At 65.2% G+C, this 40598-nt stretch carries 32 protein-coding genes; 18 read left to right on the top strand and 14 right to left on the bottom strand.

Annotation, left to right across the window (positions count from 1 at the left end; genetic code table 11):
- From ACWGRX_RS25255 to ACWGRX_RS25225, 7 genes are all read left to right on the top strand, one after another.
- On the top strand, nt 1-1040 hold a 1040-nt coding region (locus tag ACWGRX_RS25255; RefSeq protein WP_452119800.1), incomplete at its 5' end, for an NAD-dependent epimerase/dehydratase family protein.
- Between the two features lie 10 nt (nt 1041-1050).
- Nucleotides 1051-1896: an ABC transporter permease gene (locus ACWGRX_RS25250; RefSeq protein WP_452119799.1), complete on the top strand. Its 846-nt coding sequence runs from the start codon at nt 1051-1053 to the stop codon at nt 1894-1896.
- A gap of 53 nt (nt 1897-1949) precedes the next feature.
- Entirely contained in the window at nt 1950-4352 is a 2403-nt protein-coding gene (locus tag ACWGRX_RS25245; RefSeq protein ID WP_452119798.1) for an ABC transporter ATP-binding protein, read from the top strand.
- Nucleotides 4349-6289, top strand: a complete 1941-nt coding sequence (locus tag ACWGRX_RS25240) for a class I SAM-dependent methyltransferase (RefSeq protein ID WP_452119797.1) — start codon at nt 4349-4351, stop codon at nt 6287-6289. Before ACWGRX_RS25245 ends, ACWGRX_RS25240 begins: the two co-directional genes overlap by 4 nt.
- Before the next feature lie 162 nt (nt 6290-6451).
- The gene (locus ACWGRX_RS25235) at nt 6452-8119 is read left to right on the top strand and encodes a glycosyltransferase (protein WP_452119796.1); all 1668 of its coding nucleotides are present in this window, start codon (nt 6452-6454) and stop codon (nt 8117-8119) included.
- Nucleotides 8120-8198: 79 nt separating this feature from the next.
- Entirely contained in the window at nt 8199-8642 is a 444-nt protein-coding gene (locus tag ACWGRX_RS25230; RefSeq protein WP_452119795.1) for a hypothetical protein, read from the top strand.
- Nucleotides 8643-8658: 16 nt separating this feature from the next.
- Nucleotides 8659-9651: a methyltransferase domain-containing protein gene (locus ACWGRX_RS25225; protein ID WP_452119794.1), complete on the top strand. Its 993-nt coding sequence runs from the start codon at nt 8659-8661 to the stop codon at nt 9649-9651.
- A gap of 44 nt (nt 9652-9695) precedes the next feature.
- Here the strand turns inward: ACWGRX_RS25225 and asnB are convergent, their stop codons facing one another.
- Nucleotides 9696-11549 carry an asparagine synthase (glutamine-hydrolyzing) gene (asnB, locus tag ACWGRX_RS25220; RefSeq protein ID WP_452119793.1) on the bottom strand — a complete coding sequence of 618 codons (1854 nt, stop codon included), beginning with the start codon at nt 11547-11549 and terminating at the stop codon, nt 9696-9698.
- Between the two features lie 184 nt (nt 11550-11733).
- Here asnB and ACWGRX_RS25215 point away from each other — a divergent pair, with 184 nt between their 5' ends.
- The 3 genes from ACWGRX_RS25215 to ACWGRX_RS25205 all read left to right on the top strand — a co-directional run bounded on the left by ACWGRX_RS25215 (nt 11734) and on the right by ACWGRX_RS25205 (nt 15946).
- Nucleotides 11734-13623 carry a glycosyltransferase family protein gene (locus ACWGRX_RS25215; RefSeq protein WP_452119792.1) on the top strand — a complete coding sequence of 630 codons (1890 nt, stop codon included), beginning with the start codon at nt 11734-11736 and terminating at the stop codon, nt 13621-13623.
- On the top strand, nt 13620-14537 hold the full coding sequence (locus ACWGRX_RS25210) for an NAD-dependent epimerase/dehydratase family protein (protein ID WP_452119791.1): 918 nt from the start codon (nt 13620-13622) through the stop codon (nt 14535-14537). The genes ACWGRX_RS25215 and ACWGRX_RS25210 overlap by 4 nt, the downstream gene beginning before the upstream one ends.
- A 272-nt stretch (nt 14538-14809) precedes the next feature.
- A complete protein-coding gene (locus tag ACWGRX_RS25205; RefSeq protein WP_452119790.1) occupies nt 14810-15946 on the top strand; it encodes a glycosyltransferase family protein in 1137 nt (378 codons plus the stop codon).
- A gap of 191 nt (nt 15947-16137) precedes the next feature.
- Here the strand turns inward: ACWGRX_RS25205 and ACWGRX_RS25200 are convergent, their stop codons facing one another.
- The 10 genes from ACWGRX_RS25200 to ACWGRX_RS25155 all read right to left on the bottom strand — a co-directional run bounded on the left by ACWGRX_RS25200 (nt 16138) and on the right by ACWGRX_RS25155 (nt 26465).
- A complete protein-coding gene (locus ACWGRX_RS25200) occupies nt 16138-17355 on the bottom strand; it encodes a glycosyltransferase (protein ID WP_452119789.1) in 1218 nt (405 codons plus the stop codon).
- A gap of 134 nt (nt 17356-17489) precedes the next feature.
- On the bottom strand, nt 17490-18074 hold the full coding sequence (locus tag ACWGRX_RS25195) for a hypothetical protein (RefSeq protein ID WP_452119788.1): 585 nt from the start codon (nt 18072-18074) through the stop codon (nt 17490-17492).
- 45 nt (nt 18075-18119) lie between these two features.
- Nucleotides 18120-18767: a C39 family peptidase gene (locus tag ACWGRX_RS25190; RefSeq protein WP_452119787.1), complete on the bottom strand. Its 648-nt coding sequence runs from the start codon at nt 18765-18767 to the stop codon at nt 18120-18122.
- A 49-nt stretch (nt 18768-18816) separates the two neighbouring features.
- Nucleotides 18817-19809: a hypothetical protein gene (locus ACWGRX_RS25185; protein WP_452119786.1), complete on the bottom strand. Its 993-nt coding sequence runs from the start codon at nt 19807-19809 to the stop codon at nt 18817-18819.
- Nucleotides 19810-20041: 232 nt separating this feature from the next.
- The gene (locus ACWGRX_RS25180) at nt 20042-20377 is read right to left on the bottom strand and encodes a hypothetical protein (RefSeq protein ID WP_452119785.1); all 336 of its coding nucleotides are present in this window, start codon (nt 20375-20377) and stop codon (nt 20042-20044) included.
- Between the two features lie 872 nt (nt 20378-21249).
- Entirely contained in the window at nt 21250-22368 is a 1119-nt protein-coding gene (locus ACWGRX_RS25175; protein WP_452119784.1) for a glycosyltransferase, read from the bottom strand.
- Nucleotides 22365-23522 (bottom strand): DegT/DnrJ/EryC1/StrS family aminotransferase, encoded by a 1158-nt coding sequence (locus ACWGRX_RS25170; RefSeq protein ID WP_452119783.1) that lies wholly within the window; start codon nt 23520-23522, stop codon nt 22365-22367. Before ACWGRX_RS25170 ends, ACWGRX_RS25175 begins: the two co-directional genes overlap by 4 nt.
- Nucleotides 23522-24121 carry an acyltransferase gene (locus ACWGRX_RS25165; RefSeq protein ID WP_291640201.1) on the bottom strand — a complete coding sequence of 200 codons (600 nt, stop codon included), beginning with the start codon at nt 24119-24121 and terminating at the stop codon, nt 23522-23524. Before ACWGRX_RS25165 ends, ACWGRX_RS25170 begins: the two co-directional genes overlap by 1 nt.
- Nucleotides 24122-24127: 6 nt before the next feature.
- Complete coding sequence (locus ACWGRX_RS25160; protein WP_452119782.1) at nt 24128-25066, bottom strand: Gfo/Idh/MocA family oxidoreductase; 939 nt, start codon at nt 25064-25066, stop codon at nt 24128-24130.
- A 58-nt stretch (nt 25067-25124) separates the two neighbouring features.
- The gene (locus ACWGRX_RS25155; RefSeq protein ID WP_452119781.1) at nt 25125-26465 is read right to left on the bottom strand and encodes a nucleotide sugar dehydrogenase; all 1341 of its coding nucleotides are present in this window, start codon (nt 26463-26465) and stop codon (nt 25125-25127) included.
- A 611-nt stretch (nt 26466-27076) separates the two neighbouring features.
- Between ACWGRX_RS25155 and ACWGRX_RS25150 the strand changes: the two genes are divergently transcribed.
- Nucleotides 27077-28324, top strand: a complete 1248-nt coding sequence (locus ACWGRX_RS25150; protein ID WP_452119780.1) for a class-II aminoacyl-tRNA synthetase family protein — start codon at nt 27077-27079, stop codon at nt 28322-28324.
- A 35-nt stretch (nt 28325-28359) separates the two neighbouring features.
- The gene (locus ACWGRX_RS25145) at nt 28360-28605 is read left to right on the top strand and encodes an acyl carrier protein (protein WP_452119779.1); all 246 of its coding nucleotides are present in this window, start codon (nt 28360-28362) and stop codon (nt 28603-28605) included.
- Between the two features lie 191 nt (nt 28606-28796).
- Here the strand turns inward: ACWGRX_RS25145 and ACWGRX_RS25140 are convergent, their stop codons facing one another.
- Nucleotides 28797-28973 carry a hypothetical protein gene (locus ACWGRX_RS25140; RefSeq protein ID WP_452119778.1) on the bottom strand — a complete coding sequence of 59 codons (177 nt, stop codon included), beginning with the start codon at nt 28971-28973 and terminating at the stop codon, nt 28797-28799.
- Nucleotides 28974-29319: 346 nt separating this feature from the next.
- Between ACWGRX_RS25140 and ACWGRX_RS25135 the strand changes: the two genes are divergently transcribed.
- The 6 genes from ACWGRX_RS25135 to ACWGRX_RS25110 all read left to right on the top strand — a co-directional run bounded on the left by ACWGRX_RS25135 (nt 29320) and on the right by ACWGRX_RS25110 (nt 37486).
- Nucleotides 29320-31335 (top strand): carboxypeptidase-like regulatory domain-containing protein, encoded by a 2016-nt coding sequence (locus ACWGRX_RS25135; RefSeq protein ID WP_452119777.1) that lies wholly within the window; start codon nt 29320-29322, stop codon nt 31333-31335.
- Nucleotides 31332-33659, top strand: coding sequence for a hypothetical protein (locus ACWGRX_RS25130; protein ID WP_452119776.1), 2328 nt, complete (start codon nt 31332-31334; stop codon nt 33657-33659). Before ACWGRX_RS25135 ends, ACWGRX_RS25130 begins: the two co-directional genes overlap by 4 nt.
- Nucleotides 33660-33670: 11 nt before the next feature.
- Complete coding sequence (locus ACWGRX_RS25125; protein ID WP_452119775.1) at nt 33671-34255, top strand: GNAT family N-acetyltransferase; 585 nt, start codon at nt 33671-33673, stop codon at nt 34253-34255.
- A 165-nt stretch (nt 34256-34420) separates the two neighbouring features.
- Entirely contained in the window at nt 34421-35512 is a 1092-nt protein-coding gene (locus ACWGRX_RS25120) for a hypothetical protein (RefSeq protein ID WP_452119774.1), read from the top strand.
- Nucleotides 35513-35537: 25 nt separating this feature from the next.
- Nucleotides 35538-36761, top strand: a complete 1224-nt coding sequence (locus tag ACWGRX_RS25115) for an MBOAT family O-acyltransferase (protein WP_452119773.1) — start codon at nt 35538-35540, stop codon at nt 36759-36761.
- A 284-nt stretch (nt 36762-37045) separates the two neighbouring features.
- Nucleotides 37046-37486, top strand: a complete 441-nt coding sequence (locus ACWGRX_RS25110) for a hypothetical protein (RefSeq protein ID WP_291640181.1) — start codon at nt 37046-37048, stop codon at nt 37484-37486.
- Between the two features lie 36 nt (nt 37487-37522).
- Here the strand turns inward: ACWGRX_RS25110 and ACWGRX_RS25105 are convergent, their stop codons facing one another.
- Both ACWGRX_RS25105 and ACWGRX_RS25100 read right to left on the bottom strand, forming a co-directional pair.
- Nucleotides 37523-39070 (bottom strand): glycosyltransferase, encoded by a 1548-nt coding sequence (locus ACWGRX_RS25105; RefSeq protein ID WP_452119772.1) that lies wholly within the window; start codon nt 39068-39070, stop codon nt 37523-37525.
- A gap of 67 nt (nt 39071-39137) precedes the next feature.
- Nucleotides 39138-40598 (bottom strand): glycosyltransferase family protein (locus ACWGRX_RS25100; protein ID WP_452119771.1); only part of this gene is annotated, 1461 nt, incomplete at its 5' end.

The raw sequence follows: 40598 nt of genomic DNA, 5'->3' as shown, positions 1-40598 counted from the left end.
GCTTCCGCCCGCTGCGTGACGGTTCGGCAAGGAAACGGGCAGCGGTCATGGAATTTCAGGGTAAACGCGTCGTGGTCATCGGCGGAGCCGGCTTGATCGGTTCTCACACGGTCGACCGCCTCATTCGCGAGGATGTCGGCGAGATCGTCATCTATGACAATTTCGTACGCGGCCGGGAGGAGAACCTAGCCACGGCCCTGCGCGATCCGCGCGTCACGATCTACGATGTCGGCGGCGACATCACCCAGGTCGACATCCTGGAATCGGCACTGAAAGGCGCCGACGGCGTCTTCCATTTCGCCGCCCTCTGGCTGCTGCAATGCCATGACTACCCGCGCTCGGCCTTCAAGACCAATGTCGAGGGCACCTTCAACGTGCTCGAAGCCTGCGTGAAGCAGAATGTCCGGCGGCTGGTCTATTCCTCCTCGGCCTCGGTCTATGGCGATGCCATCGAAGAGCCGATGACCGAGGAACATCCGTTCAACAACCGCAATTTCTACGGCGCCACCAAGATCGCCGGCGAGGCGATGCTGACCGCCTATTGCCACCGCTACGGCCTCGAGGCGGTCGGCCTGCGCTATATGAACGTCTATGGCCCGCGCCAGGACTATAAGGGCGCCTATATCGCGGTGATCATGAAGATGCTCGACGCGATCGACCGCGGCGAGGGGCCGACGATCATGGGCGACGGCTCGGAGGCCTTCGACTTCGTCGCGGTCGAGGATTGCGCCAAGGCCAATCTCTGCGCGATGCGCGCCGATACCAGCGCCAGCTTCTACAATGTCGGCACCGGCACCCGTACCTCGCTGCGCGAGATCGCCGAGAAGCTGGTGAACCTCACCGGCTGCAACCAGCCGATCAACTATGCCCCGCGCAGCCAGGCCACGCTGGTACGCAACCGCATCGGCTCGCCCAAGAAGGCGGCCGCCGAGATCGGCTTCACCGCCGAGATCGACCTCGACGACGGACTGCGCCGGCTGATCGAGTGGCGCGCCGCCCATAAGAGCGAGGTCGAAGCCCGCCGCGCCGCGGCGGCGTGAGCCCGGCGTCATGAGCGACCAGGCAAGCCGGCGCGACCTTGGCGGCGAGAACGCCGGGCTTCCGACACTCTTCGCGCGGCTCTGGCGACACCGCGAGCTGTTGCGCGAGTTGGTTTCGCGCGAGCTCGGCGACGCCTATGCCGGCTCCGTGCTGGCGAAGACCTGGGCGCTGCTCCACCCGATGCTGCTGATCGGCCTCTATCTCTTCGTCTTCGGCTATGTCTTCACCGCCCGCGTCGGCGCGAACCTACCCACGGTTCCCGATTTCGCGGTCTTCATGCTGTCCGGCCTGACCTGCTGGCTCACGGTGCAGTCGGCGCTCGGCAAGGCGACCAGCTCGCTCGTCGCCTCGACCAACCTGGTCAAGCAGGTGGTCTTCCCCTTCGAATTGCTGCCGATCCGGGCGGTGATCGCCGCGCATATCCCGCTGCTGATCGGTCTTTGCATCATCCTGGTCTATTCGCTGGTGCGTTTCGGCATCGTCAGCCCGCTCCTGCCGTTGATCGTGCCGGTCGTGCTCGCCCAGCTGATGCTGCTCTGCGGCGTCGCCCTCTTCCTTTCGGCGCTGGCGGTCTACATCAAGGACACCCGCGATCTCGTCCAGTTCTTCACCGCATTCGGAATCTTCCTGATGCCGGTGATCTATCTGCCGGGCTCGCTGCCCGGCTGGTTCGACATCGTGCTCTACCTCAACCCGTTCTCCTATGCGGTCTGGTGCCTGCAGGACATCTTCTTCTTCCGCTCCATCGCCCATCCCGCCGCCTGGATCATCCTCGCCCTGATGTCGCCGGCCATCCTTTTCCTCGGCTTCCGGTTCTTCGAGCGCACCCGCAGCGGCTTCGGAGACGCGCTGTGAGCGGGGGCGCATCCACGGGGCGGCCCGCGCCGGCGATCCGCGTCAGGAACCTGATGAAGGAGTACAAGATCTACCGGAGCCCGGCGGATCTGCTGCGCGAATCGCTGACCGGGCGTAACCGCCACAGCGTCTCGCGCGTCCTCCAGAACATCGATTTCGAGGTCGGCCGCGGCGAGGTTCTCGGCATCATCGGCCGCAACGGCGCCGGCAAGAGCACGCTGCTCAAGATCATCGCGGGCACGCTGAGCCAGACCTCCGGCTCGGTCGAGGTCAATGGCCGCCTCTCCGCCATCCTGGAGCTCGGGACGGGCTTCAATCCCGAATATACCGGCCGCGAGAACATCATCACCGGCGGGCTCTGCATGGGCATGACCCGGTCGGAGATCGAGGCCAAGCAGGACTGGATCATCGATTTCTCCGAGCTCGGTCACGTCATCGACCAGCCGTTCAAGCACTATTCCAGCGGCATGCAGGCGCGGCTGACTTTCTCGACCGCGATCAGCGTCGATCCCGACATCATGATCGTCGACGAGGCGCTCGCGGCCGGCGACGCCGCCTTCGTCGAGAAATGCCTGTACCGGCTCGACGAGATCGTGAAGCGTGGCGCGACGGTGCTGCTCGTCACCCACAACACCAACCTGATCCCGCGCTTCGGCAAGCGCTCGATCTGGCTCGAAAACGGCCAGGTCCGCATGGACGGCGATGCGAAGGAGGTCTCCAAGGCCTATGAGATCGCGGCCTATTCCAGCGTGGCGCGCCATATCTCGGAAGAGCCGCCGCCAGAGCGGATCGGCGACCAGCGGATCCGCATCGATGCCGCGCATGTCGACGGCCACGCCATGGCCGACAATGTCTTCCTCCAGGGCAAGCCGCTGACGGTCTCCCTCGACATCGAGGCCGACATCACCTCGCAGAGCGCCTGCCTCTGCCTCTTCATCCTCCGCGCCGACGGCCAGCTCGCCTGGTCCGCCACGACCGAGAATCATCTCGACGACAGTTGCGCCCCGGCCAGCACCGCGCTGCCGATCACGCCCGGACGGCACCGGGTCAGCATCGAACTGCCGCATCTCCTGCTCAACAGCGGGAGCTATTACGTCAACGCCGGCATCGAACCCTACCCGGACGTGGCGCGGGTCAGCGATTATCACGATTATCGCACCCGCCTCACCGAATTCGCGGTGGTACGCAGCGATTCGCGCATACTGAGCAAGATGTTCGATTCCCCCTCGCATTGGCAGATCGCCCCGGCCGACCCGGCGGCGGTTCCAGCGAAGCCGGAAACGTCCGCGCCGCTCCCGGCGCGCCTGCCCGGTGACGTGACCTTGCTGCCCTATCCGGATCCATTCCGGGCGGCCGTGGCGCTCAGCAATGATTGCGAGTTCATGGATGCCGAGGCGACCCGCGCCATCTTCCGCCTGCTAAACGATCGCAATGGCCTGGCGCTGGAGAGCGCCAATTCACTGTTCTTCTTCACCACCCACGCGCTCTGTCATTCGTCGATCAGTTATTTCGAGGGCACGAGCGGCAAGGAAAGCGCCGACGCTCCGTGGCTGCGCGAAATGGTGAAGGCCGGTTACATCGACACCATCCATGCCTATGGCGATTTCGACGCCGGCGGCTTCGAGCGCCGCCATGCCGAGCAGGTCGCCGAGGCCTGCGCCAGGCATGGCCTGAGCTTCGCCAACTTCACCAATCACGGCTCCGACCGGAACATCCAGAACCTCGGCCACACCGGCCTCGTCGGCTATCAGCACGGCGACGATCCGGCCTCCCCGGCCTATCATCTCGACCTGACGCGACAGCTCGGCTTCCGCTATGGCTGGGTCGACAACGGGCTCGTCGCCGACCCCGCGCAGACGGACGGGTTGCTCTATGACGCAACCGCACGCGACGGCTCGAGCTTGCGACTGATGCGGCGCTATCGCGGGCTCGTCGGCCAGGCGGCGCCGAACGCCGGCTCGCTGGCCGAGCAGATGACCGTGGCCGACCTCGACCGGATCGTCACGAACGGCGCGGCGGCGATCTACTACCAGCATCTCGGCGTGGCGCGGAAACGCGCCGATGGCGGCTTCGACAAGGCAGCCGAGCCCTATTTGCCGGGCGATGCCCGCGCGATCCTGCAGCATCTCTCCGAGCGGCAGCGTTCCGGTCACTGCCTCGTCACCACGACGTCGCAGCTGCTGCGTTTCCTCGAAATGCGCGACAGCCTGCGGGTATCCTGCGAGGGAGAGCTCTTGACGGTCACCTCCGACCTGTCTGGCCTCGGCACCGCCGATCTCATGGGCCTGACGCTCACGGTGCCGCGGCGCGACGGCTGGCGGATGAACTTCCTGCCTGCCGGCGCCGCGCCGAATGAGGCGCTCGCCCTCGATCCGGTGATCGCAGCCGATCCCGGCGATCCGCAGCGGCTGCGCCTGAGCCTGCCCTGGCGTCGCCTGCCGGAGTATGTCTGGTGAGCGCACCGGCAAAGCCCTATCCGGAATGGGCCGCGATCACCGAGGCGGCGAGCCGCAACAATGATCTCGGCTATGGCGATTTCGTCGTCGCCTGGCCGCTGGACTATTATCGTCGCCGGCTGCGCCAGATCGGCATGACCGGCTATGACCGCGTGCTCGATGTCGGATGCGGCTTCGGCCAATGGAGCGCCGCGCTCGCTTGCGAGAACGGTTCGGTGGTGGCGCTCGAAATCCACCAGAAGCGGCTGGAGACGACCCGCGCATTATCGCGCAGCCTGGGTCTGGACACGGTTGCGCCGGTGAGCGCCAGCGGCTCGTCGCTGCCTTTCGCCGATGCGAGCTTCGACGCGCTGTTCTGCTACGGCGTCTACATGTTTCTCGACCGGACTGCGGCGATCAGCGAGTTTCAGCGCGTTCTGAAGCCCGGCGGGCGCCTCTATATCTGCTCGAACGGGCCCGGCTGGTGGCTGAAACTGGCGGTCGAGCATTTCCGCAAGAACCGCGACATGTCGCGCATCGGCTGGCACGCCTTCCTGGCGCGCAAGCGCGACCACTTCCCGAACTCCACGACGGTCGCGGAGGTGCCGCGCTGGTTCCCCGCACCGGACTGGCGCAATATCCGCGCCGCCGCCGAGGGAGCCCTGGTCGCGGAAGAGCCGGCGCTGCGTGGCGATCGCCCTGAACCCGTCTACGCCCCGCGCTATCTCGGCTTCGACAATGTCATCGAGTGGACCGCTGATCGTGCCGGAGAGCCGATCGCGCGCCGCCGGGCTGCCGAGGCGCGGGTCGATGCCATGGTCGAAGCGACCCTGGCGGAAGATCGCATGTCGCATCAGGAGTTGCTGGAGCGGTTTCCGATGCCGCGGCCGGCCACCGACAGCGTCAACAACCGCAATGCGCTGGCCGTCGGCCTGACGCTAGAGAGCGCGCGCGCGCTCGACCGCACCGCGACGCTCCGCAAGCTCTTTTCCCATCTCACCGCTGGCTGCGCGTCGGAAGCCGACAAGCGCAAGGCCTGCATCGCCTTCGCACAGCGGCACTTCTATCATCATTTCGCCGGCCAGGCGATGAAAGGTCCCGGCGAGGTCGTCAGCGATCCGATCGCATCCCTGTTGCTGCGTGCCTGCCGCTGTGGAAACGCCGCGCGCTTCCTGATCGATCTCTTCGCAGCCAATGGCATCTCCGCGCGCCTGATCGGCGGGGCCTGCCACAGCACTGCCGAGGTCGAGCTGGACGGCCGCTTTGTCCTGGCGGAAGCCAACCTGTACCCGCCGGGCGTCATCCCGCTCAATGCTGCCGGCGAATGGGCGAGCCTGGAGGACGCGGCGCAGGATCCCGCACTGCTGGATCGGCCGCCTTCCTACGCCAACTACAACGCTGCCCATATCGATGCCTTCAGGCAGGCCTATCCCGAGGCCTATGAGCCGATCGCCCGGTGGCTCGAGGCGCCGATCCTGCCCTCGGTCGCGTTCTTCGGGGCGGAGTTCTTCGCCGGACGGACCGTCAGCCTCGCCCAGCGCTGGATCAAGCGCGGCGACGCGCGGGAATGGGAAGCCGATGTGGATTATGGCTGGAACGCCTTCGATGCGGTGCCTGGCGTGCAGGGGCCGGAGCTGGCGACTGCGCAACGCCCCGGACAGGTCAGATCGCTCTGGCGTGACGGCCAAACGCTGCGCTGGACGCCGCCTGCCTCGGCGGAATGGGCACCGCGACCGCGCTATCGCATTCACGTCGCCCGGCACTCGCGCGGCTGGCATTACGGCGCGCTGGCGGCCGACACGGACTTCGCCATGCCCGGCGAGATCTTCCACCGCGACGAGCCGGAACTCGAGCTCCCGGCCGAACTGCGGACAGGGGAGATCTTCGTCAGCGTCGTCGCCGAGGCACGCGACATGACGGGCGTGTTCAACCTTCCTTCGGAAGAGTTCGTGGTCTAGAGCTTTTCCGCGTTTCCCTGAATCGTGGAAAAGCTCTAATTCGTTGTTTTATCGTATTTTCCTCACGCGAGCCGGTGCCGATCTCGCTCGAAAATGCTCCAGCGGCCTGCCGTGATCCGCAAGATCGCGGGAAATCTCAGCGGGCTGGAAGAAGGTGCCTTGATGCGACCGTTGCGTATCCTTCATATCGGCAACATCGCCAACAACGCTTATTCAAATGCCAAGCTGCTGCGCGAGCAGGGGCATGAATGCCATGTCGCATTCTATGATTATTACCATTTTGCCTGTTGCTGCGAATGGCAGGAACTCGACGCGGGCGTCGACCGCTCCCTGATCGGCGATCCGCTGTTTCCGAATTTCTGGCGGCTCGGCGCGCAGTGCCCGACCGTGCCCCGCTGGTTCGCGCATGGCCCGCAAAGCCGCGTCATCACCTATCTGCGCCATGTCGCGGCCGGCGAGCGCCGACTCGCGGAGATCGCCTGGGCCTGCCTGCGCTATGCCCGCTTCAAGGTCGTGGTTGGCGGCGACACGCTGGGCGCCCAGCAGCCCTGGAGCGAGGCCCGCTTCCAGGAGGCTGTCGCGGGGACGCCGCTGACGCCGACTGATCGCCGCGAGCTGATGCAGGGGCGCATGTTCGAGCAGTTCGACAGCCTGGTGCGCCAGGGACTGCGCAGGGTCGCCGACGATCAGGCCATTGCCAGCCTCTCGCTGCCGCTCGACCGGGCCTGGCTCGAGGCGATCGGTCAGCTGGATCCGGCCGTGGCCGGCATGCTCGCCGGCTTGCCCGCCGGCCAGGTACTCTGCGCCGCCGGAATCGAACTCGACGAGGGACGCAGCGCCGATGGCTCATGGCCGGCGAATGCCGCGCCGGAAGACGCCGAAAAATTCTCCGCCCATCTCAAGGGCTGGCGCTGGCTGATGCGGCAATATGATCTCGTCATGGCCTATGGTCCTGACGCCGTCCTGCCTTTCCTCGCCAATGAGGCGCCCTATGTCGCCTATGAGCATGGCACCCTGCGCGACATCCCCTATGAGGACAGCAGCCTCGGCCGCCTGATCGCCAGAGCCTATCCGGCCGCACGAGCCGTCTTCGTCACCAATAACGACTATCTCACGCAGGAGCGGCAACTGCCGATCGAGCCGCAGCGCCTGAACCCGCTGCCCCACGCCTTCGACGAGCGGCCGCTGCGCGCCTTCGCCGAGCGGCACCGGCGCCAGCGCTCGCAGATCGTCACCTTCTTCGCGCCGGCCCGACAGGACTGGCTCCCGAAGGTGCCGATCATGATGAAGAACAACCACTTCGTCGTGCATGCCGCGCACGAGCTGAAGCAGCGCGGCATCACCAATTTCCGGACCATCTTCGTCGAATGGGGCGTCGATGTCGCCGCGACCAAGGCCCTGATCGACGAGCTTGATGTCGGCGAGCATTTCGTCTGGGTGCAGCCGCTGCCGAAGCACCAGCTCTGGGAGCATTATCTCGACTGTCACGCCGTCATCGACCAGTTCCTCCTGCCTTCGCTTTCGGGGGTGAGTTTCGAGGCTCTGGCGCTCGGCTGCCGCGTGCTGACGCGCGATGACGGCGTCGCAAACCGCCTCGCTTTCGGCGAGCAGCCGCCCTTCCTGGATGGTCACGACGTCGCCAGCGTGACCGAGGCGATGCTGCGCATCATCGAGGATCCCGACGACGAGGCCGGGATCGGCAAGCGCTCATGGGACTGGGTCGACCGCTGCCATTCGGGGCGCCGCATCGTCGAGATCCAGGAGCGGGTCTTCACGACGGTCATGGACGAACTCGCCAGCCCGGCCCCGGCACGGAGTGCCGCGAATTGACATCCCACCGGCCGCACAGCACAAGGCACGCCTCGTGGCCGCGCCCGGCGCCCGGAGCAGAAATCGGAAGGCATTTGCGTTGAAGCCGTCGATCTTGACCTCGCTGCGCCGCTACATCGCCAACATGGTGCTCCAGGATTTCGCCGCCGCCACGACGGAGCGGCTGTCGACGCTCGATCAGCGCCTGGCGACGACGGAACAGCGTCTGAACGAGATCCTCGGCGAGGATACGCAGCAATCCGAGCAAACCGGTGCGCAGATGGGCCTGGTCAAGATGCAGCGCCTGCTCGAAGAGCGCCTGCGCCTGCTCGAGGAGCGTGTGCGCCTGCTCGAGCCGGACAGTGCGAGCGCCGAAGCGATGTCGGCCCCCGACGCGGCCCGCACCAATCTGCTGAACATTCGTCTTGGCGAGCTCGAGAGCCGCATCATCACGGTGCTCGAAGGACCCTATTTCGATCGCATTGCCGAGCATATCCGGTCGGAACGCGCCGAGCGGCGCGACCCTGCCGGCTTGAGCTCGTGACCAGGCGGACACATCCATGACCGACGTCAGATACGAGCTCGGCGCCATCCGCGAGGAGATCGCCCGCCTGTCGGGCCAGGTCGAGCGGCTGCTGCAAGGCGGCACGGACACCGCCAATACGCTCAACATGCTGACCGTGCAGGCCAATGCGCTCAACAGTGGCCAGATCGGCGCGGCCAATGCCCTGAACGGGCTCGAAGTCGCCCTGCACGGCGTCACGCACACGCTGGCCTATCTGCGTGAGACGGCGGAAGCCAGCTCCCGCCTGGCCTGGCTGGAACGACGCGGTGCGGCTGCGATGCGGGCCCGCCTGCTGACCGGTGCGCGCGATGAAGGTCCTTCCGTCGTCGCACCGGCAGCGGCGGACTGGGATGCGCAGATGGCCGAGCTGCGTCGCCGTGCGCCACGCAATTTCGACGCCTGGCTGCACTGCTTCGAGGCCGGCCGGCGCGAATATGAGAAGCGTCTTCCCGACAGTCTTTCGACCGCAGCCCATGCCTACGCCGCGGATTTCGGCACGTTCATCCAGATTCACGGTCGGGGCAGGATGCTCGATCTCGGTGTCGGCCCGCTCGCGAAGCCGACCTATCTGGATGGCGTCACCGACGACAAGCTGGGCGCGATCGATCCGCTACCGCCCTATGAGCCCCATCCTTTCGCCTTCTCGCTCAGCGCCGCCGAGTTCCTGCCCTGGCCCGACCGTAGCTTCGACACGGTGATCTCGGCGACCTCGATCGACCATGTCTATCTGCTCGATGTCACCTTCGACGAGATCAAGCGCGTGCTGACGCCGGGCGGGCGCTTCCTGGTCTGGACCGGGGTATTCGAGAACACCCGTCCCTACGAGCCCTACAGCGCGGCGATGGACCCGCTCGACGCCTACCACCTGTTCCATCCCGGCGAGAACTGGTTCCCCCAGCTCCTCGAACAGCATTTCCGCCTGATCGAGCGCTTCGATATCGCCTCGGTCGGCTACTCCAACAGCTTCCTCGCCTACGAAGTCGGCTGAACTCGGGAGCGAGGCATGCGCCGCAATAGACCGGCGCCGAGGCCTCAGGCCAGGTTCCAGGTCTCCAGCGCCTGCTCGAGATAGATCAGCGACCAGATCAGCAGCCGGTTGTTGCGGCTGCCACAGAAATGCTCCTGCAGCAGCAGGTTGGTCGTATCGTAATCGACGAAGTTGTAGATGCGGGCGCGTTTCGTGCCGATGCGCGACTTCACATAGTCGATGCTCTGGCCCTTGAACCAGCCGGCGTCCGGAGCCGAGAAGCCCTGCTTCTCGCGGGCCATCACCTCCGGAGGCACCAGATCGGCGACGGCCTGGCGCAGCAGGCGCTTGCCGTCGCTGCTGCGCCGGATATCGCCGCCATTGCCCGATCCATTCGTGGCCGGCAGGCCGAATTTGTAGCGCAGCGGCAGGCTCGTCGCAAAATCGGCGAGGTCGTTGTCGAGGAAGGGCACGCGGCTTTCCAGCCCGTGCGCCATCGAGACCTTGTCTTCCATGGTCAGCAGGCCGAGCAGGAAAGTGTTGGCCTCATAGGTCAGCACGGCGTTCATCCGGTCTTCGGCGCTGGCATCGGCGGCTGGCCGCTCCATCACGCTCTCGAAGATCTCACGGGCGTCCGGACCGGTCAGTTCCGACAGCATCGGCGCAAAATAGGTCGCGCGCCCGGCATGCGGGAAGAGACGCTGCCAGTTGGCGAAGGTGTTCTCCATCACGGCGTCGCTGTCGGCACCGAAGGCCGCGAGATAGCGCCAAGGATAGCCGCCGAAGAGTTCATCGCCTCCGGTGCCGCCGAGGACGACCTTGTTGAACTTTGAAGCGAGCCCGGCAATGTAGAAGTTCGGGTAGCATTGGCCGACCCGGGGCTCCTCGAGATGCCAGACCAGCTTCGGGATGATGCGCTCCATGTCGCCGGCCTTGAGCACCATCTCGTAATGCTCGGTGTGCAAGCGCGCCGACATCATCTCGGCATCGCGCCGTTCGTCGAAATAGACTTCGAGGCCGGAGGCCGACGACAGGTCGAAGCCGCAGGTGAAGGTGCGCAGATGGCCGAGTTCGCTGGCGGCGATCGCCGTGATCGCACCTGAGTCGATGCCTCCCGAGAGATAGGCGCCGAGCTCGACATCCGCGACGAGTTGGCGGCTGACGGCCTGCTTGAAGAGATACTCGATCTGCGCGACCGCCTCGGCCTCCGAAGGAGCCACGGCCGGCTCCTGGAAGCGCATCCGATAATAACGTTGCGGCTGCCCGACGCGTCCGTCCCCGGCACGAATCGTCATGAACGAGCCCGGCGGCAGCATCCGCACGCCGGCGAAGAGCGTCCGATCGGTGTGAAAGTTCTGGAAGACCAGATACTCGCTCAGCGCATCCACATCGAGCGCCGTTCGCGCCGTCGGATGAGCGAGGATCGCCTTGACTTCGGACCCGAAGAGCAAGGTCTTGCCGGTCGTCTTCCAATAGAGCGATTTCACGCCGAAACGGTCACGTGCAAGCGTCAGCTCGCGGGTCTGCGAATCCCAGAGCGCGAAGGCGAACATGCCGTTGAGGCGCGGCAGGGCTCCGGCGAGGCCCCATTGCGCGATCGCATGCAGCAGCACTTCGGTGTCGCTCGTCGAACGGAAGCTGTGGCCGAGCGCCCGCAGCTGCGCCTTCAGCTCGGCGTAATTATAGATCTCGCCATTATAGGTGATGGTGAAGCGCCCGTCCGGGGTCTGCATCGGTTGGCGACCACCATCGGAGAGGTCGATGATCGCCAGGCGCCGATGGCCGAAGGCGACCGGTCCCTCGACCCAGAAGCCGTCGCCATCCGGGCCGCGATGGGCGATCGCATCCGTCATGCGACGCACCAAGGCGACGGCCGCAGGCTCGCGGTCCAACGTCAGATAGCCTGCAATGCCGCACATCCCGACGTTCCTTCAACGGCATGCGGCGCGCCCTCGCGCCGCTGAGGCACCGGGCAGAGCCGGGCTCTTGCGCCGGGTAAGTGCTCAACGAGGCGCCGTCAAGGCAGGGACGCGATCGCGCTGGCGCTTGAGAGTGGAGTCCTCTAGAAGTCGCGACGAACCCCAGCAACATGCGGAACGACCCGTGCCGAAACTCAAGGTTCTCCATATCGGCAACGTGGCGAACTACGCATACAATGTGGGCAAGGTTCTGCAGACCGCGGCGGTCGAAAGCCATGCGGTCAACTGGGACTACTACCACATCAACGCCCAGCCCGTCTGGGAAGAGGGCGACTTCGACGCGAGTTCTGTCGGCGACCACTTCTTCCCGGTCCTGCCCGACTCGGAGAAAGCGGGTTTTTCCACTCCCGGCTGGTATATCAGCGGCCCCCGCACGCTCGCCTGCCTCGCGCTGATCGCCACCAATGAAGGCATGCCCCGGCGCGCCAAGCTGTTCCGCTGGCTCAACCAGCGCCATCTGCGGAAGATCGGCGCCCCGGCCTATCGCGAGCGCGACGCGAAGTTCGGCCTGACGCGGCTGACCGAAGCCGTCTGCCTGGATCTCGTCGGCGGCTTCGGCCGCAGCAATGCGCTGGGCATGATCGGCCGGGCGGCATCGCGCTTTCTGGCCAGCCCATCCGCCGTATCGTCGACCGCCTCCGGCGGACTGGTTGCGCGCGTCGTATGGCGCCTGCGCAGCGCCGCACACCGCCTGAGCTGGCTCGTGCTGGGGACCTGTCGCCGCATATGGTATCGGCTGAAATGGCCCGTGCTGAACATGGTGGAGCGCGTGCAGCGCTATGGCCGCCGCATCCTGCGGCGCCTCGGCCTGCTGCCGGCGCCCGCGCTTGTCGCCGAGACCGCGGCCCCGGCTGCCGCGGCCGTCGAAATCCCCGCGCCTGCCCCCCTGTCCTGCGCCACAGCGCAGCCGGCCATGGCGGATGCCTCGCCCGCAATGGAGATGCCGGCACTGCAGGCGGCGTTGCCCAGCGATTTCGACGCGCGCGTCGATGCTCTCATCGCCCGCTATCAAGCGCTCTATCCCGATCGCAGCTTCGATCCGCTGCTGCTGCGCCAGTTCAAGAGCGCGCTGCCGCTGATGCAGCGGCTGTTCGCACCCTATGACGTGGTCATCGGCTATGCGCTGGAAGGCATCTGGCCGCTCGTAGCCAACCGGCCCTATGTCGCCTATGAGTTCGGCACGATCCGCAACCTGCCTTTCGAAGACAGCGCCACCGGCAGGCTCGCCTCGCTCGTCTACCATCATTGCGAGCAGACCATCGTCACCAACAGCGACAACCAGGCCCCGGCCGAGCGCCTCGGACAGCCCTATTTCTTCCTGCCGCATATCGTGAACGAAAGCGGGCTGCTCGACGAAGGCGCCGCCGCCGCTTTCCGCGCCGAGCTTCAGGCCCGGCATGGCGGCGATTTCTTCATCTTCCACCCGCCCCGGCAGCATTGGGACGAGAGCCGCGACACCAATTGGGACAAAGGCAATGACCACCTGTTCCGGGGCTTCGCCGATCTCGTGCGTTCCGGGGCCGACGGCGCGCGCTGCATCGCGGTAGCCTGGGGGCAGACCCTGGAAAAGAGCCGCCAGCTCGTGCAGGAGCTCGGCATCGCCGACAATGTCGTCTGGATCGAGCCCCAGCCGCACATCGCCATGATGCGCTATATCTGCGCCTGCGACGTCGTCTGCGACCAGTTCACCATTCCGACCTTCGGCGGCATCCCGCCAAAGGCCTTCCACTCCGGCAAGCCGGTGGTGACCGCCTTCGATCCTGCTTTGCACGCCTGGTGCTTCGATGAAATGCCCCCGCTGCTGCCGGCGCGCTCCGCCGAGGCCGTGGCCGAGGCGCTGCGCCGGCTCCATGGCGACGCCGACTTCCGCGCGGAAGTCGGGGTGCGTGGCGCCGACTGGTATCGTCGCTCGAATTCCAATGCACGCGTCCTCGCCGTGCTGGAGCAGAATCTCGTCGGCCTCGTGGCCCCGGCGGCCGCGACGTCTCAACCCATCAGGACCCCTGCAGCATGACATCCCAGCGCATTCTCGTGACCGGCGGCAGCGGCTTCATCGGCCAGGCCCTGACCGGCGACCTTCTCGCCGCCGGCCATGAGGTGACCCAGCTCGGCCGCCAGGCGTCGATCGCCGGCTCGCGCCATGCCAACGCCGATCTTTCCGACCCTGCCTCGCTGCGTTCGGCTCTCGCCGAATTGCGCAAGCAGCCGCGCTTCGACGCGATCATCCACCTCGCCGTGTCGCGGCACCATCGCGAATTCCCGCAGCGCGCCCTCGACATGTTCTATGTCAACACCGCCGCCGCTGCAGAGCTGCTCGACTTCGCCCGCGAGACGGGGGTCGGCCGAGCCGTTTTCGGCTCGACCGGGACCGTCTACAGCTCCACGGTGAGCGCCGAGGATACCGAGCAGCCAGGCAGCCATGAGAGCGAGTTCCGTCGGCCCAGCTCGTATTTCGCGGCCTCGAAACTGTTCGCCGACAGCTTCTGCGATCTCTATCGCGGCTTCCTGCCGATCGCGACCTTGCGCTTCTATGCGCCCTATGGGCCGCATCTCGAGGACCGGATGCTGAGCGATCTCGTCGCGCGCGTGCGCTCGGGCCGGCCGCTGTCATTGCCGGCTTCCGGTTCGGGCCTCGCCTTCTCCGCGACCTATGTCGACGATGCGCTCGCGGTCATCAAGGCGGCGATCGCCGAGGGCTGGAACGAAACGGTCAATGTCGCGGCCCCCGGCTATGAGACGATCGAGAGTGCGGGGCATCTGATCGGCGATCTCGTGGGCAAGGCCCCCTGTTTCGAGCGCGGCAAGGCCGGCCTGGCGCCCAAGATCGTTCCGGACACGGAGCGGCTCGGTGAGTTGATGCCGCAGCATCGGTTTACCGACCTGCGCACCGGTCTGGCCGGGATGATCGCCGCCCAGCAGCACGCCTGACGAGGTCGCTGAGCCGCGCGGGCGATCTCCCGAAACCGGAGGCCGCCCGCCGGCAGGCCGATCATGGTGTGCCGGGTTTCACCGGGCGCTGCCGCAGATCACCTCGTCAGGACAAAAGCCGCCTCTGCCGCCGCATCGCTGGCGATGGAATTCCGCCGGGTTGGAATGTATAGCTCGAACGCTCTGGAAATCTCATCTCTGCTCTGGTTGGGCGTATCTCGTCGTTGTCCCGCTCACCTGCCTTGACCGGTCGCCCGCTCCGGATCGTGCATTTGCCGATCGATCTGGGAGGCCATGCGTCCGGTCTCGCCGAGGCTCAGCGTCAGCTCGGCCACGAGGCGGAGGCGATCTCGCTGCACTGGTCGCCGCTGGGCTTCAATGGCGACACATGCCTCGAGCCGCCCCCGGGCAGCCGGCATCGCCTGCTGCGCCGCGAGCTCGGGCGCTTCTCGCTGCTTTGGCGAACCCTGCGCGCCGCCGACGTCGTTCACTGTCATTTCGGCCAGACGGCGCTTTCAGTTCGGGCCTTTCCGCTGCGTGAGGCAAAGCCGTCGTCGGAGCTGGGAGAGAGCTTGCGACTCGCCTATGCGCGCCTGCTCTGGCTCAAGGACCTCCCGCTGTGGCGCGCCACGGGCAAGACCCTGGCGATGACCTTCTACGGGGACGACATCCGCTCGATCGAAGCCAGCGTCCGGAGCAATCCCTATTCGCATCTGGCATTGCCCGAGATCGCCGGGCCGCTGCGTCGGCGCAACGAGTTCCGCAGCCGCTATCTCGACGTCGTCGATCGCAATGTTCAGCTGATCTATGCCGTCAATCCTGACCTCCTGCCCGGCCTGCCCCCCCGTGCGCGCTGGCTGGCCTATAGCCACTGCAATCCATCCCGCCAGCTGCCCCGCCCCTGGCCCGGTGAGGCGCAGCCATTGCGCCTGCTGCACATGCCGACCAATCGGGCCGTGAAGGGAACGGCCGCCCTGATCGCCGCGGTCGAGCGCTTGCGCGCCGAGGGGCACGCGCTGCATCTCACCCTGGTCGAGGATCGCCAGAATGCCCAGGCGCTGGCGGAACTCGACAGCCATCACGTGCTGATCGACCAGTTGCGTGTCGGCTGGTATGGCGGCGTCGCGGTCGAAGCGATGATGGCGGGGCGCCCCGTCGTCTGCTACATTCACGAGGCTGATCTGGTACGCACCCCGTCGGCGTTCGCGGCCGAGTTGCCGATCATGCGCGCCAATCCGGATACGATCGAGGGCGTTCTGCGCGGTCTCCTGGGCCTGTCCGAGGGCCGCTTGCGGGAGATGGGGGAACAGGCGCGTCGCTTCGTCGAAACCTGGCACAACCCGGAGCAGATCGCTGCATCGGTGCTCGACGATTATGCTGGGCTTGCGCGATCACCCGGGAAACCGTGAGGCTATAGCATCGGACCGAAAGGTGGAATCTACTTTCCGGAAAATTCCGATGCGATAGCAATGGGATAGATCACCGCGACCGCGTCCGTATGGACGCGCGGCGATCTAGCCCGGCTCGCCTGAGCCTGAGCGCGCCGATCGCTTGGCCGCTGCTGTGGCGGGCCCCGGTCGGCGCAGCCTTCACGAGGGGCTCACCGAGACCCGGGCAGGTCGCCGGTCTGCCCGTCCATCTCCTCCTCCAGCCCGGCATAGACGGCGACCAGCCTGCTCTGTTCCTGTTCCCAGCAGAACTCCCGGCCCAGGGCCAGAGCCCTGGCGCGCATCGCCGCCAGCGTTTCCGGGGCCAGCGCGCCGAGAGCGCCCGCTATCGCCTCCGGCGTGGCAGCCTCGGCCACCAGGCCACAGCCATGTTCGGTCACCAGATCGGCGAGGTCCGTCCCGGCCGCGACCAGCGGCGCCAGGCCCGCCATCAGGTATTCGTAGACCTTGTTCGGCATTGCGAACCGGTTCTGGCCCGTGGCCGGCGAAGCGCAGAAGATTCCGATATGTGATGCAGCCGCGGCGGCCACGACCTGCACATGCGGAACGGCGGGTTCGAACCGGATGCGCTCGCCGAGGCCGAGCCGCGCCACCAGCGCCTGCAGCTTGGCAAGATAATGGGTGGAACCATTGCCGCGCAGGGTCAGGCGGTGGCGCGGCAGCAGCGGCATGGCGCAAATCAGAGCCTCGATGCCCCGGCCAGCCTTCAAAATACCGTGGAAAAGCAGCCGAACCGGCTCGCTGGCCGGCGCGGGAACGATTGCCTGAAAAGCCGGTGCGTTGCGGATCACCGAAGGGCGCGTCGGCAGCCCGTAGAGCTGTTGCAGGGTCGTCGCGATGCCTTCGCTGACGGTGATGACCCTGTCGGCATCGCCGATATAGCGCGCTTCGATGGCGCGCGTATGCCGCTGGGCCACGAGGCGCCAGAGCCAGTTGTCCGCGTGCTCCTCGCTCGCCAGTTCGTGGCTGTCATAGACGATCCGCGAGCCGGCCTCGCGCTTCGCGGCTTCGGCCGCGACCAGGGCCTGCCAGTCATTGGCATGGACGATGTCGGGCCGCAGAGCGAGCAACGCTCGCCGGGCCGCTGCATGATGCGGCAACAGCAAGTGCAGAAATGCCGCCGAGGCAGGAACGAGGTTCGCAGGAAACTGTGTCGCCGCGATCGCGAGGCGCTGGCCGGCCGGCCCGGGCGGGTCGGGAAGCCGGATCATCCGGATCGGCAGCGCCGGCGGCTCGCCGAAGCCGATCGCCGTAACCTCGTGCCCGCGCGCTGCCAGCGTTTCCAGCGTTCGCAGGACGCGATGGTCCCGCGCGATCGCAGTGTAGGACAGCACTGCTATTCGCAGCGCCGGTTGGGGGCGAGTACGCACGGGTCGGAAGGATCCAGGAGAGTCGACGGTAGAGTATAGCCAAAGCGCCCTAGGCAAGGAACGCTTTTGTCGCGCGCGAAGGCGGCAGGGCTCCGCCGCCGGCAGTCAGGCGCCAACCGTCCTGGATCGGATTCTCAGCGCTTGAAACTGATTCCGGACGGCGCGGTGAACATCGAGCGATCGACGCTGCCGCCGCGGATCTGCTGGATCATCTCCGACGGCACCATCTTGCCATTGAGCGGCACCGTCGAGCGCCGGCCGAGGAGAGCGCCATCGCTGCGGCAGGTCACTTCATTGACCACCGTCCAGCTGCCGTCGTCGGTGCGCGTCTCGAGGATGATCCGGCTGTTCGAGCCGCTGCGCTCCTCGCGTGCGCGGATCGAGCCTTCCGGCGTCTTCGGCCTGCCGCCGGCCGCCACCGAACGGCGCATGCCGACCTTCGCCTCCGGGAAGAAGCTCAGCACCTCGCCGCGCGCGACGATGATCACCTCGGTGCGGCCACCCCCATGATCGATCTCCTCCCGCTCCATGTCGCCCATCACATAGACGCGGGACCGGAAGGTATCGCCGCCAATCTTGACCAGCCTGTCGGCCTGATAGGTCGGCTTGCCGTATTTGGCGCATTCGCCGCTCGCCCGGGCTTCGCCGACATACAATCCCGTGGCCATCATTGCGGCGACGGCAACAAGCGCGGGGCGGCTCCTGAAAGTGTCGGACATTGGCTGTTTCCTTCTTCCTAGCCCGGAGGCTACAATTTATCCGGGCTAGATCAAATGCTTGACCGTATTGGGAAGGCGCATTTCGCCGACCCCGCGGAACATGTCTTCGCCGTCGATCCAGGGTCCCGGGCGGTCGAGCGCGGTATTGCGCGGTGGCGGCTTGGACTTGACCCAGATCGCCAGCGCCGAGCCGGTATAGATCCCGTCGAATTCCTCATTCGACAGCGTGATCGCCCCCTCGATCGGATCGGACAGAAAGGTCCGCCCGAATTTGCGCGCGCGCAGCACCGTGAAATGCTCGAAGGTTCCCTTGTTGACGTGCACGATGACCGGTCCGTTCAGATCGGACAGGTCATTGGCCGAAACCCGCGCGGCCTGCGCCTCGAAGCCGAGCTGATTGGAAACCCAGATCAGATCCTCGAGCGAGAAACCGCTCTTCTGCAGCGCGTCCCAGCTCTTGCCGGGGTAGCGGGAGCGCAACTTGTCGAGAACCTCGACCTCTGTCGTCGGGCGGCCGAGGTGATGGGTCAGCAAGGTCGCGATCGCCGCGCCGCCACAGGAGAAATCGAAGGCCTGCCGGACAGTTACGGCATATTTCAGCGAAGCATAGGACTGGACTTCGCGATAGGGACGCTTGCCTTCTGTGCTCAGGCAGCCGCCGGCGAAGCCGGCAAGCACGACGGCCGCGAGCACCGCCCATTTCGGTGATCTCGCCTGACGGGGCTTGGCCGGGCGCAAGGACCTAGAACCTCTTGCGGACCGCGAGCGAAGCGCTGACCTGCGGCGTGTCCTTGCTCAGGCCGATGCCGACCGACGGTTCGATGTAGAAATTGGGCGCCAGTCTCTGGGTCAGGGTCAGGCGACCGACGATCGGTTCGGACTGGGTGTTCTTGGCGCGGGCCCCGTTGACGCGGACGTCGCCCTGATAGGAGCCGATCAAGGCGAAGCCCAGGGTCGAGGTATTGGACATGATGAAGGAGAAGCCGGCATTGTAGTTGAACCGTATCGGCCACTCGACTTCATAGCCCTGATGCGCCGTCGCGAACGAATACTCCGCGCCGAAACCGGCGAACAGGACGACAGGGTCATATGTCTTGACGAATTGCACATTGCCGAAAGCGCCCCATTCGCCGCGTGACTGGCGGCCGAACAGCGGGTCGATCGGGCTGTTTCCGGGGCGATAGGCCGCGCCGAAATAATAGGGTCTCGCGCCAGTGGGGATGACCGCGCCTATGGTCGCGTTGACGGCCGGCAGGTTCGGCGTCTCCTTGCTGACCAGCGCGGTCACCTGGACGAGCGTGTCGCCCATGCTGGCCGCGCGGTTCGCCTCCAGCTCGGTCGGCGAGACCTGGGTATAGCGATAGCTATAGTAATACGGCAGATTGACGCCGAGCTCGACGCCGTCAAAAATGCCGTAGCGGCCGGAAATGAAGGATGTGAACGCTCGGTCGCTCTGCAGCAGCGACGCGTTCTTGGTATAGCCGATGCCGGCTGCGATCTCGAAGGAGCGCGACGACAATGTCGCGACGTTCTCGCGAACGACGCTGAATTCGGGATTGTCGTTGGCGACCTCGGGCTTGGCGACCAGGACATCGCCGGCTTGAGCTGCCGCCGCGCCACCGTCCGGCGCCGGGGCCGCCGCCTGGCGTGCTTCCGGAGTAGTTCTTTTGTTCGATGTTGCGGCACGCTGAGCGCTGTTGGCCTTGGCTTCGGCCGCCGCAAGACGGCGTTCCATCTGAAGGAGGCGCTGTTCCAGCTGTTTGATCCGCTCTTCAGCCGTCTGCCCATGAGCGGAGGCCGGTAGGGCTATAGCGACCAGTACTGCCAGGTTGAACGGGCGACCGATCCTTATAGACACCGTCATATGCAAACACCCGACGATACTCTCGTCTCCATGGAGACGCGTTACTCTGGCAAAGAATGGCGGGAAGGACCGTAAACCGTCCCTCCCGCAAGTAAGAAAGCTATCAGCCGTAGTTAACCTTGGCGTAATAAGCGCTGTAATAGTACGACGCCGCCGTGGCGGCATAGCTGTAGGCGGTATAATAGTAGGTGTAGCTCGACGAATAGCCGTTGACGTCGTTCACGAGCGAGATGGCGCCGTAGTAATTGGCGTAGGAATTATAGAGATTGGCGTAGTAGGCGTAGTAGATCGAGGTCGATCCCTTTCCAACCACAGCCTTGGCATCGTTCTGGCTCAGCGAAACGGCCTTTGCCTTGCCGAAAACCGGGCTCAGCTCGTTTGCGGCAGCCGGCGTCGCGAGGGCCATCGCGATCGCGGCGGGAATAGCGATCTTCTTCAACATTTAAACCTCCACTCGCTGCTAAGCGTGGGGAAACTTGCCCACAACGCTTTTATAGGCGCGCCTTCTGATAAATTGCAACCGATTTCACGCCATAACGCTGCGGCGCACCCTAGATGAAAAAAGCGAGATCAAATTATTTAACTTGCAGAAATTCGCCCGGATATAGGATTGGAGTTTTTAATTCGATGGATATGACGCAGTTATTGATGATTGTTATTTGACGATGGGATATTAAATGTTCAAAAAATCAAACTATACAAAAATAAGGTAATTAAATTTCTTTGATTTTCATCTAAGTATATCCGTCTCGATGCATGCTGGCCGCGCTGCAATTCTTTGAAGAGTACTCCCTGCCCCCTGCGGCCGAGGCGCTGCCCCGCCCTCACCAGACCGTGTCACGGAAGATTCACAATGGTTCGCTCGGGGCATGTGAGCGCACATTCCGCAAGGTTACCCGTTATAACACTTGCATCAAGCTCATCATCGGTACTTCCGGTTGACTCGTCGATAATCGGCGCTGGGCGCCGAGCACTCGCCAAGATCTTCGCTGACCGGTTCTAGAGGGCCTCGCTTCGTTCGGTCGGCAGGATGGCGGGTCTTGTAGGCCAGCTTGCCGAGCCTCCTGCCGGACGCGGAATGCGATTCCTCTCTTTGGGAAAGCACCGGAGAGCGTTCGAGAATAGCAGTCCTTATTCTGAGGAGCTGCGGTGCAGCGTCTCGCAGGATGCTCCAGATGATTCCGGAGCATCCTGAAACGTCTTTCGAGAGGCTATCCCTGACGGAGTGCCTCCTCGGGATAAGCGCTGCATGGCATCTCGAACCGGGGCCAAGATGCACAACAGGGGCAGACGTTGGAAATTGTCGGGTGGTCAGCCGGCCGGATCGGCCTCGCGGGGCCGGCCGATCGTCGCATGCAGAATGCGGTCGAGTTCTTCGCCACGGCGCCGCCAACTCGCCTCGCGCGCGACATAGCTCGCACCTCCCGCTCGCATCTCGGCGAGGTCGGGCATCTCCGCCAGCGTCCGTACCGCCTTGGCCAGCGCATCGGCGTCGGCAGCCGGAATGATCATTCCGGCGCTAGCCTGCCGGACGATGTCGGCCTGGAACGGCAGATCGCTCGCAATCACGGGGATACCGCAGGCCATAGCTTCGAACAGCTTTAGCGGCGCGACGCCCGAGGCGGAACGGCCGTCCTGGTCCTCGATCACGCAAAGTGCCGCCAGCGCACCGCGCAGCAAGGCGGGGACCGCGTCGTAAGGTTGCCGGCCGAGCCAGAGGAGGCGGGGATCGGCCTTCGCGGCCTCGACCTTGCCGCGCTCGACGCCGTCGCCGACGATGACGAGCTTCACATCCACGGGCCAGGCCGGTCCTTGCAGCGCCGCGAGCATGGTCCCGACACCGTGCCAGGCGACGAGACCGCCGACGAAGATCACATAGCGGCCGGGAATGTCGGCGCGTGGTCCGTCGGGCCTGAACAGTTCGGTGTTGGCGCCGTTGGAGACGGTGCTGACCCGATCATGGCCGGCGAAGCCGCGAGCCCAGTGGGCGAGGCCTTCGGTGACGGCGACCAGATGGGCGGCCAAGCGGAATTGCGTCCGGTAGAGCCAGGCGAAGAGCGGTGCGAACGGCTTCAGGGCAGGATAGGTCACCCCGATATCGGCCGGCTTGCCGTTGATCTCCTGCACGACCGGTACTTTGCGCTGGCGCGCGCACAGCGCGAGCGGCAATGCCATGAAATGCGAACGGACGAAGACCGCGTCGAACTCGCCCAACCGGCGCGCCAAGGCGAACTGCACCCGGCCATAGTCGAGCAGGCGCTGCAGGAAAGAGGTCCGGGAGCTGGCTCCGCCGCGCGTGGTGGCGAAGAGTTCGACCTGCCAGCCGCAGCCCTCGAGGCTGGCGATGATCTCGTCGATATGGGTCTGCGATGCCTGGCCCGGTCTTGGCGTCTCCAGGGATAGATAGGCCAGGCGTCGCGGCCTGTTCATGCCACCGCGGTCGCGCGCACCTGCAACGCTTCGCGGACCGCTTCGATGATGTAGTCCTGCGTCGTCTCGTCGAGATAGGGATGCATCGGCAGGGCTACGACCTCCTGCGCCACCCGCTCCGAGATCGGCAGGCCGTTCCCGGCGACCGGAAAGTGCTTGTAGGCGGTCTGCTGGTGCAGGGGTTTGGGATAGTAGACGGTGGTCGGCACGCCCTTGGCCTTGAGCGCGGCCTGGAAGGCGTCGCGGCGGCCGGCGTCGACGCGGATCGTGTACTGGGCCCAGGTTGAGACGCAGTCCGCCATGACATGAGGCGTGGCCACGAGATCCTTCAGTGCTTCGGTATAGCGGCGCGCGACCTTCTGGCGCTTCTCGATCTCTTCGCCATAGATCTTGAGCTTCTCGATCAGGACTGCGGCCTGGATCGTGTCGAGCCGTGAATTCACGCCGACGCGGACATTGTCGTATTTGTAGGAACCCTTGCCGTGGAAACGCAGCGAACGCAGCAATGCGTCGTGCTCGTCGCTGGCGGTGAGGATCGCGCCGCCATCGCCATAGCAGCCGAGCGGCTTGGCCGGGAAGAAGCTGGTGGTGGCGAAGTCGCCGATCGCGCCGGCGACCCGGCCCTTGTAGCTCGCGCCGTAGCCCTGCGCCGAATCGCAGATCAGGACGAGGTCGTTCTGCTTGCAGAAGGCCTCGATCGGGTCGTAGTCGCAGGCTTGGCCGAAGAGATCGACCGTGATCAGGGCGCGGGGCTTGAGATCGTGCTTCCGCGCCGTATCGAGCGCGGCGGCGAGGCCCTTCGGGTCGAGATTATAGGTCGCTTCGTCGATCTCGGCGAAGACCGGCGTCGCACCCATCCAGGCCACCACCTCGGCGGTCGCGGCAAAGGTGAAGCTCGGGCAGATCACCGCGTCGCCGGGGCCGATGCCGAGCGCTTCGAGCACCAGAATCAATGCGTCGGTACCATTGGCGACGCCGATCGCATGCTTCGCCCCGCAGAACGCGGCAAGCCCGGCCTCGAACTGGCCGACCTGCTCGCCGAGGATGTAGTTGCCATCGTGGACGACCTTCAGGATCGCCTCGTCCATGGCCTTGCCGATATGCTGGCGCTGGGCTTTGAGGTCGATGAACTCGATCGCGGGACGCTCGCTCATCAGACGATCTCCTCCAGGGTATCGGGACCGGTCTCGCGATAGCGCCGGCCGGTTTCGGGGCAGGTCAGATCAGGGCCGAGCTTGGCGCCGTCATGGCTCATCCAGCCGATGCGGCGGGCCGGGACGCCAGCCATCAGGGCAAAATCGGGCACGTCCTTGGCCACGACCGCACCCGCGGCGATGAAGCAATACGCACCGAGCGTATGGCCGCAGACGATGGTGGCGTTGGCGCCGATGCTTGCGCCCTTCTTGACCAGCGTCCGGCGGAACTCGGATTTGCGGTTCAGGAACGCGCGCGGGTTGTTGACGTTGGTGAAGACGCAGGACGGGCCGCAGAAGACGTCGTCCTCGAGCACGACGCCGTCATAAAGGGCGACGTTGTTCTGGACCTTGCAGCCATTGCCCATGGTGACGCGCGGCCCGACCATGACGTTCTGGCCGAGCACGCAGTTCTCGCCGATCGCGGTCTCGCCGAGGACATGGACGAAGTGCCAGACCTTGGAGCCGGCGCCGATCGTCACGCCATCATCGACATAGGCGCTCTCATGGATCTTCGCGCCGGGAAAGCGCGGATCGTCACGCATCTCCGGCGCGGCCATCCAGGGTCAGCCTTTCAGATATTTGTCGACGAAGGGATGCCGCTCGCCATTGGCGACGACCGGCAGGCTGCGGAACTGCGAGACCACTTCGACGCAGAACCGCACATCCTCCAGGCCGTAGCCATTCCCGGCCAGGACTTCCTGATAGCTGCGGGTATGCAGATCGGTGAAGCCTTCCGAGAATTCGACTTCCTCGCCATCGAGCGTGATCGAGCGGTAGGTCGTCTTCTTGCCCTTGACGGTGTCAGGCAGGTCGTTGGAATCGACCGAGAGGAACCAGCGCACATCAGCCTTCTCATAGGAGAGCAGGCCGCCGGCGCGCTCGCCCTGCCGCAGGCTCGCGGTCTGCGACTTCAGCGGACCGAAGACATAGGCCAGCATGTCGAAGAAGTGTACGCCGATATTGGTGGCGACACCGCCCGACTTGGCCTCGTCGCCCTTCCAGGAGGCGTGGTACCAGCGACCACGCGAGGTGATATAGGTCAGGTCGACGGCATGGCGCTCGTTCGACTGGGCGATGCGCTCCTTCAGGGCCTGGATCGCCGGGTGCAGGCGCAGCTGCAGGATGGTGTTGATCTTCTTGCCGGTCTGCTCCTCGATCTCGGCGAGGCCGTCGATGTTCCAGGGATTGAGGACGAGCGGCTTTTCGCAGATCACGTCCGAGCCCGAACGCAAGCCGAAGCGGATATGGGCGTCGTGCAGATAGTTCGGCGAGCAGACGCTGACATAGTCGATATGCTCGCCGCGGCGGCGCAGCTTGTCGATATGGCGATCGAAACGCTCGAACTCGGTGAAGAAATGCGCCTGCGGGAAATGGCTGTCGATGATCCCGACCGAGTCGTTGGGGTCATAGGCGACCTTGAGGTCGCCGCCGATCGCCTTGATGGCCTGCATATGGCGGGGAGCGATGTAGCCGGCGGCGCCGATCAGGGCGAAGCTTGTCATGATTGCGTTCTCGATCTGGTCCATCGCGCCGACGGGCGATGCCGTCGGCGCCGTTCAATCAGGCCTTGAAGACGTTCGCGCCGACCACGCCCTTGCGGGCGCATGCGTTGCGGGTATCGACCACGATCCTGGAGTTGGCGACCACGAAAGCGTAATCGACGTCGTCATGATCGGTGGCGATCAGCACGGCATCATAGCTTGCGAGCGCGTCCTTGCTGACCGAGGCGCTCGTGCGGCCGGTGAGCTCGGCATGCTCGCGGGTCGGCGGAATCACCGGGATGAAGGGATCGTGGAACTCGACATGGGCGCCACGCTTCTCGATCAGCTCGATCAGCTTGAGCGCGGGGCTCTCGCGCATGTCGTCGATGTTCTTCTTGTAGGCGATGCCGAGGATCAGGATCTTCGCGTCGCTCAGATTCTTGTGGCCCTTGGCGTCGAGCACCTCGGCGAGCTGATTGACCACCCGGTAAGGCATGCGCGTGTTGATCTCGCCGGCGAGCTCGATGAAGCGGGTGGCAACATCGTATTCGCGCGCCTTCCAGGTCAGGTAGAACGGGTCGATCGGAATACAGTGACCGCCGAGGCCCGGACCCGGATAGAACGGCATGAAACCGAAGGGCTTGGTCTTGGCGGCGTCGATCACTTCCCAGACGTCGATCCCCATCGCGGCGTAGACCGTCTTCAACTCATTGACGAGCGCGATGTTGACGGCCCGGAAGATGTTCTCGGTCAGCTTCACCGCCTCGGCGGTGGCGGTCGAGGAAACCGCCACGGCCTTGACGACGAGCGCGCCATAGAGTGCGAGCGACATGGCCAGCGCATCGGCGCCGTCGCCACCCACCACCTTCGGAATCGTCGAGGTGCCGAAATCGGGGTTGCCCGGATCCTCGCGTTCCGGCGAGAAGGCCAGGAAGAACTCCTCGCCGCTCTTCAGCCCGCTCGCCTTTTCGAGGATCGGGCGCATCACCTCGTCGGTGGTGCCGGGATAGGTCGTGGATTCGAGGACGATGAGCTGATCCTTGCGCAGGCGCTTGGCGATCGCCTCGGTCGTCTTGACGACATAGGACAGGTCGGGCTCGCGATACTTGGTCAGCGGAGTCGGCACCGCGATCAGGAGCGCATCGGGCTCGGCCATCCGGTCGAAATCGGTGGTCGCGGCAAAGCGTCCGGTCTTCGCACCCTCGATGATCAGGTCCATCGGGATATGCTTGATCGCGCTCTTGCCGGCATTGAGATCATCGACGCGCTTCTGATCGATGTCGAAGCCGATCACCTTGATGCCCTGGCGTAGCGCGGCGAGCGCCAGAGGAATGCCGACATAGCCGAGGCCGACAATGCCGATGACAATCGAACGATCATTGACGCGCTCGATAAATCGCTGCGCAGTTTGCGAAGTCACATTGCACCCCGGGTATTGCGGCAAGGCCGGCATCGGGCCGGTTCGTGCGCGTGCTTCTTCCAGACTTGTGAAATGACGTCAACCGCAAGCGGTTCGCGCAATTGTGCACGCCCAAATGCAACGACACGCAGCATCGCTCGAAAATACCGCGAACAGAGCGACCCCGTCCACATCGGATACATTCATCGGCGACGGATTGCGCCAAAAGGCCGGCGAGAACAGGCCAGGGGCGCCCATTGTGCCGCAAGCGGCAAACCGGGACCGCGCCGATCGCCGGAGATCGGCCAAGCCGACAAGAGATAAATTCCTTGAAAATCGAAATACTATTTTAGTATTTAAAGAATTATGTAAGTATTGCAAATGTACTTTAGTTCCCAACGCAGCTTTTAATCAAAAGATTGATCTGGCAATAATCCGAAAAGCATAAGATTGTAGAAAATAATGACCCGATATCGTCATTATTTCTATAATTTGTCATGTAAATACATTTTGGGAGACGCTCTTGGTAAAGGTTTCTACGATAGCTTGCCAGGATTCAGGTTGTCACCTTTTGGGGAACCGGCTATGCACGTGCCGCCATATGGCACTGGTAATGCCGCGCTGAGAGGCCCATGAGCATTTCATCCTTGGAGTTCCGTCAGGACCCGCCGGTTCCTGCCTTCCTGATCCGTGACGTGCTTGCGAAACTCGCTTATGTCGATGAGCGTGTTCAAGGCGCGCAGATTTCGGGCTCCGGCGATACTATCCAGCTCATGCTCAGGGCCGCGCTCGACGCAGGCGAAGTAGAGGCCTTGAAGGCGCGCGTCGCGACGCTCGTCACCGCGATGTCCGACGGCGCCTTCGAGCCAGAGCTGCGCGTGCTGGAAGCCCATGAGGGCCAGATCAAGACCGACATCGATCCGATGGCCGAACTGCTCGCCCGCCGCGAGGTGGTGCAGGAGGGCGCCGGTTTCTTCATCATCGGGCCGCTGCTCACGCATGTCGTGTCCTATGTCGAGGATCGCCTGCTTGAGATCGCCGGAGAGCTCGGCGCCACGCCCTTCCGCTTTCCCGCCCTGATCGCGCCCGGTTATTTGGAGAGGGTACAGTATTTCAAGAATTTCCCGCACTCTCTGAGCTTCGCGACGCATCTGCGCGAGAACCTGCCGGACATCCAGCGCTTCTCCGACGAGGCGACGACGATCGGCAGCAGGGTCGAGGCCGATCCGGAGCTGTTCGCGCGCCCTGCGGCTATGCTGGCCCCCACGGTCTGCCACCATCTCTACCTGGCGCTCAGCGACACGGAGCTCGAGCAGGACGGGATCATCGCCACGGCCAGCGGAAACTGCTTCCGCTTCGAGTCGATCAACATGGTCTCGCTCGAGCGCGTCTGGAACTTCACCATGCGCGAGATCATCTTCGTCGGCGAGGACGAACAGGTCCGCGAGCGTCTCGACAATGTTCGCGCCGCCGTCCGGCCGCTGCTGGAGGAGCTCGGTCTCGCCTATAAGGTGATGACGGCCAATGATCCGTTCTTCATCGGCACCTTCCGTGATCAGGCCGCCTATCAGGCCGCTTTCGAGCTGAAATACGAGATCCGCGCCGAGCTGCCCTATAAGAAGGACACTGTCGCGATCGGCTCCTACAACCGCCATGGCGACTTTTTCGGCCGCAGCCTGAACATCCGGACGCCCGACGGCTCGCCGGCTTGCACGGGCTGTATCGGCATTGGCTTCGAGCGGCTCGCGCTCGCCTTCGTCGCGCAGCACGGGCTCGACCCGGACAACTGGCCGAAGCTCATTCGGGATGCGGTCGCCAAAGCGAAGGCGCGGCCATTTCGCTTCAAGCCGCTCGCCTCCTCGCATTGCCCGGTCTGCTGACCGGGTCTCCCTTACAGCCACTCAAGGAAACCAGCATGGCGTCGGAGCAGACTTACGAAGGCTTGACCTCGGTTATGCGCGAGCTGTTTCGCGACCCCGCCCTGAACGCGACCCCGGAGCTGACTGCCCGCGACGTCAAGGGCTGGGACAGCCTCGCCCATATCCGCTTCGTTCTCCAGGTCGAGAAGGCCTTCGGCATCAAGTTCGCCACCACCGAAATCTCGCGCTTCAAGAATGTCGGCGAGCTCGCGGATATGATCGAGCGCAAGAAGCAGGCTTAGGGCAGCGATCCCGGCCGGCATCGCAGAAGATGCAAGCGCTGCGAAAAGGCAGGGCCGGTCGCTTTGTCCAAGGAGCGTTCAATCATGCTTCTTAAAGGAACGCTGGTGGGGGCGGTCGGCTTGGCATTGTTGCTCGGCCAGGGCGCCCCTGCCCACGCCGAGAGCGTGCAGGCCGAGATCAGGCCGTTTCCCTATCCTTTCGCGAATTCGATCGCCTTTGCGAGCGATGCCGACATGCAGTCGGTGGCCGACGGGATGGCGATCCATCGCTGGTTCAACGAGCGGCTCGGCTTGCCGATCTCGGATTCGGTCTTTCCCCTCGGATCTTGGGCGGCCTCGTTCTTTACCGGACCGTCGAAGCTGAACACCGCCAGGGTCGGAGCCTTTCCCAGCTTCGCCCTGCTGCTTCGCCAATGGCACCGCGGCAATATCGACCATTTCCATAGCTGGACGGAGAGTTGGTCGCCGCGCGTCCGGGTTCTCGAGGCGCAGGGGCAGGAATTGCGCGACGGGCTTAGCTTCAAGCTCAAGCCGATCCAGCTGCCGTTCCAACAATATCGGCCATATCATGTCCTGAGGCTGCAGTTCGACCGGGCGCCTCCGGCCGATTTGACTCTCGATCTGAGCTTCGCCGACGGGCGCGAGCACAAGGTCGCCGCAGAGACCGTGGCGGCGGGGCGGGCTGCCCAGGTCGAGCGCAGTGACGCATCCGGCGTGATCATCGACATCGTGACGACTGCGGTCGACGACCAGGCCCTGGACTTTGCAAAGCTGACGCGCGTCACACTCTCCACGCCCTCCTGCGGATCGGGGTGCTCTACCCGAATCCAGGAGCTGTCTCGCGATGATTTCAGCCGGCTCATCGCGCTGGCCCAGCTGCCGACCTTCGAGAAATGGAATATTCGCCCCTTTCTCTACACCTCCCATGGCGGCGCGACCCGCAACGCCGCGTTTGGGCCGCCGACTCCCGGGCTTACCGCAGAGCATGCGGAGCACCCGGAAGTGGACCCCGAGGCACTTCCGCTGGCGGCCGACCCGAAGCGCCATGCTTACCTCGTCGACGTCCTCAAGCGCCTCGGCATTGGAGCGATCTGGCCCCTCGGGGGCGAGGAGACGCCTTATATCAAGGGGTATCTCTATGATGCTCGTGATGAGCTGCCCCCGCCGGTCACCATTGCAGGGTTTCATCTCGCCAGGCGGGCCTGGACCACGATCTTGCCGGCCGGCCTTGAGCTCGACGTCTACAAGAGACGGGTCTCGACGATGTACCCGACTCTTTCGAGAGATTTCCTCGACGAGATGATCTTCTGCGAGACGGCCTTGCTCTGCGGACCGGAGCAAGGGACGGTCATTGGTCTCCTGCCGGCCCTCAGCCTGCACGAAATCGGCAAGCGTCGAAGCGTCGATCATCTCTGGTACACGCATTTCGGCACAGCGCGCAATTTCGGAGTGCCGAAATTCGAAGCCGGGCCGGACAAGCCGTTTCCGGAGGTCAACGACGCCCCCTTCATGCAGCTCGCCGATCACTATTACAATTTCTCCGGCCAGATTCTCGGCAACGAACGGATCTGGGTCGTGCCGGCCAACACCGCGTCACGTTACCGACGCATGCGCGAGCAGGTCGGAAGCCATGTGCGCTATGACGACAGGACACGGACCGTCGGAATCGAGCCATGGACCGATCCCGTGCTCGGAACGCTCGTCCCCAATCCGACCGCCGGGACACGAGATCTGCACGGATTGACGATCTATGTGAGCGACGCCGCCCGTGCCCGAGTCCGGATCGGCGATCGCGAGATCGACAGCTTCACGCGCAACGCGGCCGATGCCACCGGACGCGAGTCGGTTACGATCGTCGACGACAGTACCCCGACAGCCCTCATCGGACAGGTGCCGCTCGAGGACCGCGGCATCGCTTTCGCCAGGCACGGACGGCTCATGGGGCCGGAGACTGAGGTCCGGACCCTGGAAGCGTCTCCCGACGGGCGAGCGGCGCTGGTTTTCGTGCCGGATGATCTCGAACTCTGGAACACCGCCCATTTCAAGATGAGGTTTCGCAAATCCGGCCCTGGGCGAGCCTATGCGAAGCTGACGCTGCAGGACGGTCAACTGCTCTGGCTGGGCGAAGGCACACCTTCCGACACCGAGGCGAGCGGCTCGATCTCCGTGCTGGAAGCGGCAGCAGATGAATGGGTTTCCGCGGTGTTTTCGCTCGCGGGCGCGGAATGGCGCGACAATCCGGACGTCAAGGAAAGCTTGGATGGCGGGAAGCGTCTGCCCTTACCGGTCGGGCGTGTCAGGCAGGTCGAGATCGGGCTGCTCGATGCCGCGCAGGATTCCCGCCTTTCGATCGACTATCTCCATGCCTTTCGTCCGAATGGCAACGGCGTCGCACCGAAGGGCCATAAGCTCGTCGCCGGCCGGGTCGCGAACGGCCGTGGCGAGCCGCTGGCCGGCATCGCGGTGGAGGCTGCGGAGGCATCCGGCACGGTACGCTCGACGCTGACGGACAAGGACGGCCTCTATTTCCTCCCTGCGGCATCGCGGGGATCGGTCCTGCGACTGCGCCTGCCGGGCACGGATTGCTACCCGGACCAAGGCACCGCGATCGAGGTGCTGAAGGACGAGGTCGAGATCGACTTCAATACGGACCGCTGCAACTATGCGCGTTCCCAGGGTCTCCAAGACCGGCCGCCTGCGCTCACGCCAAGGGAAACTAAAGCTCCATGAACAAGCCGCAGCTTCTGGCGATCGGGCTCGCCACCGCCGTCGTCGTTACGGCCGGTACCGTCGCCACGGTGCAGTATTTCCAGATGGCGAAGGCGCTCAAGCGCCAGAGCCAGCGCATCGAGGCCGTCACCCTGTCGGCACAGGAAGCGCGGGCGACGCTCGGCGCGCTTCAGGGCGTCAATGCGGCCGCCATGGAGAAGCTCACCGGCCTCGAGGCCGCCCAGACGAAGGCCGCGACCAGCCTTGCAGAAATGCTGGAGGCTCAATCCCAGACGGCGTCGAGCCTCGCGATGATCGAAACGGCCCAGGCAAGGCTCGCTGCCTCCATGCAGCGGGAACTGCGCATGGCGCTACGTTCCGGCGGAACCGATCTGACCGAGCAGCAGCGCGCCGAGCGGTTGGCCCGAAACGAGGCATTCCGCACCGCGCACGGGCTCAAATCGGATGATGCCACAGTGCAGCCCGGCCCTGTCCTGGCGCTGCTCGACCGGGTCGGCCTCGAACGCAAGGGCGGACTCTACGAGAATTACGGGCTCGACGTCCGGCCTCGCCGGGCCGGTCCGATCAGCCTGTCGGCGACCGAACTCGTCGTGCGCGAAGAGCAGTCGATCCTGGTCTGGCGTCCGACCGCCAACCCGGCCCGACCGCCGAACGCGATCGAGATCGCATTCCACGATGCGATGCCTGCGAAGGGCACACTGACGATCGGGCTGGAACTGGCCTCCGGCGAGATCGTCCGGTTCGCGCATGGGTTCAGCGGCGACAACGCCCCCGGCGCCGCACCGGCCAATTTGCCGGCCGACATCGCCGGCTATTTTGCCGCAGGCGATGCGAGCATCGCCCTCCAGCGCAACAATGATCGCCTTGTGGCGGCACTGCCGCCCAAACTCGCAGAAGCGCTCGGCCGGCCGGACGGCAAGCCACAGGTGAAGGCCTGGTTTCTGATCCTGAGTGGCATGTCCGGCACGACGCTCTCGCTGACCCAGGCTGCGCTGATGGCACCCCTGCCGCCGGCCGAGACGGTCACCTTGCGCGGCCGCGTGACGAATGTGGCGATCGAGCGGGGGGCTTCGGTCGAGATCGTCGACGAGAGTAACCGCCGGCGGACCGTGGGCCTGTCGGCATCCGGTGAGTTCGTGCTGGCGGGCGTCGACGTCCGTCGCCCGATCTCGGTGCGCTTCAAGCACCAGAACCAGCTGTATTTCAGCCGTCTCGGCCGCTGGTTCGAACCGGTTCTCGATCGCAACGATCTCGAGATCGCCGTAGCCCCGGCCTTTTCCAATCCGACCGGCGCCAAGCCCGATGTCAGCCTGTCCTCGCTGAAATTCGGGACGGATGCCGAGATCGCGGCACGCTTCATACCGCATAGCCGTCAGCGCTGGGTCGGTTACAATCTGTCGGCGCAGGAGTATGACAGCCTGACTTTCGCGAACAATCTCGGCCATATCGACATCGACCGTTTCAGCGGCAGGCCCGACAGCTGCGTGCGCGTCGCCTTCGCCGGCAGCAGCTTTTCGGTCGCTCTGCAGGTCAACCGTTCCGACAAGTACAACATCCTGCTGGAGGAGGAGCTCGGGCTGCGCCTCGGCCGCTGCGTCGAGGCGATCGTGGTCGGCCGCGACAATGGCGACCCGGGCGCGCTGTACCCCCGGCTCAAGCATGTCGTGAAGGATCTGAAGCCGGACATGCTGTTGATCGAGATCTCCTCGATCGCGATGAACCAGCTCAGCCCGGAGATCCTGAGGCGGACTTATGGCTTCGATTACGAAAGCAGCCCGCTCGACCATTTCGAGTACGACTCGGCAGGCAAGCTCGTCTTCAAGCGCTGGGAACCGAACTACGGCGTGTTCACGACCAAGGCGACGAACGAGCCGCTGCGGGCCGGAATCCCGCTGGCAGCCGAGTCCACCGTTTCCTTCGGCCAGATGACCCCGGAGGTGAAAGACGCCTACAAGCTGCTGGCCGACGTGCTGCGCCTGTACAAGGAGGAGTTCCAAGGCACGCCGCTAGCCCTGTTCACCGGCTTCGACCAGGCAGCCTGCCGCAATCTCTGCCAGCCCGTGGCCAAGCTCGCGGACGGTACGGCGGTGGAGTATGGCGCGGTTCCGTTCCTCGCCAATCAGAGCCGCGTCTGCAAGGAGGCCGGGATCGCCTGCGTGCATCCGAATCTGCCGCGCGGATTCAATGATCGCAGTGGCGCCTACCTCACTTGGGAGAATGATTTCCATCTGAGCCCTCGCGGCCATCAGTGGTTCGCCCAACAAATGGCAGAGAAACTGGCGCCGACGCTTGCCGCCATCCCCGCCCGAGCTGAAACACCGTGAAGGACGGGACCGTGACCACGCTCTCCTTCGCGCCCTGCCGCGATCTCGACGCGCCCAGCCGCCTTGCAGCGGCGGGCCTGGCTGTCGAGGCCCTGCAGGAATTCTATGAGCGACTGCCCTTTTCGCACGAGGATCTGCTCGCCTGCGTGGCGGATGAATTCGACACGGAAGGCTCGGAGCTGGGTGACGCCGTCGCAGCTTTGCAGGAAGGCGTGGTCGTCGGGCTGTTCGCCGGCTACCCTGCCGACGCGCAGGCCGAGCGCCAGCAGCAGAGCGTCTTCCACTGCCTCTCGAGGTTGGATCCGGACAAGCTCGAGCAGGCGCTCGCCGTGCTGGACGAGCATCGCCGCAGCGTTCCCACGGTGCCCGCCGGCAGCTTCTATCTCGCCCGCATCGCGGTCGCCGCCGCGCAGCGTGGCACGGGGCTGGCCGGGAAGGTTCTCGACGCTTTCCACCGGGCGGGGGCAGGCCATGCCGGGCTGAGCCTGCATGTGCGCGCCGACAACCGGCGCGCCATCGCCTTCTATCGCAAGAACGGTTTCGCGCTGGCCGGGACGGAAGGCATGAACTATCAGGTGATGAGCCGCGCGACATGAGCAACGGGACTTTCCAGCGCGGGCTCAGCATCTTCTGGCTGATGCTCAAGATCGGCCTCATCCTGTTGCTGGTGAGAAGCGAGACGGCCCGGTTCATCTATCAGAACTTCTGATCGTGCCACCTCCTCTGATGCGACCCAGGCGGCCCTGCGGTTTGGAAACATGATGCGAATCTGGCTTTGGCTCCTGGCTGCCGCGGCGGCTATCGGCTGCTTCGTGACGGTCGACCGCCTCGTCGCGTCGAACCTCTATGAGGCGCACGCCCTTGCGGAAGCCGTCGATATCGAAAGCACCGACACCTATCTTGCCAAGCTGGAGCTGATCCGGCGCCATCCCGGGCCGGTGGTCGCCGTCATCGGCGATTCCCAGGTCGTCGGCGAGACGATGGCCGAGCATGGCGATCGGAGCTGGCGCAGCCATACCATCGACCGCCAGTTGCAGCAGCGGCTTTCGGCCGATCCGGCGCTGAAGAGCGCGCTCGTCGTCAATCTTGGCGCCAATGGCATGCTGCCGGCCGATATGGAATTCGTCGCGCGCGACGCGCTGAAGGCGGGGGCCGACGCGATCATCACCAATGTCAGCATTCGCAGCTTCTCGGCGGATTTCGACAAGGCCGAGGCTGCGATGGCCAGGCCCTGGCTCGCCAGGCTCTGCCGCGACGCGCAGGACGCTTTGCCGCGCAGCTGCGACGAGGCTTCCTGGTCGAAACGGACGCGTGACCTGCTGGCATCGCATTGGGTCCTGTACCGGAACCTGGACTTTCTGCAGGAGCGCTATCTGGGCGGCTCCTATCGGGAAGCCCTGCACACGCTCACCCGGTTCCTGCCCCGCTATCTGGCCGACCCTGACGCTGCCTCGCCGCCCGGCGACGAGCTCGTGCTCCTGTTCCGTGCGAGGGCGCGCTTCCAGAGCGTGGCGTTTTCCGACCAGCACCTCCAGGCGCAGGCGCTGAAGCGGACCCTCGACTTCGTCCGCGGCGCCGGCGCGCATGCGATCGTCTTCTACTCGACCGAGAATCCGACCCAGATCGGTCAGCTCATGGCACCGGCCAAGGCCGAGGAGAACCGACAGAAGATCCTGTCATTCCTCCAGGGCTACGCCTCGGAAAAACTGGTCATGGTGCCGCCGCTGCCCGAACTCTCGGCGCGTTTCTTTCTCGACTTCATGCATCTCGACGCCGATGGCTATCGCATCCTGGCCCAGCATCTCAGCCAGCCGCTTGCCCGTCTTCTGGCCGTGTCGGCCAATCCCCGCTGAGCGTCGTTCGAAGGAGCGGTGACGAGTGTCTTTCTGGGCATCCCCGATCACGGTCGGCACGGTCGGCTTTCTTGTTCTCATCCTCGCGCTGGTGGTCGCGGCCTGGACCCCGATGCGGCGGCATTTCCTGACCGTCCTGATCGCCGTCAACCTCGCCATGCTGTTCTCCTGGCTGCGCTGGATCGATGCCGCCTGCCTGCTGCTCTTTCTCGTCCCGCCCTTCCTGATGGCGCGGCATCACTGGGGATCGGGCAAGCCGGCACCGACGCGGGCAGTGCTCGGCACCGTGCTCCTCCAGATCGCGCTCTTCCTGGTCCTGCGGCGCTATCCCGGTTTCGACGTCAGCGGGCTGCTCGGCCACCCCGTGGCGGTGATCGGCGTTTCCTACATCATGTTCCGGCAGATCCACCTGATCGTGGATGCCCCCTACAGCACCGAGCCCTTCTCACTCGCGCGCTACTTCGCCTATACGACCGCGGTCTGGAGCCTGTTGGCAGGGCCGATCCAGCGCTATCCCGACTTCGTCGCCGGCCTCGGCAAGATCGGTCGGCCCGGCGAAGATGCTTTACTCGCCAGCGCGCACCGGATCACGACAGGCATCCTCAAGGCGTTCGTGCTGGCGCCGATGCTGCTGGAAACCAGCAAGCTCGGCAGCGCCGCCGGCGGTGAATTCAACACCTTCGCCTGGCTCGCCACCTTCTACAGCTACTTCATCTTCCTCTATCTGGACTTTTCCGGCTACACCGACATCGTCATTGGATGCGCTGGCCTGTGCGGGTTCAGCACGCTTCCCGAAAACTTCAATCGCCCCTACCTGTCGCGTAATGTCCAGGAGTTCTGGGCGCGCTGGCACATCTCCCTCGGCACCTGGTTCCGCGACTATGTCTTCACGCCGCTGTTCCGCCTGCTCGGCGACTGGAGCGGCTGGCGCAGCCTGTTCCTGACCAATATCGCGGCCCTGGCGGTCACCTTTCTGCTCGTCGGGGCCTGGCACGGGCCGGGCCTGAATTTCGTGGCCTTCGGTATCACTCAGGCGGCGGGCGTGGTCGCTGCAGTCAGCGCGCGCGCGCTTCGGGAGCGATTCCTGACGCCCGAAACCCAGGCGAGGGTCGAGAGCAACCCGATCCTGATCGGCCTGTCCTGGCTGCTTTGCTTCCACTTCATCTGCGCCAGCTTCCTGCTCCTTGAGAATTCGCCGGGCGATGTCGCGCGCTTCCTGGGTGCGATGCTGGCGCATCTGGCCACCTAGCCCGGGCAGCGCGGTTGACGCCGGTCCCCCAGGCTCGCTGGATCGCTGCGCGTCCGTTCGGACGCGGTTACGATGATCTATCTTTTTGTTATCGCATCGGAGTTTTCCGAAAAGTGGATTCCACTTTTCGGTCCGATGCTATAGAGCAGGCCCGTGAAGATCGGCTCGGGTTCACGAGGCGGGCCGGAGAGCGTCGAGCCGGAAGGGCAGATGGATTCGCCCGGTTTCCGGCGACCCGGCGGCAGCCAGTTCGCTGTCATGCCGGCTGAACTGGAGAGATGACGATGCGTGGCAGGCTCGCGGCACTTGCCGCAACACTCGTATTGACGGCTGGCGTGTTCGTCCAGCAACCGTCCTGGGCACAGGATGCCAAGGGCGCCGTCACGGTGGAGGAGAAGCAGGTCTTCTTCGTCGCGCGCCGCGATACGGTCTTTGCCCTGATCGATCTCTATTCCCAGCGCGCGCAGATCGAGGCGCTGTCTCCCGCCGAGCAGAAGGCGGCGCTCAAGGCGACCGCGGAACAGCAGGGGCGGCTGCTGCTGGCCAAGCCCGGCATGGAAGGCGTTTCCAAGGTCCGGATCGAGTTCGGCTACATCAAGAACATGGACGAGTATGCCCGCCAGGACTTCAGCTCGATGGTGCGCCACGGCCATGTGCTGCTGCAGAAGGACAGCGATTCCATGCGCTTCCTCGAGGAGAAGCTCGACTTCAAGGCCGGCGCCTGACCGGGAGCCCGGCCGCCCCGGCGCAGCTTGGTCGGCTCAGCCAGCCTGCCAGCGTCCGTCCTGATAGCAAAGACGCGACAGCAGCGCCTCATAGGCGCTGAACTGTTCGCGCAACTGGCGCGCGACGCTGTGCTCGCGCCGCATCCAGTCCTGCGCCGCACGGCCCAGCCCCGCCTCGTCCATGGGGTCGTGCAGACAGGCCTCCATCGCATCCGCCACCTGCTCGGCAGTCCGGCAATTGTGGATCGGCGGCGGCGCCGAGAAGAACGCCCCGCCCAGCCCATGATCGTAGCCGGTGATCAGCCGCTTGCCGAGCGCTAGCGCCTCGAGCGAGACGCCGCCGAAGGCCGGGCTGCGGAACTGATCGATGATGGCGCGGGCCCGCATATAGGCGGGCCAGAGCTTGTGGCGCGGCAGCGGCTTGGCCCAGTCGATCCGGTCGGCGATGCCGAGCTCGGCGATCAATTCACGGCTCAGTCCGATTTCCTCGCCCCATTCGCCGAGCACCAGGCGAAAATCGTGGCCGCGCGCCTTCAGCAGCGCCGCCCCGCGGATCGCGACGTCATTGCCCTTCAGGATTGAAGCATTGCCGTTCTTCCAGTGCTGGCGGGCGGGCGCATAGAATACCGGCGGGCCGCTCGGCTCGGGCTCGTTCCAGGCGGCGGCGAAGGCGATGGCATCGTCGATGTCGAAGGCGTGCAGCACCTTGTGGACATGGCCCATGTCGAGGCCGAGCGCCTCTGCCGCCGGCATGCAGTCGCTGTTGGTGACGAAGACCTCGGGCGACATCCGATAGACCCAGCGCGTCAGCCTGCCTTCGGGCGATTCCTCGAAAGGTAGACCCCGGATGGTTCCGAGCTCATAGGACAGGAAATTGGGCAGCCCGGCCGCGGCCGGATAGACGGACTGGATGGTGTAGCCCTGGATCACGTCGTACCAGGCGAGCGTGTCCCGCCAGAGCGCGCTGCGCTGGATGAAGGGCAGGACCGCGGCCGGGGGCTCGATCGCGAAGCTGCCCGCCGCCGGCATCGCTTCCGCCTCAGCCCCTGCAGGCAGCGCTTTGCCCGAGCCGCGCAGCAATCGCTTCACATAGTGCCGCAGGCGCATCGCCAGGGGATTGCGGCTCGTCAGCAGCGCCTTCATGACGCCGGCGGGCAGCGGCATGTCCTGCGCGTAGCTGCGGGCGTGGAAGGCGATCTGGCGCTGGAGCTTGCGCGCTTCCTCCGCCTGCCCGTGCTGGCGCGCCGCGAGATAGCGGAAGGCCAGGCCCTCCTCGCCGAGAACGAACCAATCCGGACGCTTGTAGCCGCCGAGATCGACCCTGGACCATTTCGGCGTGCGGTCATCGCCATGGTCGCCCTCGATCGGTGCCTCCAGCCATTCCGGGCAGGCCATGATGTGGAAGAAGCCCGGTTCGATGCAGTCGGCGTCGATCCCGGCCCGGCGCTGCATGCGGGCATTGACGAAGGCGTAATTGGCGATGTTGCCGATATGGAGCACCCGCATGCGCCGGCCGAAACGCTGCTCGAAGCGGTACGGCAGGTCGAGCGCGTCCGGACCGGCCGTCCAGCCTGCCGGCGTCATGGGCGCGCTCCGCACCGCGCGCTGCCTGGAGTATGTTCGAGCGAAGCGCCACCCGCTCCGGCGCAGCTCATGCGCATCGCCTGTCCGTCCGTTCCGTCAGTCGCTCGAAGGCCGCGAACTGGCCGGCGAGCTGGCGCTCAATGCCATGCTGCTGCGCCATCCAGCCCCGGCCGGCGGCGCCACGGCCGGCGCGATCATCGGGATCGTCGAGGCAGGCGGCCATCGCCGCGGCGAGCGAGGCGACGTCGCTGGCGGCGAGCAGCGGCGGCGGCTCCGCGAAATAGAGCTCGCCCGCCGCTTCGTCATAGCGCGAGACGAGGCGGCGCCCGCGCGCCAGGCTCTCCAGCCCGATCCCGCCCAAGGCCTGGGCGCGGAACTGGTCAAGCACGGCGACCGCGCCGTCATAGAGCGGCCAGAGCCGGCGCCGGCAGACCGGGCGCAGCCAGATCGTCCGGTCGGCGAGCTGGTGGCGCTCGATCAGCGCCCGCGTCGCCGCGACATCCTCGCCCCATTCGATAAAGACGAGACGGAAGGCCCGCCCCTGCGCGGCGAGCCGGGCCGCGGCCTCGATGATGACATCGTTGCCCTTGAGGAAGCTCGCGCTGCCGCCGGTCCAGTGCTGGCGCGCCGGAGCCAGGAAATAGGGGGCGCCGTCAGCGATCCCGTTCGGCAGCGCCGCCGGGGCATCCGCCGTGTCGAGATCGAAAGGATGCAGGATCGGCAGGCGATCGGTGTCGGCGATTCCGAGCCGTTCGGCGCTGGCGACGCAATCGGCATTGGTGATCATCACCATGGCGGCATTGCGATAGGTCCAGGCGCAGAGCCGCCCGGCCGGCGTGTCCTCGAAGGGCAGGCCGCGCAGCGTGCCGAGCTCGCAGGCGACGACGGCAGGGTGACGCGCCGCGAGCCCGTAGATCGCGCCCAGCGCATAGCCGACGACGATGTCATAGCCGGCCAGCGCCCGCTCGAGCGCCGGCCCCAGCGCCCGCAAGGCGGTGATTTCGGGGGGGAGCCCGGGATCGGCCGGAACCTGGGTCGAGACAGGGGCGGAGGCAGCCGGAGCCTTTCGTCCGTAGATCAGGCCACGTCCCAGTCCGCGCGCGATCCGCGTCAGGGCCGGGGCGGCGGCGAAGGCCGGCCGGAGCCGGCGGGTCAGGGCGAGCAGGCGGGCCCGGCGCCGGACGGCGGTGTCGATCTCGATGCGTGCCCGCGCCGCGCCCGCGGCATCGCCTGCGGCGCGGGCGGCGGCGAATCCGAGAACAAGATCGCGCGGCCCGTGGGCGAACCAGTCGGGCGCGCGGTAGCCGCCGAGATCGACCCGTGCCCAGCTCGGGTTGAAATCATCGCCCCAGTCGCCGCTGATCAGCGCCTCCGACCAGGCCGGATGGGCCATGATGTGATAGGAATCGGGGTCGATGACATCGGCCTCGACCCCTTGCCTGCGCATCAGCGACGCATTGACGAAGGCATAGTTCGCGACATTTCCGACATGCAGGACGCGCGGCGGGCGGCCATGCCGGGCCCTGAA

The sequence above is a fragment of the Allobosea sp. NPDC055594 genome, assembly GCF_053618995.1.
The sequence above is the reverse complement of the archived record's forward strand: the minus strand, read 5'-3'. Positions and strand labels throughout refer to the sequence as shown.

Excerpts from the sequence above, each read along its gene's own strand:
- ACWGRX_RS25185 (WP_452119786.1), bottom strand. The coding sequence starts at position 19,809 with ATGGAACGCCGTCTTGCGGCGGCCGAAGCCAAGGCCAACAGCGCTCAG.
- ACWGRX_RS25235 (WP_452119796.1), top strand. The coding sequence starts at position 6,452 with ATGCGACCGTTGCGTATCCTTCATATCGGCAACATCGCCAACAACGCT.
- ACWGRX_RS25130 (WP_452119776.1), top strand. The coding sequence starts at position 31,332 with ATGAACAAGCCGCAGCTTCTGGCGATCGGGCTCGCCACCGCCGTCGTC.
- ACWGRX_RS25120 (WP_452119774.1), top strand. The coding sequence starts at position 34,421 with ATGCGAATCTGGCTTTGGCTCCTGGCTGCCGCGGCGGCTATCGGCTGC.
- ACWGRX_RS25145 (WP_452119779.1), top strand. The coding sequence starts at position 28,360 with ATGGCGTCGGAGCAGACTTACGAAGGCTTGACCTCGGTTATGCGCGAG.
- ACWGRX_RS25150 (WP_452119780.1), top strand. The coding sequence starts at position 27,077 with ATGAGCATTTCATCCTTGGAGTTCCGTCAGGACCCGCCGGTTCCTGCC.
- ACWGRX_RS25195 (WP_452119788.1), bottom strand. The coding sequence starts at position 18,074 with ATGTCCGACACTTTCAGGAGCCGCCCCGCGCTTGTTGCCGTCGCCGCA.
- ACWGRX_RS25225 (WP_452119794.1), top strand. The coding sequence starts at position 8,659 with ATGACCGACGTCAGATACGAGCTCGGCGCCATCCGCGAGGAGATCGCC.
- ACWGRX_RS25110 (WP_291640181.1), top strand. The coding sequence starts at position 37,046 with ATGCGTGGCAGGCTCGCGGCACTTGCCGCAACACTCGTATTGACGGCT.
- ACWGRX_RS25170 (WP_452119783.1), bottom strand. The coding sequence starts at position 23,522 with ATGAGCGAGCGTCCCGCGATCGAGTTCATCGACCTCAAAGCCCAGCGC.
- asnB (WP_452119793.1), bottom strand. The coding sequence starts at position 11,549 with ATGTGCGGCATTGCAGGCTATCTGACGTTGGACCGCGAGCCTGCGGCC.
- ACWGRX_RS25245 (WP_452119798.1), top strand. The coding sequence starts at position 1,950 with ATGAAGGAGTACAAGATCTACCGGAGCCCGGCGGATCTGCTGCGCGAA.
- ACWGRX_RS25210 (WP_452119791.1), top strand. The coding sequence starts at position 13,620 with ATGACATCCCAGCGCATTCTCGTGACCGGCGGCAGCGGCTTCATCGGC.
- ACWGRX_RS25175 (WP_452119784.1), bottom strand. The coding sequence starts at position 22,368 with ATGAACAGGCCGCGACGCCTGGCCTATCTATCCCTGGAGACGCCAAGA.
- ACWGRX_RS25165 (WP_291640201.1), bottom strand. The coding sequence starts at position 24,121 with ATGGCCGCGCCGGAGATGCGTGACGATCCGCGCTTTCCCGGCGCGAAG.
- ACWGRX_RS25105 (WP_452119772.1), bottom strand. The coding sequence starts at position 39,070 with ATGACGCCGGCAGGCTGGACGGCCGGTCCGGACGCGCTCGACCTGCCG.
- ACWGRX_RS25160 (WP_452119782.1), bottom strand. The coding sequence starts at position 25,066 with ATGACAAGCTTCGCCCTGATCGGCGCCGCCGGCTACATCGCTCCCCGC.
- ACWGRX_RS25250 (WP_452119799.1), top strand. The coding sequence starts at position 1,051 with ATGAGCGACCAGGCAAGCCGGCGCGACCTTGGCGGCGAGAACGCCGGG.